A 57,671-nucleotide genomic window follows, 5' to 3' on the forward strand; every position below is an offset into this window, starting at 1 on the left:
GACAAGAGGGAAATCTCCCTGTAAGTACCGCAAATGGAGATTACAGTAATACAGGTTTAAGTAATTTTTCTTTGTTTAGTTCCCAAGGACAAAAACCTGATACAGTTCGTCCTCTACTTGCTGGAGAAACCGATCAATCTTTTATTGCGAAAGAAATTAATGAAAATCCCACACTTGATGATTTAACCAAAGCAGCTTTAGCAGTTTTATCTAAAGACAAAGATGGATTTTGGTTAATGGTAGAAGGTGGTGATATTGATTGGGCTGCCCATGATGATAATATAGATAATATGATTGGGACAGTGTTGGATTTTGACAAAGCTGTAAAAACGACAATTGACTGGATTAAAAATAATGGTGGTTGGGAAAATAATCTGTTGATTGTTACTGCTGATCATGATCATTATCTGACTTTAAATCCCAACTTTTCTGAACTACTCAAAGAAAAAAGTGCAGAAGCTTTAACTGCTGAATCTGATTCCATGAAAGCGGGTCATTTTTGGGGTTCTAATCCTCAGATTAAATATGGTTGGGGAAATCATGGTAATCGTCCAGTTCCTGTTTATTATCAAGGTAAAGGTGCAGAAGTTTTAACTAATTCTGTCGGTAAGGGTTTTCGGCTTTATGGTGATGATATTCCTGGTATTGGGGGTTTAGTAGACCAAATTCACATTTATCAGACTCAACGGAAAGCAATAGGGAATAGGGAATAGAAGAAAGTTATTAACCAATGACAACGGACAACCGACAACTGTACGGGCGAAGCATTTGGAGAACTATTTTTGGCAATGACCGATAATTTATCTTCCAAATGCTTCGCCCCTACTGACAACGGACAACCGACAACTGACAACGGACAACCAACAACTGTACGGGCGAAGCATTTGGAGAACTATTTTTGGCAATGACCGATAATTTATCTTCCAAATGCTTCGCCCCTACTGACAACGGACAACCGACAACTGACAACGGACAACCGACAACTGTACGGGCGAAGCATTTGGAGAACTATTTTTGGCAATGACCGATAATTTATCTTCCAAATGCTTCGCCCCTACTGACAACGGACAACCGACAACTGACAACGGACAACCAACAACTGTACGGGCGAAGCATTTGGAGAACTATTTTTGGCAATGACCGATAATTTATCTTCCAAATGCTTCGCCCCTACTGACAACTGACAACTGACAACTGACAACCAACCATCAGTTATCCTGTTCTAAGTCATTAGTAGATTAAATCAGGGGATCGCTTGCATAATTGTTCACAATTTGTTACAAAAATATAAAGAACTTCTAGAGACTAAAACCTAATGTTCGGCGGACTTACTGGTTTAACAGATACCAAAAGCACCGATTGGGGAGAGCGAATGCTCAACACAGTCGCCAGCCAAACGATTCGCCACCTGTTTACCCAAAGCGAGTCGGTAGAAGTCTTTGTGCGCTGCTATCCCTCCAGCAAACTGTTGCAAGGCAGCATTGATAGCTTTAAAATGAACGGTCGCGGCTTAGTAATTCGCAAAGATTTCGCAGTTGAGGAAATGTCCTTTGAAACCGACGCTGTAGCCATTGACTTCGGCTCGGTTTTAAGTGGCAAACTTACTCTCAAACAACCCACCCAAGCAGTAGCCCAGGTGATTTTATCAGAAGTAGGCATTAATCGAGCTTTTGAGTCGGAATTGGTGAAAAAGCGGCTGCTGAACCTTTCTGAACCCACTTTGATCGAAATATCTGGTGGTGAACCAGTTTCTTTTACCGAAGTTGAAGTCAAGTTATTACCTGAAAATCGCTTGCATTTGGTAGCTAAAGCCGATTTAAACAACGGTGAACTCATACCCCTAAGTATGACCATTGGTGTCGGAATTGAAAGAAGAAGGCGGGTTTCTTTCAAAGAACCTAAGATTGAACTTGAGGGAGTTCCAGAAGCACAAAGAGAAATTTCCCAGACTTTAAGTCTGGCATTGGTAGAAATTTTGGATAATATGGTTGATTTAGATCGCTTTGATTTAGATGGGGTAAAAATGCGACTAAATCGTTTAGAAACAGAAGGTCAAAGATTGATTTTTAGTGGTTATGCGGAAATAGAAAGAATTCCTCACAGTTCTTAAAATTGAGAAAAAATTAACGCCGCCTAGTTGACTCTGGGCGGCATTTTAATTTTTATAGGAGTCAGGAGTCAGGAGTCAGGAGTCAGGAGTCAGGAGTCAGGAGTCAGGAGTCAGGAGTCAGGAGTTCAGGAGTATGGCTAACGCCACGCTTCGCTATCAGGAGTTCAGGATAAGAAAGAAGAAAGAAGAAAGAAGAAAGAAGAAAGAAGAAAATTTCTCCCCAACCTCCCCAACCTCCCCAACCTCCCCTACCTCCCCACGCCCACGTATTGGAATCCAGCTTTTACCATTGCTTGGGGGTTAAGGAAATTACGACCATCAATCATAACGGCGTGGTTCATTAATTTTGCCATTTTCCCATAGTCCAAAGTGCTGAACTGTTGCCATTCGGTGACAAGTACCAAAGCATCACAGCCATCTGCTAGTCTTTCCGCATCAGTTTCTACTAATACACCGGAAAGACCATGACGCATTCCTGTTTGGGAAATAATGGGGTCATAAGCCTTGACTTTAGCTCCCAGTCGGTTGAGTTGTTCAATCAAGATTAGTGCCGGTGCGTCCCGTAAATCGTCTGTATCTGGTTTGAAGGTTAAACCGAGTAGTCCCACAGTTTTACCTTTGAGGATTTTTAAAGCCTGTTGCAGTTTTTCTAGGGCAATTAAGCGTTGGCGTTCGTTAACACTGACAGCGGCTTTCATGAGTTGGGCTTCATAGCCATAATCATCAGCGGTGTGAATCAGGGCAGAAACATCTTTGGGAAAACATGAACCACCCCAACCAATGCCAGCTTGTAAGAACTTGCTACCAATACGGGAATCTAAACCGATGCCTTTTGCTACTTGGGTAACATCCGCACCCACGCGATCGCATATATTAGCAACTTCATTAATAAAACTAATCTTGGTGGCTAAAAAGGCATTAGCGGCATATTTAATCATTTCTGCCGAACTTAAATCTGTTACCAAAACTGGAACAGGAGGCAAAGATTTATCAGCCGCAAATTTGCGTTCGACAATTGGCGCATATAGTTCTTTCATCATGCCAGTGGCTTGTTGACTATTGCCACCTAAGACAATCCGATCAGGGTTAAATGTATCATGAACTGCTGAACCTTCCCGGAGAAACTCTGGATTACTGACGACATCAAAATCATTAGCAATCTTCGATAATTTATCATCACTAGCTGTATCACCAGATATCAGTAATGTTTTTTGACGTTCAGCAATCCCGTCTAAAACAATCATTCTTACCCAGTCACCAGAACCAATGGGGACAGTAGATTTGTTGACAATTACCTTATAGCCACCTTGAAGATTTTCGCCAATGCCACGAGCCACAGCTTCTACATATCGGGTATCACTTTCACCATTGGGTAAAGGAGGAGTTCCCACGGCAATAAACAGGATTTCTCCATGATTAACACCAGCCGCGAGATCACTAGAAAATTGAATATTGCCACTACTAATGGCAGACTGCATAATTTCCGAGAGTCCTGGCTCGAAAATCGGCGACTGCCCAGACTTCATTAATTTTACTTTTTCTTCGTTATTATCTATGCAAATTACATCATGGCCAATATGAGCCAAACAAGCACCTGTTACTAAACCAACATAACCAGTACCAATTACGCAAACACGCATTTTTAAAACCCCGTTTTTTATAGTTGTCAGTAGGGGCGAAGCATTTGGAAGATAAATTATCGGTCATTGCCAAAAATAGTTCTCCAAATGCTTCGCCCGTACAGTTGTCAGTTGTCAGTAGGGGCGAAGCATTAGGAAGATAAATTATCGGTCATTGCCAAAAATAGTTCTCCAAATGCTTCGCCCGTACAGTTGTCAGTTGTTAGTAGGGGCTAAGCATTTGGAAGATAAATTATCGGTCATTGCCAAAAATAGTTCTCCAAATGCTTCGCCCGTACAGTTGTCAGTTGTTAGTAGGGGCTAAGCATTTGGAAGATAAATTATCGGTCATTGCCAAAAATAGTTCTCCAAATGCTTCGCCCGTACAGTTGTCAGTTGTCAGTAGGGGCGAAGCATTTGGAAGATAAATTATCGGTCATTGCCAAAAATAGTTCTGCAAATGCTTCGCCCGTACAGTTGTCAGTTGTTAGTAGGGGCGAAGCATTTGGAAGATAAATTATCGGTCATTGCCAAAAATAGTTCTGCAAATGCTTCGCCCGTACAGTTGTCAGTTGTTAGTAGAGGCGAAGCATTTGGAAGATAAATTATCGGTCATTGCCAAAAATAGTTCTCCAAATGCTTCGCCCGTACAGTTGTCAGTTGTGAATTACTAAACCACTACTTTTGAAAACGTTGACGGAAATCTTCGATCATTAATTTTAAACCGTCTTGCAGAGGAATAGTAGGTTCCCAATCTAACAAAGTTTGTGCCTTAGTAATATCGGGACGACGACGACGGGGATCATCAGCAGGTAGGGGTTCAAATTTAATTTGTGCATCTGGGTTAATCAAGTTTTGCACAGCCTGCGCCAGTTCTAAGATAGTGTACTCATCAGGATTACCCAAATTTATGGGGCCAGTATGTTCACCATTCATTAATCGCATTAGTCCATTTACCAAGTCGGAAACATAACAAAAACTCCGGGTTTGTTGACCTTCACCATAAACAGTTAAAGGCACACCTCGTAATGCTTGCGCGACAAAATTGCTGACTACGCGACCATCATTTTCCAGCATTCTCGGTCCATAAGTATTGAATATTCTGGCGACGCGAATCTCGACTTTATTTTCTCTGTAATAATCAAATGCTAAGGTTTCCGCCATTCTCTTACCTTCGTCATAACATGAGCGAATGCCAATGGGATTGACGCTGCCTCGATAATCTTCAGTTTGGGGATGAACTTCTGGATCTCCGTAGACTTCACTGGTGGAAGCTAATAAAAATCTAGCTTTAACTCGTTTAGCTAACCCCAACATATTGAGTGTGCCAATAACGTTAGTTTTAACTGTTTTAATTGGGTTATACTGATAATGCACTGGAGAAGCCGGACAAGCCAGATGATAAACTTGATCCACTTCTAACCGAATTGGTTCGGTGATATCGTGACGGATCAGTTCAAAATTATGATGATCTAACCATTTGAGGAGATTGTGTTTCTTTCCTGTATAGAAATTATCCAGGCAGATGACTTCATGACCATCATTCATGAGTCGGTCAATTAGATGAGAACCAATAAAACCAGCACCGCCCGTCACTAAAATTCTCATATTTTCCCTTTTGCTAACATCTACTTTCCGTATCTGTGTCATGCTTTTTTATATTATCCACATTGATAACAAAAAAAACACATCCTTATTCAATAATTTTCTGTATAACTCCTAAGTTTTATAAGCTATTGTCTGCTAGATATTCTCTAATGAATTGGTTAATTGTGGGGATGTTTTATCAAATCTTTAAAAAAAATATCCTGTTTTTTACGTAAAATCCATATTTGTTCAGCTGATCATTACACCCTCTAAGGGAGTGTAAGCAGGAAATTTGTATCGAACGTCTCTACATTATTTTTCAGACTATTAGAGGGTGTTTGAAAAGTTATGGTTGATGTATTAAATATTTTTTACCCCACCCTAACCCTCCCCTTGTAAAGGGGAGGGAACTGGATTTTTATTGTTTCCCCCCTTTACAAGGGGGGACTAAGGGGGGTAGCAATGTGATGAAAATTACGGAATACCACTTTTCAAACATCCTCTTATATAGCCAGGAAGCGCAGATAATTAGTTAAGTAATTTTACCAAACGAAAACCAATATGTGTTGTTCCTGTATCTGGTGATTGAGACTCCCTGGCCGCAGGACGATAGCGACTACAATAATTAGGAGCGCATAGATAAGACCCACCTTTAATAACGTGTTTAGCAACTCCTGGCTCTCTTGGGTCAAAGCTTTCTTGTTTAGAAGGACCTTGAGGATTTGAAGTGTGACTCTTATGGTCATGACCAGGACGATACCAATCAGTAGTCCATTCCCAGACATTACCCGTAATATCATATAGTCCATAACCATTAGGTTGAAAAGACCCTACAGGTGCGGTGCCAATATAACCATCTGCTTTAGTATTGAAAACTGGAAATAATCCTTGCCAGGTATTAGCTTTCTTTTCCGAGTATTGTTCACCCCAACTATAAATAGCATGATTGAGTCCCCCACGAGCCGCATATTCCCACTGGGTTTCTGTTGGTAGTGACATCTTTGCCCATTCGGTATAAGCTTTAACATCTTCATAGGCAACTTGAACAACTGGATAATTGTCTTTACCATTAATATTACTATCCGGTCCGAAAGGATGTCGCCAATTTGCCCCTAAAGTCCATTTCCACCAGCTTAAATGGCGGACTCTTTTCGCTTCTGGGTCTGCCATTTGAAAGACTAAAGAACCCGGTTTTCTACTATCATCTGATAAATCAGGAAATTGATCTTTTGGTAAAGGACGTTCTGCTACTGTAATATAGCCGGTTTCTTTGACAAATTGGGCAAATTTGGCGTTAGTAATTTCATATTTATCCATACAAAAACTATTAACGGTAATATCTTCAGCAGAACGTTCTGAATCGTAGTGAGCATCTGAACCAATATTAAAAGTTCCACCAGGAATAAATACCATTCCCTCTGGACAGCTATGTTCTGGAGAAGATGCCTTGACTTCTGGGGAAAACCCGAAAAACAGGCCTATGATTAACAAGCTAAGAATTAGTGATTTTAACCAAATATTTTTCATAACTATTTTCATTTTTAAACAATACAATCTCTTGATTTAAATCTTTGTCAGGTGGATATTACTCAAGCTACTAATTACTATTAATGGTTAATAGTAATACGTTTTTTAGAGAAAATTAGGAATATCAAAGATTAATATCTGTACAAATATTCCTGATTTCTAATATTATTTACACCGCAGTGTATTCAAAAATTTAACAGCCGGGTGAACTCAGTTACAAAGGTCTTTTAATTTGTCTACAATCTTGTCTAGTTGCTGAATCATTGCACTAAGCTCCGATGGTATTGAAGTTTTTGCAACTTTACTTTTTGAAGCTGATAATCGCGGTGGATTGTTTTCAAAAATCGTCTTAAAGTCATCTTTCATGCTGACAACAAGCCAATTCTCATGATCCTGAGCATAGTCTAGAGATTGATTCAGAGGTTCATTATCATTATCTCTTGCGTAGGGAACATTATTGTAGCAATATTCACGTTCTTCATCATCGTGATTGATCAATACTATCAAAGATTTATCTTTGTCAGCACTAGTATATTGAAACATTTGGTAATCACCACTAGAATTACCCACTGCAATAATTGGTCTTTTGCCAACATGAAGTTCAATTCCTGATGGTTTACCCATTGCATCATTATACTGACATAGAATCGGTTTACGCACCAACACTCCACCATCTTGCTGATCAAACAATCTGAAGAAGGCTGAACCAATGATATTTTGAGGGGGAATACCGTAGGCTTCTTCGGCAAAAGAGCGAACAAAATGAACCTCACCACCAGAACAAATATAGACTTGAAATCCATTTAATTTGAGATAATGGACTAACTCAATCACAGGTTCATAAGTCAGGTGGATATATGGAGCATTAAACCTAACAAAGCTCTGATCGTCCTTAGGGAAAGAAATAGAACTGTGATTCTGTTCAACAAATTCTCTAGCTTTTGTGATGTATTCATCTGTTGAGATTTGTTGGAAAGCATCAACAAGAAACTTAATCCCTTCCCAATCTTTATTTCCCTCAGAATCTTTTATTGCCTTGCGGATATTTTCAGGAAATTGACTTAAATCTGGTTTGATTACATTTCTTGCTGCTTCTTCTCCTTCAGTCTGTGACTTTATAAAGTCTCCTTGGAAATAATTAGGTCGTTCAGCCCATAAAGTTCCATCATTATCAAAAACAGCAATACGATCTTCCACTGGCACAAAATCAGGTCCTTGTGTAGTGATTTTTTCCACAAATTTTATGATTTCTGCCTTATTCTTAGTATCGTTCCAAGAATTTAAAACAGTAGACATGATTATATTTCTCCTTGAATGTAGGTAAGATTTTTGTCAAGAAAATCAGGAGGATCAAGGATCAATAGCCTTTCAGAGATCCTCCTAACTTTTAATTTTGCTTACACCGTAGTGTAGTCAAAAAATTAACCACTGAGTAGACTCACTTATTAGAAATGGTTCTCAACTTGTCTACAATTTTGCCTAGTTGGTCAACAACTACACCAAACTCTGATGGTAGTTTTGCTTCGCTGGGCGTAACTAAAGGCTCAGATTGGGTCCCTGTATTGTATGTCTTCTGTATGTCTTTGAGGATCTCATCCACCATGTACTTCACACTAAGAGTAGCAGGTCTTTGACGAGGAGGATATTGATCTGCCTTGAATGTATCCAAAAATTGTTTTAGACGTAGCTGCATATCACCAATTAAGAAAATTCGACGGAAACGCCAATCAACGTAATTATCGGACTCTACGTAAGCTTTCTCAAAAGGATCACGGCGTAAGTTAAATAACTTAGGAACTCTCAACTCCACAAAGGGTTCTTCCCAAACATTAAAGCCTTCTGCACGCTGCTCACTAAACAACAGTTTCCAGTCATCATAGCGCATTGCTGCTGGATAGCCGTCATCTGTGAGGTAGACGAACTGATGACGAGGTGAACAAATTGTATCAGTTGTTTCCGTATTTATGTCATGGCAGAATTCATTTGGATATTCTGTTCTTAGAGATGATCTTGTCTCTGTTAAGTACGGTAAGAAGTTGTAACCGTCTAAGTGAACACCCTTGTTTTCGTCAGCAAATTCCTCATATTTATTTGTAGGAATGGGTTCTTTAATGGTTTCTTCTCGGTCTTTGACTTTAAGAAGTTGCTGTTTGATATCTGTCACACCAGCCGCAGCCATCAAAGTTGGCACCCAGTCTAGGTGAGACATAATATCGTTAGAGACAACACCTTCAGGAATATGACCCTTCCAACGGATGATAGCTGGAATACGGAAAGCACCTTCCCAGTTAGTATTCTTTTCGCTACGGAAAGGAGTTGTACCACCATCTGGCCAGCTAAATACTTCCGCGCCATTGTCTGTGGTATAGATGATGATAGTGTTATCGTCTAAGCCTTGATCTTTGATAAATTGAACAAGTTCACCAACCTGACCATCATGTTCTACCATACCGTCTGCTTCAATCCCTTGTCCAGTTACTCCCTTAGAATCATCCTTTAGGTGGGTAAAGACGTGCATACGAGTGGTATTAAACCAGGCAAAAAACGGCTTTTCTTCGTTTTTTGCGTTTGTAATGAACTGTTTTGTGGCCCCTAAAAACTCTTCATCTACAGTTTCCATCCGCTTTTGAGTTAGGGGACCAGTATCGCAGATTCGTTGATCAAGAGTTTTTTCATTAAGCTCAGGTTTACTAGGACTTCTATCCACATACCCACCATCTGTGCATAATGATGTTGGATGAGCATCTTTACCTGCATAACTATGAAGTACACCCCTTGGACGCGCGTCATCTAAGTTTGGATACTTACCCACAGGTGGATAGTCTTCGTTCTCAGGTTCCTCTTCAGCATTCAAGTGATAAAGGTTGCCATAAAATTCGTCAAATCCATGGGCTGTGGGTAGAAACTGATCTAAATCACCAAGATGGTTCTTGCCGAATTGACCGGTTGTGTAGCCCTCAAGTTTCAGTAGGTCTGCCAGGGTTGGATCTTCTGCCTGTAAGCCAATAGTAACACCCGGTATCCCCACTTTAGTCATACCAATTTGAGTTAATATATTCCTGGGCAAAATTTACACAACGATTCACTACTCTGTATTAATAAATGTGAATTTACTTGTGTGGTCAGGGAACAGGGAACAGGAAAGACAGAATTGATACCTACTGAGTCATGGCTACGCCACGCAAGCTATCAAAAATCAGGCGTTGCTGAAACCAGGTATGAATTTAGGTGTAGAGACCTTCCATGGAAGGTCTCTACAAGGGTTTTGAAATCATCAAAAATCATTTTCATACCTCAAATCAGCAACGCCAAAAATCAAATAGAAGTCCTATAGAAGTAAAAACTATAATCGCTTATAAATTGTAGTGAGGATCTATTTAACGTCTCTACATTCTTTTTCGGAGATGTCTATTGTTAATTAACCAGAACTGAATCACAAAGGTTTCTCAAGCCTGTGGCAAAATTTAGTAGAATCCTTATAAACCTAGTATTCCCAGCATGACCGTAACTATTCCTAATCTCCCCAGTCTTTACGAAGCCTTCTCCACAGAAGCCAAATGGCAAAAATTCTGGGAAGACAACCAAGTTTACAAAGCTGACCCCAACCACAAGGGCGAACCTTACTGCGTCGTTATCCCTCCACCTAACGTGACTGGCAGTTTGCACATGGGTCACGCCTTTGAAGGGGCTTTGATTGATACCCTGGTGCGTTACCACCGCATGAAGGGACGTAATACCCTGTGGTTGCCGGGAACTGACCACGCTAGTATAGCAGTGCAAACGATTTTAGAAAAGCAACTTAAAGCCGAGGGCAAAACTCGCCATGATTTAGGGCGCGAAAAGTTCCTAGAACGGGCTTGGCAATGGAAAGCGGAATCCGGCGGCACAATTATTAATCAGTTAAAACGCTTAGGTGTATCCGTAGACTGGACGCGGGAACGCTTTACTTTAGATGAAGGTTTATCAAAATCTGTTTTAGAAGCATTTATTCGCCTCCATGAAGAAGGATTAATTCATCGTAGTAACTATTTAGTCAATTGGTGTCCTGCTTCTGGTTCGGCTGTGTCTGATTTGGAAGTAGAACCCAAAGAGGTCAATGGGAATCTGTGGTATTTCCGTTATCCCCTCAGCGACGGTTCTGGCTTTCTGGAAGTGGCGACAACTCGCCCCGAAACCATGTTAGGTGATACAGGTGTGGCTGTTAACCCCCATGACGACAGATATAAACACCTGATTGGGAAAACCGTAACTTTACCAATTATGAACCGGGAAATCCCCATTATTGGTGATGAATTGGTGGACGCGACTTTTGGCACAGGTTGCGTTAAGGTGACTCCAGCCCATGACCCCAATGATTTTGAAATGGGTAAACGTCATGATTTGCCGTTCATTAATATTATGAATAAGGACGGCACACTCAATGAAAATGCTGGTGATTTTCAGGGACAAGACCGCTTTGTGGCACGGAAAAATTTAGTAGCCCGTTTAGATGCTGAAGGTGTTTTAGTCAAAGTTGAGGAATATAAACATACAGTACCTTATAGCGATCGCGGAAAAGTCCCTGTTGAACCTCTGCTTTCTACCCAATGGTTTGTCAAAATCCGCCCCCTGGCTGATAAAACTTTAGATTTCCTCGATAACCAAGATTCCCCCGAAATTGTCCCCCAACGTTGGCATAAAGTTTATCGTGATTGGTTGGTAAATCTACGTGATTGGTGTATTTCTCGCCAGTTGTGGTGGGGGCATCAAATCCCCGCTTGGTATGCTGTTAGCGAAACTGAGGGCGAAATTACTGATTCTACACCCTATTTTGTCGCTCGTAATGAAGAGGAAGCGTTAGAAAAAGCCAAAGTTCAATTCGGGGAAGATGTGAAATTAGTTCAAGACTCCGATGTTTTAGATACTTGGTTTTCTTCGGGACTGTGGCCATTTTCTACTTTAGGTTGGCCTGAAGAAACCGAAGATCTAGCCACATATTACCCCACAGCAACCCTCGTTACTGGTTTTGATATTATCTTTTTCTGGGTAGCCAGAATGACAATGATGGGAACACATTTTACCGGAAAAATGCCGTTTAAAACTGTGTACATTCATGGTTTGGTGCGAGATGAAAATAATAAGAAAATGTCGAAATCGGCAAATAATGGAATTGATCCCTTATTGTTGATTGCCAAATATGGAACTGATGCTTTACGCTATACCTTAATTAAGGAAGTAGCTGGGGCTGGTCAAGATATTCGTTTAGAATATGACCGTAAAAAAGATGAATCTATTTCTGTCGAAGCTTCTCGCAATTTTGCCAATAAGTTGTGGAATGCTGCCCGATTTGTGATGATGAATTTGGATGGACAAACTCCAGCCCAATTAGGTCAACCAGTTCCCACAGAATTGAGTGATAAGTGGATTGTTTCCCGTTTCAACCAAGTTGTTAAACAAACAAATCATGACATTGATAATTATGGTTTAGGGGAAGCAGCAAAAGGACTTTATGAATTTATTTGGGGTGATTTCTGTGATTGGTATATTGAATTAGTTAAATCCAGATTACAGAAAGATGCAGAACCCACATCTCGCAAAGTTGCCCAACAAATCATTGCCTACATTTTAGAAGGGATTTTAAAATTACTCCATCCCTTTATGCCCCATATTACTGAGGAAATTTGGCAAACTCTCACTCAACAACCCGCAGAAAATCCTCAACTTTTACCTTTACAAGCATATCCTGAAGCCGATGATAATCTGATTGATTCAGCTTTGGAAACACAGTTTGATTTATTAATTGGCACAATTCGCACAATTCGCAATTTACGGGCAGAAGCAGATATTAAACCAGGGGTAAAAATTACTGCAAATTTGCAAAGTGAAAGCGCAAGTGAAAGATTTATTCTCACTGCGGGACAGGCTTATATTCAAGATTTAGCCAAGGTGGAAACTTTAACAATTGTTGATACTAATCCTGTTGTGATTCCCGAAGAGATTGCACAAGTTGAAGATAATAAATATTGGCGTGGAATCAAGATCATTGCTTTAATAGTTGTCGCCCTTATCGGCTTAAAAGTAGCTATATTTGTGGGAAACACTGCGTTAGATATTCCCTTCTTTGGAACCAGCTTTGAAATAGTTGGTTTGGGTTATGTAGGTTGGTTTATTATCCGCTATTTACTCAAATCTGAAGCAAGAGAAGAGTTATTTGCAAAATACTTTCCACCCAGTGAAACACCAATTGAACCAGAATTACCACCAACCGTACTCCAGGAAAAAGAAAATTCTATTGCTGGTGTTATCGGGACTGTACAGGTAGTAATTCCCTTAAAAGGAGTTGTAGATATTGAAGTCGTTCGTGCGAAACTGGAGAAAAGCTTACAAAAAGCCGAAGCAGAAGCTCAATCTTTAAGTGCGAGATTAAGCAATTCTAAATTTGTGGATAAAGCCCCCGCAGATGTAGTACAGACTACAAGAGAGACTTTAGTAGAAGCACAAAAACAAGCGGAAATTTTACGCATACGTCTAGAGACGTTATCGTAGATGGTGATTGGTGATTGGTGATTGGTGATTGGTGATTGGTGATTGGGAAGATTACCTATTACCTATTACCTATTACCTATTCCTTAGAAATTATGTTATATCTTGCCCAAGTACATAAAAATGATTTTTTATATCAATATCAATTACGTTTATTAGCACGACAAGAATCACAGAACTTTTGGTTAACAATTTCGGAAGAAAGTTTAATTCTTTCAGGAAAGGATAACACGATAAGTAATAAATTATTAGTCTTAGTTAAACTATCTCCTACAGGTGAAATTGAAACAATTGAAGATGCTACTGATTGGGTAATTAATCTCGTGCAAATCTATCTTTCTACAGGAATTACTCCTGAGTTTCTCAAACAAGAAGCGGTAAAAGTAGAGAATTGGCAACAAAGTTTAACTTTACAAAATCAAGATTTAGCCCGTCGTAGTTTAGAATTAGAAGCCCGTCGTGAACAAATTGAGGCTTTGGAAGAAAGTCTCAAACGTGAAAGAAATGGTCGTGAAAAAACTGAAGGATAAACACGAAAGATGACATTTATACCGGATATTTTAGATTAAAATTCAAGTCAAAGATCAAATCAAAGACAGTTTTTTCGGCAAAAATCAGATAAATAGGTGGATGTGAGATAAGTAGGTAAACAGAAAAAATTAAAGGTATATGACGAAATATAAATTCAATGAATGCCTTGCAAATAGGTCATTTCACGGTTTTCACAAAAATAAACATATATCGTTTTTATTATGTTGACCTACTTAAGCAAAATGTGTAACAATATGTAAATTAACCTCTATGCGTCACTGTGGTTGAGTTTTAGCCATTTCACAAAAGTAAATATATTTTGATTTTCCTCCGTCCACCTACTTAGTAAAGATAGAACAATCTAGGACTAATCACAACGCAGCACAAAGTAAAAATAAAAATTGTATCGTCTATATCTGCAAAGATTGTTCTTCCTTATATACTAAAAACAGAGGAGCTAATAATATCTTCTCAAAATTTATCTTTTGCTTTTTACCTTTATGTCTACTCTGCAAGAATGACTACTATGTGGAATCTACTAGTCTTCTATGACATTAAGGTTATAAATATTATGCATAATTCCTAGAAACCAACTTTTAGGAGAAAATCACATGGCTATCACAGTGGAAACAGCCTAGTACCGCAAGGCGGAAGTCAAAAGTCAAAAGTCAAAAGTAATACTGAGCAAGCTTTTTGGCGATTGAGAATGGTTGATTTATTTACGCCGTGTTGTACTAGTTAAACAACCAAAGCATTTTGGCAAGTTTTGCTTTTGGTGAAGAAACTGACGAACAAGCTGCGGAAATAATTTCTGGTGGATACATTACAGCCACAAAGATGAAGGATGAGTCATATCTTTTATCTTAAACATAACGCCATAAATATCCCTAAAATTCACACCTAATAACAGGAAAGCATTTATGAAAATTTCAAAAGCATTTCTGGCTAAGGATACAGGATAAAACTTATGTTTCATCCTCATCTTTAGCGTCAGTCCGTATTGCTAAAACTCAGACTTAACAACAGGAGAACATTCATGAATTTCGCAAAAATATTTCTGGCTACAGCTACATTAATGGTAGTTTCTATTAGCCCCACCTTGGCTAATGATAAAGTTGAAATTAGTGATAACAGTTGTACAGGTGAGTATTCTCGTGTGAATATTAGCCCCAATGGTCAAGGACTAAGTATTCTATTTAATAAGTTTATAATCTGGGGAAATCGGTCCCATTCTTGCCATATAAGTGATAGTGATTTTAGCCAACTAATGGATGATCTTCGTCGTAGCTGGCCTAATGAGCTTCAATTCCTAATTCAGATAGTTCCTCAAAACTACTTCACATCTGTTCAGGCCAGTCAGATTGTTAAGGAGATGAAATTTGGGGATCGTGAGGTAGAAGCAGCGGTGATGCTATATCCGCAAGTTGTGGATCATGGTAACTGGTTTGTCGTTGAGCAGGCTATTACTTTCGAGAGCGATCGCCAGGAAGTGCGTCGTAAAGTAAATAATACGAATATAGAGCCTGTTGAGACAAAGCATACACCTGTAAAGCCTGTTGAGACAAAGCATACACCCGTAAAGCCTGTTGAGACAAAGCATACACCTGTAAATCCTGATGAGACAAAGCACACACCCGTAAAGCCTGTTGAGACAAAGCATACACCTGTAAAGCCTGTTGAGACAAAGCATACACCTGTAAAGCCTGCTGAGACAAAACCATAGCCTCTTTAAATAAAGCATATCTCTGGTTATTATTAATAATTCCCGGAAATGATGCCACAACCATCGTTAATCGAGGAGGTGGCATCATCTTTGATAATTTCAATTTTCGCTTTTTATTTTGATAATATGATGTTTATTCCTTTTAGTATTATGGGTTGTTCTTTAGAGTTACTTAAATCAGGCGATTGTGGGATATTGAGGGGTGAAAACATCAATTATTAACGTTATTCTATCAGCAGTGCTTAATTTGTAGGCGTTGATAAATCTTTAGCGTACTTCCTAAACACCAACTTTTAGGAGAAAATTACATGGCTATGACAGTGGAAACAGCCCAGTTAAACAATCAAAGCATCTTACAAAGTTTTGGTTTGGGTGAAGAAATTGACGCACAAGCTGCGGAAATAATTTCTGGCGGCTACGTTACGATTAAAAATACAACAAATCAGCCGATTACTTACTCAATGAATGGAGTAGATACTGGAAATCCGGGTCATCGCGTAAGCTAATCTGATTTTTTACGTTATCTAAACATTCAGCACCTGACCCAACGCAGCAATAAAAATTTTTAAGTATCTCTCTTCTCTCCCTTACAATAATGCTAGGGGAGATGTCTATAGAGGGGTTTTTCAGATTTTGCGAAAAACAAAAGAAAAAATAAAAATTGTATAATTCATCTTGACAAATATTGTTTTTCATAATACCTTGAATTTAAGAGAGGTTAAGAATATTTTCTCAAAATATAACCTTTACTTTTTACCCTTATGTCTACTCTACAAGAACGACTACTGTGTGGGGGCTGGTAGTCTTCTATGACATCAAGATTATAAATATTGAGCGTATTTCCTAAACACCAACTTTTAGGAGAAAATCACATGACTATCACAGTCGAAAAAGCACTGCTAAACAACCAAAGCATCTTAGAAAATTTTGCTTTGGGTGAAGAAATTGACGCACAAGCTGCGGAAATAATTTCTGGTGGGTACGAAGTATTTACAATCAAAAACAATACAGGATACGACATTACTCACGTTTTGGATGGTACAGCATTCTTAATTAAACCTGGTGAAGAATTCACATATACTGCCTACAGCGGAGGAATCATTGAATTTGATGCTGATGGTCGAGATGATCACGACCTATCTAAATCATACGATTTAGAAGATGGGCAAATATATGAATTTCAAGACAATACCTATACTACTGGCAATCCTTACGATATTGATCTCTATCGCGTAAGTTAATCTGATTTGATTGGTTACATTTTGACTTTTTGGAGTTATTGCGTAAATCGTAATTCAATACAGTCAATTTATTTAACTGTATTTTCGCCCCAAAAATTACGCCAGAAAATGAAATACAAAATTGTCATCGCTGTTTGCGTGGCGTGTTGAAGTTGCAGCGCAGAATGTGATGATATTGAAACAATATAAAAAGCAAAATAAATCATAAAAATTGTATAATCCTTACTTACAAATATTATTTTTTCTAATATACTAAACAAAGAGGGGTTAAGAATATCTTCTTAAAATACAGTCTGCCCCTAAAAAGTTAGCTTATTATTACCAATAGAGATAACTTTTGCTTTGTGTTTTTGTGTCTACTTGACAAAAACGACTAATATGTGGGAACTGTCATCTTCTTCTATGACATCAAGGTTAGAAATATTGAGCGTATTTCCCAAACACAAACTTTCCGGAGAAAATCAAATGGCTATCACAGTTGAAAAATCCCTGCAAAACAACCAAAGCATCTTGCAAAATTTTGCTTTGGGTGAAGAAATTGACGCACAAGCTGCGGAAATAATTTCTGGCGGATATGAGAACTTTACGATCAGAAACACAACAGGAAGTAACATTAGCTACAGTTTAGATGGTTATGATGGTATAATGCAACCAGGTGAAGAAATCAATTTTGATTCCTACGATGGAGGAATAATTGATTTTGATATGTACGCTGGAAGTGCCTATTTACAAATGAATAAATCATACAATTTGTCCGATGGGCAAATATATGAATTTCAAGACAATTACGACACTTCCAATGCCTATGATATTGATCTTTATCCGGTGTACTCCTAATCAAATTGCTAGTTAAAAATAGGAGTCAGGAGTATTCATATTCCAGCCTTGATTTAGATAACGAGCAAGTCATGAAGTCATTTTAGCCACTTCAATAAATAGTTTTTCTGCGTAAATCCTCCTTCAATATTCAATACAGTCAATTTCTTTCACTGTAATTTTCGCCCCAAGAATCGCACCAGAAAATGAAATACAAAATAGTCCTTCAACACAGTGAAGAAGATTGTGGTGCACCACTGGGTAGTATTATACGGGCGAAAAGGCAAACAATATGTAATTGCTGACCCTGGTGTGGGTATTCGTTACTTGACTCACCAGGAGTTAATGACAGGTTGGAATAATGGCGTAATGTTGCTATTGCTTCCTGATGAAAGCCGCTTTTATGAACAGGAATCAGATAAAATTGCTGGTTTTGGCCGTTATTTACAACGAGTTTACCCCTATCGCTTTATAATAGCCCAAGCCATTTCCCTCAACATGGCTATTGGTCTGCTTTCCCTCGCATCTCCCTTCATGATGCAGCTACTTACCGATGATGTCCTAGTGCGTGGTGATACCCAACTATTAACCACCGTCGCTATTGGCGTTGTCACCATGAACTTAATTAGAAGTGCCATTAATTTAGTCCAATCCCATCTTATCGGTCATTTTAGTCAAAGATTACAATTAGGATTAATCCTAGAATACGGGCGCAAACTCTTACATTTACCCCTATCTTATTTTGAAGGACGACGTAGCGGGGAAGTTGTCAGCCGCATTGCAGATGTTCACGCTATCAATAATTTAGTTTCCCAAATTGTTTTGGGATTACCCAGTCAATTTTTTATTGCGGTAGTCTCCTTGGGTTTTATGCTCTTTTATACTTGGGAGTTAACTCTAGCGTCTATATTGGCATTTGTCATAATTACGGGTGTTAACTTGCTTTTTTTACCAGCACTGCGACAGAAAACCCGCAAAATGATTGTTTCTGGTACAGAAAACCAAGGCTTTTTGGTGGAAACATTTCGAGGAGTACAAGTCTTAAAAACTACCCAAGCTACACCCCAAGCCTGGGAAGAATATCAAGGAAATTTTGGTCGTTTGGCTAACTTGTCTTGGACTACTATGCAGCTAAGACTTTACAGCAGCACAGTTACAAGTATTCTTTCGACATTTATTAATATTGGTATTCTTTGGATTGGTAGCTACTTAGTAATTAATCGGACTTTAACAATTGGACAATTGATGGCTTATAACGGCATGAGTGGTAATCTTCTCGGCTTTTTAAGTTCTGTTATTGGTTTAGTAGATGAGTTTATCACTTCCCAAATAGTTATTCAACGGCTGACAGAAGTTATTGATGCGACTCCAGAAGATGAAAATGATTTTAAAAAGCCGTGGGTAGAAATTCCTGCTAATGCAGAGATTACTTGCACAGAAATTAATTTTCACCACACAGGTAGAGTTGATTTATTGCAAGATTTTTCTGTAACTATTCCTGGTGGTCAAGTCATTGCTTTAATTGGTAAATCTGGTTGTGGTAAAAGTACCCTATCAAAATTAATGACTGGTTTATATCAATCGCAGTCAGGAAATATTCGTTATGGACTTTACAATCAACAGGATATATCTTTGGAATGTCTCCGCCAACAGGTAATTTTAATTCCACAAGAACCACATTTTTGGAGTCGTTCTATTATTGACAATTTCCATTTTAGCTATCCTCATATTAGTTTTGAGGAAATCGTCAAAGCTTGTCAAATTACTGGGACAGATGATTTTATTAGCGAATTACCTGATAAATATCAAACGGTTTTAGGAGAATTTGGAGCTAATCTTTCGGGAGGACAAAAGCAGCGATTAGCCATAGCTAGAGCGATCGTTACTAACCCCCCTTTGTTGATTTTAGATGAGTCTACGGGCGCACTTGACCCAGTGAGTGAAGCACAAATACTCAAGAGGCTTTTAGAATATCGTCAGGGTAAAACCACTATTTTAATTAGTCACCGTCCCAAGGTAATCCAGTGTGCAGATTGGATTGTATTTTTAGAACAAGGACGGTTAAAAGTCCAAGGTACACCAGCAGATTTATCTAAAATTCCTGGCGAACATTTAGATTTTTTAGATTAAGGATTATATAACTCGTTCCCAGTCTCTGACTGGGAATGCTATCGCAGAGGCTCTGCCTCTAATGTTATTGAAGGAAGGCAGAGCCTTCTAGAATTCATTCCCATACAGAGTATGGGAACGAGAATTTTGCTGCTCTGCATACATTGTAAATTTTGGAGTAACCATGACTACCAACAATGACTTTTTACCCCCTATTCAAACAGATGAATTCCTGCCGCCAATTGCTCGTTGGACTACCTTTGGCGGTATGTTTATTCTCTGCGTTCTCGGACTAGCTATTCCTGTAGCCGCAGTCGCTAAATATAAGGTGACAATCCAAGGACAGGGGGTTGTGCGTCCATCTGGAGAATTGCGAATTGTCCAGGCTGCAACTGAAGGTAAAGTTATGCAGATTTATGTCAAAGAAAATCAAGTTGTGAAAATAGGAGATGCCATCGCTATTATTGATGACTCTCGTTTGCAAACTAAAAAAAATCAACTGCAAACTAATATTCAGCAAGGTAAATTGCAAATATTACAAATCAATGCTCAAATGCAAATTCTTGACAGTCAAATTAGAGCCGAAACTGATAAAGTTAATCGGATTGTTAATGCTGCCAAAGCTGGATTAAGCGATCGCCAACGACAATATCACGATAAACAAATTACCAGTGTTTCTGAACTTGAAGAAGCTGATGCTAATCTCCATTCTATTGAGGCAGCTTTGAATGTAGCGAAGTTAAAGCAAAAGCGATATGAGAGTCTAGCCGAAGCATTGTCTAAGAATCAATTAGAGGAAGCACAGTTAGCTACAAAACAGCAAGAACAAGCACTATCTGCGGCGATCGCTAAAAAGCAACGTGCTAAAGCTGCCTTAAATCCCAGTAAGGCTGAAGTGAAAATTGCTAATGAGCGCATAGCCCAAGAACAAGCTGCTGGTGAAAGTAACAAAGCAGCTTTAGAGAAAGAATATCAAGCCCTGATTAAGCAACGCATGGAAGCTGAAAAACAGCTAGAACGTGATACCAGCGAACTAAAACAAGTGGAAACTGAACTAAATCAAACTACCATTACGGCTACGGCTGATGGTATTATTTCTCAAATCAACTTGCGTAATTCTGGTCAAACGGTGCGTCCTGGGGAGGAGATATTGCAGATTGTCCCCAACAATGTTAATCAGATTATTAAGGCAGCAGTGCCATCGGAAGCGAAAAGTAAGCTCAAAATAGGTCAACCAGTCCAAATGCGAGTTAGTGCTTGTCCTTACCCGGATTATGGTACTCTCAATGGCAAAGTGGAGGCAATTTCTCCAGATGCTATTACTCCCCGACAAAATAGCACAAATGAGGCGAGTTCTCGTCCTAATACTAGTCCAAAAGCAACTTCCCCAAATGCCTTTTATGAGGTGACTATTAAACCAGAAAGTTTGGTTTTAGGTAAAGGGAAAAACCTTTGTCACATTCAATTGGGAATGGAAGGTAGAGTTGATATCATTTCCCGCGAAGAAACTGTACTACAATTTTTCTTGAGAAAGGCTAGGTTAATTGCAGATGTGTAATAGTTTCGAGGGTAAATGAAACTATTACAAAACCCTCTCCCCGCCTCTGCGCCTCTGCGTGAACCTAATCCTTAATCAACCCCTCCAACATCACCTGTAAATCCTGCGTCAACTCACTAACACCCTTTCGCAAAGCTTGTTTATTCCCTTGACAACTTTCCCATATTGTATTCACATTAATCGGTTCACCAACAGAAATCATGGATTGTTTTAAACCTAAACGTGGTCTTCCTGGTAAAGTAGAATCCTGAATGCGAGACAACATATCAAACATTAATAAAAGGGTTTCTGCAAATCTTTCTGGAGTGGGTTTTTCGAGAATATAATTAGCAGTAACAGCCACAAAACTTTCAGCAATTCTCATGTGTTGCATTTTTAAATCGGCTTCTTCAGCTATCCAATCAGCTAGACCACGTTTGAAAGGTGGTAAACTTTGAATATCGGCAATATCATCTCGATAAATATAATTCCAACCAGCATCTTCTAAACGGCGACATCTATCAATAAAATTACCTTGAGACTGAAGATTAAAATACTTTTCTGTGATTTTCAAAGCAGTGTCCATCAAACGGTGTAATCTAGTAATTAACACTTCATTTATAGGAATCTCTGAAGTGATAATTTCTGGAAAATCTTGATGATAGAAACGGTGATAAAATTCCTCCATTTCCGAAATTAGATATTCAGCTAAACGCAAAACCCGCTGATATAAAATTCCTTCCCGTTCCTTTCCATTTGTACTAAGTTCCGTCCTAGGTAAACCGCTATCAGCTTCCAATTTAGATAAAAGCCAATCTATTTTTTGCCAAGGGGGATTAACGTAACTATATTTAATGCCAATAGGAATAATAAAAACCTGTTCTTCGCGGTTAGCTTTTTTTAGATCTTCCACACACCAAAAACCTAACTGTGCCACACCAGGTTCTAAAGGACTAACTATGCTACTATGTCCATTTGTACCACCTTCAGGAGCGATCGCAATCGGCATTTCTGCATTAGCAAATAATTCTCTGGCCATTTGGATAGCATTTCTATCTACGCGTCTTCCCCTACGAATGGGTACACCACCAAGTCGAGAAAATAACCATCCTAACCAATTTCCCGCCCATAACGTCATTCCCCGTTCGTACATAAAATGACTGTGAACAGGGTATTTGAGACTAATTCCTTTTTCTCTTGCCACCTTGGGAACAATCCGTGATAACAGGTATAACATAGATAAAGGATCTTCCACTTCGGGGTGACGAAAAGCAATTAAAAATCTGACCTTACCTGCTTGAAAATCGTGGTATAACTTGGCTAATACTTCCGCATTTTTAGCTTCAATATTGACAATACCCGCAGGTAGCCAAGGTCTAGTTCTCACCCGCAAAATAAAAGGCAAAAACCAAGATACAATTTTCACAATAAAGGGATTATGACGTTGAGGGATAAATTTAAGCGGAGGTTGGGTGGAATGAATAGATTTAGGCAAGTTGTTCTCCTGTGATATGGCGAAAAAAGCTAAAATTGAGCGATAGCGTTCGCGGTAGCGTCTCGAAGAGATAGCGAGACCTAGGAAGCGCTGCTAATTTAATTATCATAGTGAATGCTCGCCAGATATGAACACACCCGCAGACCAGCGAAAATTTGCCCCCGCAACCCAGCGCAACCGCGAACCGATTCTAGAATTGCTTTTACAAATATTGCCTCAACATGGGACTATTTTAGAAATAGCCAGTGGCACAGGTGAACACGCTACATTTTTCTCCTACCACCTCGCACCTCGACAATGGCTACCTTCCGACCCTAACCCAGAACTGCGTGCTAGTATTAGCGCGTGGACTGAATTTTTCCCCTGTGAAGCCATGCAGCCACCCCTAGATTTAGATGCAAGTTCACCAATTTGGCCTGTGGAAAAAGAGATAATACCACAACCACCTATTTCTGCCATTGTCAATATTAACATGATTCATATTTCCCCTTGGTCAGCCTGTTTAGGACTAATGGCAGGGGCTGGACGGATTCTGCCACCTGGTGGTATACTCTACTTATATGGTCCCTATAAACAAAATGGAGAACATACCGCACCCAGTAACGCTGATTTTGATGAGTCTTTACAAGCACAGAATCCAGATTGGGGAGTGCGTAATTTAGAAGATGTAGTAAAAGCCGCAGAAGCCCAAAACCTGACATTGCACCAAACTCACCCCATGCCAGCAAATAACTTTTCACTAGTATTTAAACATAGATAGATGAATTGTGTTTCGCGCAAAGGGGCAAAGGAGCAAAGACGCAAAGGAATTTATCTGTTTTCTTTTGTATAATTAATGGAGATTAGCGGACTCGAACCGCTGACATCCTGCTTGCAAAGCAGGCGCTCTACCAACTGAGCTAAACCCCCAAGTCTGTTTTTTATGTAAAAAGGGTTGATTTTACATAACCATCCTATCATAAACTATTATTATTAATTTGGCAAGACTATGAACCAAGAAAATCAGACAGTTGTTGCTGCATTATATAAATTTGTGAGTCTACCTGATTGTAGCGAACTGCAAGCAGCTTTATTGTCCTTTTGTCAGTTACAAGGAATTAAAGGAACTATCTTACTAGCACAGGAAGGAATTAACGGCACAATTGCTGGTTCTCGTCAGCAAATTGACACAGTTTTAGCCTTTCTTCGCAATGACTCGCGGTTTGCAGATTTAGAACATAAAGAATCTCACACAGAAATTCCCCCATTTGAACGGTTAAAAATTAGGTTAAAGCCAGAAATTGTGACTTTGGGATTACCAGAAGTGAACCCTGCGGAAAAAGTAGGAACTTATGTAAAACCTGAAGATTGGAATGATTTAATTTCCAACCCAGAAGTCACAGTCATTGATACCCGCAATGATTATGAAGTCACCATTGGGACTTTCAAAGGAGCAGAAAATCCGCAAACTCAAATATTTAGAGACTTTCCCGAATATGTACAACAACATCTTGATCCCAAAAAACATCAAAAAGTAGCCATGTTTTGTACTGGAGGAATTCGTTGTGAAAAAGCCTCATCTTATTTACTTTCTCAAGGTTTTGAAGAAGTTTATCACCTCCAAGGAGGCATTCTCAAATATCTAGAAGAAATTCCCCCAGAAGAAAGTTTATGGGAAGGAGAATGTTTTATTTTTGATCAAAGAGTCGCAGTTAGTCATAACTTAGAAACAGGAAATCAAGAATTATGCTTTTGTTGTGGATATCCCATTTCCGAAACAGATAAAACCTCCCCAGAATATGAAAAAAATATTTCCTGTCCTCACTGTTTCCATACCCTAACACCAGAAAAAAGAAAGCGACTACAGCAAAAATGGAAACATTACCAATCAATAAATTCCACCAATACTTAAACTTCAGATTTCTTTCTTCCTTTGCGTCTTTGCTCCTTTGCCCCTTTGCGCGAAACAAAATTTAGAAAAAACCCTAATATCCAAAAGTGATCATTACAATATATTAATACAGAACTCCTTGGAGAACAATTTGTGGTATATAATCCCCCGCGCATTCAACCCAGCACATTGAGCAACTTTACACAAAGACACATTGGACTAAACCCTGATGATATCCAGCAAATGCTTGATATATTAGGTCTTTCCAGCCTTGATGATCTCATTGATAAAACAGTACCACAAGCAATTCGTTTTCATCAAACCCTCAACCTACCAGCAGCACAAAGCGAATTTGCAGCACTGGCAAAATTAAAGCAAATAGCGGATAAAAATCAAGTTTATCGCTCATTTATCGGCATGGGATATTACGACTGTATTACCCCTACCGTCATTCAACGCAATATTTTAGAAAATCCCGGTTGGTACACAGCATACACCCCTTATCAGCCAGAAATTGCCCAAGGACGTTTGGAAGCGTTGTTAAATTTCCAAACCATGATTATTGACTTAACGGGTTTAGAAATTGCTAACGCTTCTTTGCTTGATGAAGGGACAGCAGCCGCAGAAGCAATGAGTATGAGTTATGGTGTGTGCAAAAATAAATCTCATAACTATTTTGTTTCTAGTGAATGTCATCCTCAAACCATTGATGTTTTGCAAACACGCGCAAAACCTTTAGGTATAAACATCATTATCGGTGATCATCAAACTTTTGATTTTACCAAAACCATCTTTGGTGCAGTTCTGCAATATCCCTCAACTGACGGTACAATTTACGACTACTGCGATTTTATCACACAGTCCCATGCTCAGGGTGCATTGGTGACTGTAGCCGCAGATCCTTTGAGCTTATTATTACTCACATCTCCCGGTGAATTAGGGGCTGATATTGCCGTAGGCAGTACCCAACGCTTCGGTATTCCTTTGGGATTTGGGGGACCACACGCTGCTTATTTTGCTACGAAGGAAGAGTATAAACGCCTCGTTCCAGGGCGAATTGTGGGAGTATCAAAAGATATTCACGGTAAACCTGCATACCGTTTAGCTTTGCAAACCCGTGAACAACACATCCGCAGAGATAAAGCCACCAGTAATATTTGCACAGCGCAGGTTTTATTGGCAGTAATGGCGAGTATGTATGCAGTGTATCATGGACCGGACGGACTGAGAGCGATCGCCCAAAATATCCATGAACTTACCGCAACTTTAGCCGCAGGATTGAAAAAGTTAGGTTATAAAATCAGTTCGGAAAACTTCTTTGATACCTTGCGGGTAGAATTAGGAAATACCAAATTAGAAGCAATTCTCGACGCTGCACATGAGAGAAATATCAACTTGAGAATTTTTGATAATTCCACTGTGGGTATTTCCTTAGATGAAACTACCACAGAAGCAGATTTAATTGATATTTGGCAAATTTTTGCATTGAAAGATGAATTACCTTTCAGTGAGACAGAACTTAATTCTCTTACCAATTACCAATTACCAATTACCCATTACCCATTACCTCGTGAAAGTAAATATCTCACCCATCCAGTTTTTAACCGTTACCATTCAGAAACTGAGTTATTACGTTATTTACATCAACTAGAAAGCAAGGATTTATCATTAACAACTTCCATGATTCCCTTGGGTTCTTGCACCATGAAGTTAAACGCAACTTCAGAAATGATTCCGGTAACTTGGGCAGAATTTGGGAAAATCCATCCTTTTGCGCCAATTTCCCAAACTAGAGGTTATCAAATCCTGTTCCAACAACTAGAAGCATGGTTAGAAGAAATTACAGGTTTTGCCGGAATTTCCTTACAACCAAATGCAGGTTCTCAAGGTGAATATGCGGGACTTTTGGTAATTCATGAATATCATCAAAGTCGGGGAGAAGGACACAGAAACGTTTGTTTGATTCCGCAATCTGCACATGGAACAAATCCCGCGAGTGCGGTAATGTGTGGAATGAAAGTTGTGGGAGTTGCTTGTGATGATCATGGTAATATTGATGTTGAAGATTTAAAAGCCAAAGCTGAAAAACATAGTCATGAATTATCAGCTTTAATGGTGACATATCCATCAACTCATGGGGTATTTGAAGAAGCAATTCAAGAAATTTGTGCGGTAATTCATAGTCACGGTGGACAAGTTTACATGGACGGGGCTAATATGAATGCCCAAGTGGGTATTTGTCGTCCTGGTGATATTGGTGCAGATGTCTGTCATTTGAACTTACACAAAACCTTCTGTATTCCCCATGGTGGTGGTGGTCCCGGTATGGGTCCCATTGGTGTCGCTTCCCACCTCGTCCCCTTTTTACCAGGACATTCTGTGGTGAGAATGGGTGGTGATTTGGGCGCTGTTTCCGCTGCACCTTGGGGTAGTGCGAGTATCTTAGTGATTTCTTGGATGTATATTATCATGATGGGTGCAGATGGGTTGACGGAAGCAACCAAAATTGCCATTTTGAATGCTAATTACATGGCTAAGAAATTAGAGTCATATTATCCGGTTTTGTATCAGGGAAAAAATGGTTTGGTGGCACATGAATGTATTTTAGATTTGCGAAGTTTGAAGAAATCAGCGCAGATTGAAATTGATGATGTTGCGAAGCGGTTAATGGATTATGGTTTTCATGCACCTACTGTATCTTGGCCTGTTGCTGGGACAATTATGGTAGAACCAACGGAAAGTGAATCTAAACAGGAATTAGATAGATTTTGTGATGCTTTGATTGCGATTCGTGAGGAAGTTGCCGCCATTGAATCTGGTACAATGGACATTCACGATAATCTTTTAAAAAATGCCCCTCACACTGCGGAAAGTTTGATTATTGGTGAATGGAATCATCCCTATTCCCGTGAACAAGCTGCTTATCCTGCACTTTGGAATAAGGAATATAAGTTCTGGCCAAGTGTGGGGAGAATAGATGCTGCTTTTGGGGATAGGAATTTTGTTTGTTCTTGTTTACCGATGGAGGCTTATAGTTAGTTAATTGTAGGGTGCGTTAATGAAATTTAACGCACCGTTTTGATTGTGGGATAAGGTGCGTTACGCTGGCGCTAACGCACCCTACAGACTAACTGATTTTTAACTTTTTTGATTTAGGAACAGCATAAACAGATTCATTAGCAGTTTTAATTGTCTATGGTAATTTTTTTAGTATCGTTTGTGCTTTTGAAGAATCTGCTTTATAAAAATATATTCTTCCTCTAAACCACGTTTTGCTTGTATCATTCAAATAAGTAAAAGTACCAGTCATTTCTGATGGTTTAACCTCATTAGGATCCTTCTTTATATTTGTTGTTATATAGAAGGTACTGGGGATTCTATCCTGAGTATCAATCTGGAAGACAACAAGTTTTCTTTGTGGAATTACAAAAGCAATTTTGCTGTCCAGTGCGACTTTTTCTATTTGTCTTTGTGAGTTTGGATCTCGCGTTTTACAATTTCCAGTAGTCATTCTTTCGCCAGATAGACGTATTTCATAGTCTGCTACATGGTTTATATTTACTCTACCATATCTATTTTTACAACTATCTTCTATAAAAACTTTTTCCTCATTTGATTCAGATTGATAAACCCATTCTCCTTGAATATCTACATCATTCGGAAGTTGTAATTTCCTGTCAATAGTTAGGTTTTGTGATGATACACTCACCCCAAGTAAATTTTTATCGTGAAGCAAAGCAATAACTGTACCACATACAGTAATAACAGTAATAAATGCTACACTGCCACAGATTATAGGATGTTGTTTAAATTGTTCTTTGATGTAATCAAGCATACAATTGCACCAGATAAATAATTTACTCTCCTGAATTTATGTAACTCTCAAACTACAATAACCCCGCCAAAAAAGCAATATTTTTGGCAAAAAGTTAAGATTCCTTTTATGTTTGCGTTTTAACCCTATGGAAAATTGGGCGTTGCTGATTAAGAGTATGATTTTATTTCAAGCAGAGGCGCAGAGTCTCAGAGAGTAAGAGTTTCATTTTTTTGATTTTTCAATTTCATACCCCAATTCAGCAACGCCCAAGATTTTTATTTGGTAGGTTATTGGTGGGATGCTGAAATTGTCATTGTCTGAATCAGGATATCCAGGATTTTAGGATTTACAGGATTGTGATTTGTAAGTTGTTGGTAGGATAATGAAATTGTAATTGTCAGAATCAGGATGTCCAGGATCTGAGGATGTACAGGATTGTTATTGATGAATTGTCTGTGAATATTGAGATATTATAAGTGAGATATTATAAGATACAGTTACACCAACAGTCAACAAATAACAACAAATAATTTAACGGATAATTTATTATCTAACATCCTAAAATCTGTACTTCTCATAGACAATCAAACAGCCACATCCTGTAAATCCTTTAATCCTGGTTATCCTGATTCAGACAGATTGTTATTGATAAATTATCTGTGAAGATTTGAAGATTATAAAATCCAGTTACAGTAATAGTCAAGAATTAACAGCTGATAATTTAACTGATAACTTATCTATCATCCGAAAATCTCTATATTTTATAGACAATCAAACAACCACATCCTGTAAATCCTCTAATCCTGGTTATCCTGATTCAGACAAAAAATACCCTCAAAATCCCCACTTCAAATAAAAAACCACATCCTGTAAATCCTAAAATCCTGGTTATCCTGATTCAGACAAAAAATACCCTCAAAATCCCCACTTCAAATAAACAACCACATCCTGTAAATCCTTAAATCCTGGATATCCTGATTCAGACAAATTAAACCTGATATCTAGGATTAAAAACCTTCTTATATTCCAACTTCAAACCACCAAAATTAATCAATAAACCCACAGGAAAATTATAAGCTACCAAATAATTTTTCGCTTGCGCTAAATGAACATCTTCTAAATTAATTATCGCTTTCAAATCCACCACAACCTGATTTTCAACTATAAAATCTGCCCTTCGTGTTCCTACTTCAATTCCCTCATAATAAATTACTTGTTCCACCTCTCTTCCAAAACCTAAACCTGCTTTTTGCAATTCAATTTCCATACATCTTTGATAAATAACCTCCTGAAAACCATTTCCCAAAGTTCGGTGTATTTTCATTGCACAGCCATTTATTATATATGTAATTTCGTCTAATTTTAGATTTTGGGTATTACTTGTGTTCATGGATTTACAGGATTGTTATTTGTAAGTTATTGGTGGGATGCTGAAATTGTAATTGTCTGAATCAGGATGTCCAGGATTTTAGGATGTACAGGATTGTTATTGATGAATTGTCTGTGAATATTGAAAAATGATAATTACAATCACAGTATATTATCTATCATCCAAAAATCGCCATTTTTCCTAAACAATAAAAAAATTACATCCTGAAAATCCTCAAATCCTGGTTATCCTGATTCAGACAGATTATTATTGATGAATTGTCTGTGAATATTGAGATATTATAAAATACAGTTACACCAACAGTCAATAAATGACAACAAATAATTTAACGGATAATTTATTATCTAACATCCTAAAATCTGTACTTCTCATAGACAATCAAACAACAACATCCTGTAAATCCTTTAATCCTGGACATCCTGATTCAGACAAAAAAATCCTCAAAATCCCCACATCAAATAAACAACAACATCCTGAAAATCTTTTAATCCTGGATATCCTGATTCAGACAAAAAAACTCAAATTGATAGTGTATAATAAACATATCCTTTAATTCTAAATTGATTATGACTAATATCACAATCTCTAACCTTGATGATGATCTGCAAAATCAGTTACAAAAACGAGCCGAAAAACATGGACATTCTCTAGAACAAGAAATTACAGAAATTCTCCGTCTTGTTCTCACAGAAAATCCTAAAAATCCTATCAATTTAGCAACTCTAATTGAAAACCGTTTTGCCAATTTTGAAGATTTGGAATTACCAGAAATAGAGAGAGAAGCGATTCGCACAGTGTCAATATTTGCAGATTAGAAAATGATTATTCTTGATACAAACGTCATTTCCGAACTAATGAAAACTCAAAAATCAGCAATAGTTCGTGAATGGGTAGCAGCACAACCTTTAATGAGTTTGTTTACTACAACAATTACTCAAGCAGAAATTCTCTATGGTATTGCTTTACTTCCAGGAGGAAAACGACGAGAAGAACTTAGTCAAACAGCACAACTAATGTTTTCTGAAGATTTCGCTGGACGAGTTCTAGCTTTTGATCAAAATGCTGCTGTAGCATTTGCTCATATTGCATCTGTCCGACGACAAAATGGTACTCCAATTTCTCAACCTGATGCTCAAATTGCTGCTATTTGTTACACTCATAAAGCAACTATAGCAACGCGCAATGTTACTGATTTTGAAGGATGTGGTATTTCTATTATTAATCCTTGGAAACCTGAATCAATATATTAGTAAGTCGTAGCTGTTTATGAAATTTCGATTTTGAAATTTTACAACTCTATAATATTCTGTTTCTCGATTTATATATATGAGCGCACACTTTTCCACTCATATCATAAGCATACCTAAAACTCGAAACTCTGTCAAGCCCCCTAGCTGAAATCACCAAAACTCGTTAAAATATTGATAAAATTCTCAATAATAATGAGAATAGACTCCCATTAGTTGAGAAAGTCCTTTTTTCAAAAATCCCATACAAATAACTTATAGTTTAATCACAAGACTCCCAACTTCTTTGATTAATCTGGTGATTTATCAATAGTATTGCAAAAGTCAGATCCCCGACTTCTCTAAGAAGTCGGGGATCTTGTTGTTATTTATGTATAATCAAGATGCCCCTAGGGGGGATTTTCAGTTATGATACTCTAGATAAGTAAAGTTTAGTAACAAATATTAAAAACTTTGATTAATCATACATTTCCTTGCTATCCAGCTACTAACCCGACGTTAGATATTGATGACAGCCTTAAAAATCCTTCTTTACCAAACTTTATCTCTTCCCGACAAAGTTGGTTAATATTTTTAGCATCAGTATTTTTAGTATCAGTACCAGTGTTCATGGAAGCACCATTAGTGCGCTCATTTCCCACTCTTAGCGTATTAATGACAGGCTTTTGGGTGTGGATCAGTATTAGATTAATGTCACGTCCCCAAACCTATCTGTGGGGAGATTTACTTTTTGGTTTTAGCTGGACTTGGTTAACAGGCGCAATTTATTGGGGTTGGTTAAGATATGAACCAATCTGGCATATACCTATAGAAGCAATAGGATTACCCTTTGCTGTGTGGTGTTTAGCGAAAAATTGGGGTAAAGTCGGCAATTGGTTTTACCTCGGTTCTTTACTAGGAACGGTTTTAACCGATATTTATTTTTATTTAGTGGATTTGATGCCTTATTGGCGACAAATTATGAGAACAGATCCCTCTGGTGCTTCACAAATCTTACAGAATGCCCTAACACAAGTCCAAACACCCTGGGGACAAGCCTGGGCAATCATTCTTGCTCTCATTCTGATGACTGTAGGAACAGCTTCTTTACTCAATAAACAATGTCATTGGTATGCCTTTGGAGGCGCAGTTTTGAGTACAATCTTAGTAGACAGTCTCTTCTTATTAGCAGCAGTTCTGGCGTGAAATTCCCATGAATTTAGGTAAACACCGAAAAATGGGCGCAAAGGTGCTATCAGGTCAGATTTTTGGCAAAAGTCAAATCAAACCAAATAGTCGTAAATATTATGGATATTGATCCGCTGTATATTAGTTTTTGATGACTGTTGTGCAAACTCTCAAGCTGAAACCATGAAGCTAAACCATGAAGAAACCAGGATCAAGTTAGAAAATAAACTACTCTAACACCCTTAAACTTCCGGCTTATGCCCTAAAGTTCATAGCTTTTGGCTGCAAAATTTTATTATTCCTTGAAAAAAAGAGGTAAAAATCGTGAAAGCATTGGTGCGTTTATTCAGTGTATTTACATTGTTGCTAGGTTGTTGGGGAATGTTGGGAACTACCCAAACAGCCCAAGCTACTGGCTTCAATAGCTTTGTGGGAAATCAAGTCCCCGTTTTAGCAATTGCCCGCCAAAACAAAGCAGATCAGAAGTTGGCAACAGAGTTTGGCAAGAAAATTGATTTGAACAATACCAATATGCGGGCTTTCCAAGATTTTCCTGGACTGTATCCCACCCTGGCTAAGAAGATTGTCGCTAATGCTCCCTACGAAAAAGTAGAAGATGTATTAAATCTGCCAGGATTGACCGATAGACAAAAAGAACGTTTGCAAGCTAACTTAGCCAATTTTACAGTTACAGAATTAGAGCCTAACTTCAATGAAGGGGACGACCGTATTAATAACGGTATCTACAGATAACTAAGGACTGGGAATTGGGAATTGAAAACATATTCCCAATTACCCATACCCTAAGTTGAGATCTTAAATTTTGGGCTGTAAATCCCAAAAATCATCCAAATCACAAAAATCATAGTTATCCCTTGCCTGATATAAATATTCCTAACCAATTTGATGTTTTAGTAGTCGGTGCCGGTGCAGCAGGACTATATACAGCCCTATGTCTACCCGCATCCTTACGAGTCGGCTTAATTACTAAAGAAACAGTTTCCCTATCCGCCAGTGATTGGGCGCAAGGTGGCATAGCCGCAGCCGTAGCCCCAGAAGATTCTCCTCAACTGCATATTGAAGACACATTAAAAGCCGGGGCTGGTTTATGCGACATCGCCGCTGTAAAATTCCTCGCCGAACAAGCCCCCAGTTGTATTCAATCCCTGGTTAACTTAGGCGTAGCGTTTGATCGTCATGACAGTAACTTAGCTTTAACCCTCGAAGCAGCCCATTCTCGTCCTCGCGTGCTTCATGCCGCCGATACCACCGGCAGGGAAGTTACCACCACCCTTACAGATCAAGTCCTGCGTCGTCAAAATATTCAAGTCATTCAGCAAGCTTTGGCTCTGAGTTTATGGATAGAACCCCAAACCGGTCAATGTTTGGGAACTAGCCTATTTTATCAAGGTAAAATTACCTGGATTAGAGCCAGGGCTGTCATTTTAGCTACTGGTGGCGGTGGTCAAGTATTTGCCCAAACCACTAACCCAGAGGTAAGTACAGGTGATGGTGTAGCCATTGCTTGGCGGGCAGGGGCAATTCTCCGGGATTTAGAATTTGTCCAGTTTCACCCCACAGCCCTAAGTAAACCAGGACGTTTTCTGATTAGTGAAGCTGTGCGTGGAGAAGGGGCGCATTTGGTGGATGACACCGGGCGACGTTTTGCCTTTGATTACCACCCAGCAGGGGAACTAGCACCCCGTGATGTGGTCAGTCGAGCTATTTTCAGTCATTTACAAAAAACGGCTGCTGATATGGCTACAGCGAATGTCTGGTTAGATATGCGCCCCATTCCCGCTGACAAAATTCGCCATCGTTTCCCGAATATCATTAATGTTTGTCAACATTGGGGGATTGATGTTTTTACTCAACCCATTCCCGTGTCACCTGCTGCCCATTATTGGATGGGTGGTATCCTTGCAGATGTGATGAATGCCACGAATATTCCCGGTTTATACGCCATTGGAGAAACTGCCAGTACGGGAGTACATGGTGCTAATCGTTTAGCCAGTAATTCGTTGTTGGAATGTATTGTCTTTGGGGCGCAAATGGCTAATGTTGACTATGAAAAATTGCAACTGGGAAAACAGGAATCTGCTAATATTATTGAAACTGAAAGTTTGGCAGTTAACCCATCTCTAATTGAGTGGGAAAATCAACAAAGACAATTAGCAGAAATTCGCCAAAATTTACCCCGTGTAGTTTGGCAAAGTGCAGGTATTTGTCGAGAACAATCAAGTTTAGAAAATGCCATTTCTCAAGTTGCATCTTGGCAAGAAGACTTTGCGGCTTTACCTTTAAGTCAATTATTATTGAGTTTAAAACCAACACAATCAGTTAATTTTCAACAGCCACAAATTGAAAAGGAATTACGGCTTTGGGCAGAAACTCGTAATTTATTAGATATTGCCGAATTAATTCTGAAAAGTGCTGTTTTTAGAACCGAAAGTCGGGGTGGACATTACCGTTTAGATTATCCTCAAACTGATCCTAATTGGCAATTTCATACTCTTGTGCAAAAGCAGGAATGGTGGATAGGTAATAGGTGATATTATCTCCGGTTAAACACCTTTTACCCTGATAATTGCCAAGTTTTACTGGCGACAGCACAACCCGACGCTCATGTTGGGTTTCATGCTTCAACCCAACCTACAGAAAATGGACAAGGTATTGTTAAGTAGCAAAGATTTTTTATCCTTTATAAACCAAAATTCCGCACCTCATTTTGATGTTATGGCTGTAAATTTAATTCCAAGAAAGTCTTAGAATTTGTATTAATTTCTAAAGTATTTGGTTGGGCTAGTTTACCATCAATAAGTACATTATACGTGCTTACATTTAAATCTTCTAAATAGTAAATTCCAGCACTGTTAGTTACTGAAGTGACTCGTTTTTCTGGATGACTACGAGAAACAAATTCTACACTAACTCCTGTTATTGCTTTCCCTTCTTTATCTATCACTCTTCCCGTCACAACATAAGCTGGAATCAGAGGTATTAAAACAGTCGTATAACTTCCAGGAGAAACTTTAACTGCATAGGCTGGTTGGATAGCTTTCCAACCAAGGGGAAAACCCGCTGGATCTATATCCAAACGATAATTACCTGGTGGAAGCTCAAATAATGCCCCTTTGCTGACATTTTTTGGACGAGAGACACCTAGTTTATTCAAAGGTTGATTATTAATTAAGAATAGTGATTCTATATCTTCAGTATAAAAATCTTCTCCATGATCATGACGACCATTATTATTTTTATCCAGAAATGGTTGAAGTAAGATTCCCCCTTGAGTGCGTAACTTTTCTAATTTTGTCTCGTCACCGCTGAAATTCATACTAGGTTGTAATAACAAACTGGTAAATAAATTGAGACTTAAAGAAGAACTATTATTACTGACTGCACTATAAGTTAATCTTAATCCTAAACCAGGAACTAGAGTTGTAGAAGCAGATGTGATGATACCATGACCTTGAGAACCATTACCATAGCCAAATTCTAAGTCTAATAAACTCCTACCATCTTTACTTTTCCAAGGAGTTCGATAAATCAAATTCAGGCTGCCTAAATAGTTTTTATCATCGGTATCATATTTTAGGCTAATTGCATTGCCTGTAGAGCCAAAAAGCCGACTGCCAGAAAGATTATAGATTAATTCAGAAGAAATATTTTGGTTATATTTACGAATGCCAATCAAAAAAGGATCTAAACGAGCATTCAAAGCACCATTAATACCATTTTTATAATCATAGCTCAAACTCAAAAAAACTGGTTGTAAGTTGAAGTTAAACCCGGTTTCTAAGCGATTATTTGTTCCACTAGAATACAAATTAGAAAATAAACTAACTTTTCGGTTTAAAGCCCAAAATAAATTGGTATTATAAGATTTTTCATCACCGCCAAAACCTAAGCTAAAATTATTAGTTCTGTAGCTAATATCTGCGTTAAAACTAATTTGATTACCAGTTAATGCCCCAAGTTTAAAGGTTAGAGGAGAATTTACTGGTTGATACAATATTTCGCTGTATGGTTGAGTAGAACCATCATAAACTACCCCAGTACCTAAAGTAATTTCATTAGAAAGTCCAAAATAATAAGTAGCTCCACCTTGAAAATCACCAAGATTCCCGAAAAAGCTTTGATTTGTGCGATTTCTTTCTGTACCTGCGCTGATAACAAAAGCTGATTTTCCTTTATTGATTTGACCTTGTAAATTGCGATAATTTAGAGGAATTTCTTCTGGTTTACCACTCAAATTTCCTCCTGGATAAAGCAGAAGTTTATAATTCTGACTTTCTGCATTCCCTGTCAAAGAATTACTAGCTGTCACCACATTTTCAAAGCGGTATTTTGCTGAATTATCTACAAGTTGCTCCCCAACTATCAAATTACTATTTTGGGTAACTAATTGTACTAAAGTTCCAGGAGCAGCTTTTCCCGTTATGGTTCGTAAAACTTCATTAGTATTAAGTTTGTCTAGAGGATTAACACCTCCATAGGAAAAACTAGAATTATTTGCTGGCGTGTAGCCTAAACGTTGAATTATTGTAGTGCCAAAATACTCACCTTGATTGCGATCAAATCGTCCCCAAAAAGGTGCTTGAGTGCCGATAAGATAGTCTGTATAAGGACTAGGATGAAAATATTGCAGTTCGTTTATTTGCCAGTTGCTACCTACATTACTATTAATTTGTTGAATTCTTGAAAATAAGCTTCCCCCAACAACACTTCCTAATGTTTTAAATTCTGAGTTGTAATTTAAATTATTATTACTAAAATTTGTTCCCTGAGTTTGACTCAAATTTGTTCGTTGAGAAATACCAGTCAAGCTCAAAAAAGGAGGATTGATTTGAGGTAAGCCTGCTAAGATGACTGGTTGTTCTTTTTCTTGGTATTGTTTATCATTAACATTTTCTGTTAACCATGATGGATTGAAAACAAGAGCATATTCTGCTATACTAAATTCAGCAGGAATATTTAAAATATTTTTAATCTGTTCTACAGAAATAGCTTGACCGATATCAGGGTCATTAACTAATAGACTTGGATCAAATTTGATGATTAAACCAACAGAACGTAATTCTAATTGACCATCATCTTTTTTGGTGACGTTGAATTTTAAGGCTTTAATGACATCAGCAAAAGGAACTAGCCAGTTGTTAAAATCAATGGCTTCTTTGCCATTCTCTAAACCCTTGACTGTGGTGGAAGGAATTACATTATTCCCACCGACATTAATTCCCAGCGGGAGAATCGTAAATTTTCCTGATAATGGTATTTTACTAGCAGCAGGAGCTTGATTAGGTTCTAAAACAGTAGAATTGTCAGTTAAATATAGATTGTTAAAGTCCTGAGCATTCACTGGTGGATACCTGATGAAAATTGTTATCACCCCACCGATCATACTAGAGTTTGCTACAATTAAGCTTACCAATTTAAGCCCTGCACAGTTGATAGGTAGAAATTTCATCTTGATGGAATAGTCACTGGTAAACTAAAAGGTACTTTTGTAGGATTTCGAGGATCTCCCCAAAACAATTCTCCTGTAAGCTGATAATTTCCTGCTGGAATTAACGTTTTTGTTTGGTCTTTTTCAATAGTGATGGGAACATTTCTTGTTCCTTCTGCAATAATAGTAATCTTAGAAATTTCCCCTTGAAATCCTAGTTGTCCGGCTTGTTTTAATTCCCATCTACCTTCAGAACAAATAGTCACGTTTCCTTCATTTTTAACTAACAAATAGAGTTCTTTATTTTTGTAGGGTGATAAATCATTGGGACTATAGGAATCCTGTTTGATTCCTGAATGTTCAAGAATCAAATAGGAGTGCTATAGATTCTAAAAGTAACAGCTCAATAATCCGGGGTAAATCCTTCCATTTATTAGGGTAATAAAACCTGTAGCTGTTCCTTGTTTTGTTTGTGTGGAGATAACTAGGGAAGATACATTTACTTGAGCATTTGCCGGTTTATGAAGGTGCCAAGGTAATAACAACAACAGCAGTATAATTCCCATCTAACAATTCTTCTCCAGTAGTGGTTGGCTCCCAAGTAGACTTAACTGTAATGGTAATGTCACCTGCGGTACTTGGATTCCAATCAGTGGCACTGAAAGTTAAACTGTTCGATGATGCTGGCAATACTGCAAATATAGCAGTATTTGCAGTATTACTGGAAAGTGTAGTAGTATGCACCCCTTGAAGAAGAGTTGCTTGGGTTGGCGCAGTAGGTCGGGTTACGGTGACCTCTGCTGTTATATCAAGTTGATCTAGGTTGCAGTTAAATGAGGCTTGGTCACTTTTCTCCAGCTTTGAAACACCACCAGAGCCTGTATAGAGAGTTTTAGTGTAGGCGTTTGTAGTGCTAGGGAAATTTGTAGTAACGGCACAGGATGGATCTACATTCCCACCAAAACCGACAGGGTTAGCATTAGCTTTACCGGCAAAGATAGAACTAGTGGACGCAATTACACCACCTGTTAATAAAGAAGCAATAGCAGCGGCTTTTAACACTTTCTTAAATGTTTCTTTCATTTCCTTTCCTGTTTTGTTTCATAGAACTTACAAAAAGTCTTGATTTGTTCGGATTACTATTGATATGCAATTGTACATTCACTGAATATACTTATGATAATACCCCAAAAGTTACCCGATCCCTCAAAATCAAAAAGTTTTCTTTTAAAAAACCTATTTAGAAACTTAAATCAATAACTTTAAACGATGAATCAGCCCAGATTAACACCTCCATAGGAAAAATTAGAATTATTTGTTGGCGTGTAGCCTAAACGTTGAATTGTAGAAGTTTCATCTTGATGGAATAGTCACTGGTAAACTAAAAGGTACTTTTGTAGGATTTCGAGGATCTCCCCAAAACAATTCTCCTGTAAGCTGATAATTTCCTGCTGGAATTAACGTTTTTGTTTGGTCTTTTTCAATAGTGATGGGAACATTTCTTGTTCCTTCTGCAATAATAGTAATCTTAGAAATTTCCCCTTGAAATCCTAGTTGTCCGGCTTGTTTTAATTCCCATCTACCTTCAGAACGAATAGTCACGTTTCCTTCATTTTTAACTAACAAATAGAGTTCTTCCTTTTTGATATCATAGTTAGTTTCCTTGGGAATTAAACTTTCTCGAATCTCACCATGACTAACATAAACCACTGTTCCCAGTCGATTATTTACAGTCAAACCACTGGTATTTTTTGGCTTAAAAGGTTGAGAAAAAATGACGGCTCGATATTCTCCTGATTTCATACTGGGTAAGAGACGAGCTAATAATCTAACTCTACGGGTTTGTTTTGGCTCTAAAACTATTTCTGAAGGAGAAAAAATGAGATAGGGTGATAAATCATTGGGACTAGATTCTAAAACTTGGAAACCATTGGAATTATACGTAAACGGTAAAGCATATAAATTCATTTTTACTGCTTCATTTCCTCCATTTATTAGGGTAATGAAGCCTGTAGCTGTTCCTTGTTTTGTTTGTGTGAAGATAACTAGGGGAGATACATTTACTTGAGCATTTGCTGGTTTATGGAATAGTAATGATCCACAAAACCCCATACTTGTTATTGCAACAATACTTTTTTTAATAAATCTTGATTTCAGCATTATTTACTCCTTCGTAAAAATTCAAGGTGAAGTGATATTGATCATGAGTTCATAAGTATAAAAGCCAGCAAAAAATTTCTGTGGTCTTTGGATTTGAATACTTACTGCCATAGGAGTGGTACTTGAACCGGAAAAGGTATCAGTTGTACTAGAATTTTGATGAATGGTCTTACTACTACTGTTATTTGTATAGGTTAATTGTGCGGTTCTACTTGTACCAGCAGGATCTATTTTCCCAGTAGTTGCCTGGTGATTTAAAGTTGGTTCAGATAGGGTGATAGTAACATCAATATTAGAAACAGTATTATCAACTACAAAACTACACTGGGCAGGTTGTGTAGTAGCAAGATTATATTGATTGGTTAATGTTAAGCTACCCTGAGTAGGGCAGGTTAGACTTAATTGTGCTAATACTTGAGTAGGATTGAGAATAGTTATAATCGTTAAAGCTACTAAAATTAGTTTTTTCATGGATCTTTTTTCTAGTCATTTACGACAGCAAGCAGCACGATTATAGGACTTAAGCATTAACACTGTAATATAAAGTGATTAAATTTAAGCCAAGAATAATCACCTACCCGATAGGGTAAGTGATGAGGTGAATACTATTTATACTCAACAGGGCTTAATTATTTGACTCTGCGGGCAGGGATTTAGCATTGCTAAACCCCTACAAATATAGGTTTTTCGTGATTTTACAAAAGTCTATGTCCCAACCGTTTTGAGTATAAGCTAAAAAATCAAAGAGCGGTAAAATTAGGGAGTTTTTGCCTGTACTAGTTAGGTGTGACGGTAACAACAGCAACAGCAGTATAAGTCCCATCTAACAATTCTTGTCCATCAACGGTTGGGTTCCAAGTAGACTTAACTGTAATCCCAATGTTACCTTGGAGGTTTGTTTTCCAATTTGTGGGAGCTACAGTAGTAGAACCAGTTCCAGTTGCATCAGTATTTCCAGTACTGGAAAGTGTAGTAGTATGCACCCCTGCAAGAGCAGTTGCGTTGACTGGCGCAGTAGGTGGGGTTGCGGTTACAACTGCTGATACGTTAACTGTATCACTGTTGCAGTTAAATTGGGCCGTGTCACTTGTCTCCAGCCTTAAAACACCACCAGCGCCAGAGGATGAATATGTAGTTTTCGCGTAGGCGTTGGATGTACTGCTATTGAAACCAGCACTAACGGCACAGGATGGATCTATAGTCCCAGTAAAACCAGTAGTAGAACTGGCTGAGATAGGAGTAACAGCATTAGCTTTATCAGCAAAGATAGAACCGGTGGAAGCAATTACACTACCCGTTAATAAAGAAGCAATAGCAGCGGCTTTTAACACTTTCTTGGATGTTTCTTTCATAAGATATCGCGGTAAGTGGGAAACTCAGTCCCTTTAGGGCTGAGAGGGAAGCGACACGTGCGGTTTTAACCGCTGTGGATATTAAAATTGAAACCAGATTTTTGATTGGAATCTGGAAACCAACTCCCATTTCTGGGGTAATGTTAGCTTCGACCAGTTATAAGAGCTTGTTAGACTTGCAACACTGTTTCAGTGACCTTAAAACTGTTTAATTGCAAATGACAGAGCAGGGAACTAGCTACGCATTCCGGGGTGTCGTGACTCAAATAACGGCTACCCTTCGACTACGCTCAGGGTGGTCTGGTCAGCACGGCTTGCTTGATTACTCTTGCAAGCCCAGTCCCTTTAGGGCTGGGTTACTGACTTTCTTTCCTACTTTGTTTAATAGACAATACCTTAGCCAAAATAAGAGTCTTGATTTGTTCGCGTTAGCGTTGCGGAGCAATGGTACGCTTACATATTATTCTGACGGGAGGCGTTAGCCATCGTGTGGCGTTTGCGGTATTGTGCCGGAGGCATTACCCGTAACCTCACGTAACCTCAATATATAATTTTTTCTGCATGGTATGTGTATATTTAAGCAAGTTAAGTAAAGTTCATTAATAATAATTCTGGAAATCGCTTTATAATTTGGTTGTAGCTATTTATAAAGAAAAAATAAACTTAGTATAATAGTCTTTTACTTCCTTAAATTCCTTAAATTCATGATTTTTTTCAGTTGAATTACCGATTTAGTTTAAACTCCAGGAATGATGAAAATCCCCAGAAATCGCCAGACATACTTATTAACCGAGTTAGGTGAGGAAAAAATAATTAATACTCTTAGTGAAAACCACGTGAACCCACGTAATAGAATTACGTGGATACAGAAACAGATGGAAAACACTGGTGAAAGTATAAGTAGTAATACGGTTCGTAGAATTTTAACAAAGCAGAATGTTGAAGAGTATGCAATTAAATTACTATTTAAGACATTAAACATCCCATACAAGCACAACATAGATGTTATTCTAGCTTTAAAAGATATAAGTAGTGCGAAGAGTTGCTATCAAAACTTCTTGTCTTTTGAAAACAAAAGTCCTAATTTTTTCGGTAGAGACAATGACTTAGCAAGACTTAATACTCTAATCAATCAACATCAAAAAATGATTGTTATTCAGGCACCAGGAGGACTAGGTAAAACAACTTTAGCTAGGCAATACTTAGATAATCAAGGGTTTGATTTAGTTTTATCCCTAGAAATAGCTAAAGAACCAGATAATATCACTAGCGTTGAAAGCGTAGTTGAAGAATGGCTGAAACAATACTTTGAAGAAGAACCAGGCAGGGAATTTGGTATTACACTCGCAAGATTAAAAAAACACTTGCAAAATCGCCAAGTCGGGATATTAATTGATAGCTTAGAACCTGCACTAGATAAACATGGTAGGTTCATTCAAAATCATAGTCGTTATCTAGAATTATTCAGGGTTTTAGCTGATGCAACTGTGCAGTCATTTACGATAATTACTAGTAGAGAACGTTTATTTGATGACCGTATTGATATAATTTATCATTATTATTTAAGTGAATTAGGTGTATCAGCGTGGCAAGAATTTTTGGCATTTCACGAAGTTAAGATTGATATTTCTTTACTAGAAGAAATGCACATAAAATATGGGGGTAATGCCAAAGCTATGAATATCTTGCTTGGGTCAATAAAAACAGATTATCAAGGAGATGCAACTGCTTATTGGCAAGAAAATTGTACTTTGGTGGAAAGAGGATTAAAAAATTTAGTTATCAATCAATTTGAGAGATTGCAAAGTTTAAATCCCAATGCTTATAAGTTACTGTGTCGGTTAGGATGTTATCGCTATCAGGATATACCACAAGTGACTGAAGATGCCTTACTAGCTTTGCTGTGGGATATTCCTGACCAGCAACAGTGTATCTATATAATTAGATCTTTAAAAAATTTGCGTTTGTTTGAATTTGCCAAGGGCAAGTATTGGCTGCATACAGTGATTAAAGAAGAGAGCATAAAAAGGTTAAAATCAAGTCAAGAATGGGAGGAAGTTAACCGAAAAGCAGCCGAATTTTGGAGAGGTAGTGTGAAAAGTATTCGCACCATGGAGGATGCTAAAAAAGCTTTTGAAGCTTATTATCATTATGAATGTATTCATGACTTTGAACAAGCTGGATATATAATTATTCAACGAAGAAATGGTTGCTGGTCATTTGATGAAATGCTGGCTTTTTCTTACTATCGAATGGGAGCATTAACACAAGTAATATCTATACTGAATTTACTAAAAGAAAAGATAAAATCTGAATATCTACTAGCAAGTATTTATAGTATTGAAGGCATAATAAATTTAGTGTCAGGAAATATGAATATAGCGATTAATTATTTGCATCAATCACTAGCAATGGCAAATTGTATTTTAAATGATTTTGAAAATAATCAAATAGACATAAGTTATGACGAGATTGTATTATTGATAGTCAAAAATCAAATCCATTTATCCTTTTACTATATAGACATCTGGGAACTGGAAGCAGCCATAAATATTTTAGAACCGACCAAATCATGGATAGAAAATATAATCCAAAAAGGAGATAAAAATTTAAAGTTAAAAATAGAAAAATATCAAGTAACCGTGTGGCTACATTTAGCTTTGTTATACTCGTACTTTAATACAGCAGAAAAATACATTCTTCCTCAATCTTTGGCTAAAAAAGTATATTATTCGCTTTTCACGGGAATTTTTGCGGAAATAGTATATTATATGATACTTAATTTAGAAACTTTACTAATTAATGCAGGCTTGGAAACTGAAGTGAATTTTTGCAGATGGCGTAAAATATATGCTTTATTAAAGTTAGGTCTAATTTACAAAAATTTAGGAAACATTAAAAAATCTTTGAAAATATATAATGCAGCGATAAAATTTTCTCAAGCAGAAAGTTCCTATGGATGGATAGAATCTGCTCAAGAACTTAACTATAATTCTCACTATAATCCGCTTGTAGCTAAAGCTTTAACTGGTTTAGCAGAACTTGATCGAATCCAAGATAATTTTGAAGAAGCACTTTTCAAACATTCACAATCAATAGAAATATTCCATAAAATCAGTGGTAACAGATGTGATTTAGCAGAAGCTTACTTTCAACTAGGTTTAACATATCAGAAAATGGGTGACTTTAAAAATAGTCAGATCAATTTTGATGAAGCCATAATATTATTTACAGCAGTGGCAGCTCCCCGGCAAGTTGAGAAAGTTGAAAGAGAGAAAGTCAGTAACCCAGCCCTAAAGGGACTGGGCTTGTAAGAGAAATCAAGCCGTACTGACCAGACCACCCTGAGCCTGAGAAAAACCGAAATGTGTAAGAGGATGTTTGAAAAGTGGTATTCCGTAATTTTCATCACATTGCTACCCCCCTTTCCCCTATGCTTTGGGGGGAAACAATAAAAATCCAGTTCCCTCCCCTTGACAAGGGGAGGGTTAGGGTGGGGTAAAAAATATTTGATACATCAACCATAACTTTTCAAACACCCTCTAGGGGACTTCCAAGAAATAAAATCCCCAAAAATTTCTTGTAGTGCGGGCATCTTGCCCGCTGGATATGTACCTCATAACACTAGAAAGTGCTGTATATCTCTATCAGGAATATCAAAGAATCCTGATTTTGTCATGAAATCATATTTTTACTGGTTATGTCATCAAATATTAATTTATTTTTGTTGTTAGCATCATTCATTAAATATTAATTTATTAGTAATTAAAATATCTTTTTGCATTACCAACTCATAGTAATAATTAATAAAGCAGAATAACTGATAATTTCAAATTATTGAATTTGCCAATATTGACAAAATTACTTTGTCAGAGAAAATATAACCATTTTTGGGGCTTAAATACTTATGTCACTTGATGTTTCTGCGGACTTTTCATCTCAAAAAAAAATCAATTATACTGCCATTTCCCAAACCAATGCCTTTCAAAATCCCACTGATAATAGGATAATTTGGGGTAGTCATAGTTCTTCTTCCCAAGATAATTTAGCAGCAACCGCATCTGTTGCTACTAATAGTAGTTATAACTCAACAAATGGCTATGGCTTGGTGAATGCTGGATTAGCAGTGAGTAAAGCCGCAGGTGTTAGTCCCTATGCAGACGTTCCTAATGTGGGTGGGAATAATTGGGGAGCGGATCTGATCAAAGCTCCCACAGTCTGGAATAATGGATATACAGGACAAGGAACTATTGTTGCCGTACTAGATACTGGCGTAGACTATAACCATCAAGACTTGAAAAATAATATTTGGAGTAATAACAAAGAAATAGCTGGTAATGGGATAGATGATGATAGTAACGGCTATATTGACGATGCTCAAGGCTGGAATTTTGATAGTAGCAATAACAACGTCCTAGACAACAATGGTCATGGGACTCATGTTTCTGGAACTATAGCCGGAGAAAATAACGGCATTGGAGTCACCGGCATTGCCTATAACTCCAAAATTATGCCAGTCAAAGTCCTAGATGCCAACGGCTCAGGTTCTTACTCAAATATCGCCAAAGGCATTTATTACGCAGTTGATAATGGCGCAAATGTCATTAATCTCAGTCTAGGAGGTAATTCCTCTAACGATACTCTCAAGTCAGCCATTGAATATGCCAGCAGCAAAAACGTCATCGTTGTTATGGCAGCCGGTAATAATGGTGACTCAATGCCATCCTATCCCGCCCGCTACGCCTATAATTCAGGAATTGCTGTAGGTGCAGTGGATCAAAATAATAACCTTGCGGACTTTTCCAACCGTTCTGGTTCTCAAGAAATCACCTATGTCACTGCCCCAGGAGTTAATATTTACTCCACAATACCCAATAATCAATATGCCAACTACAATGGCACTTCTATGGCAGCCCCCCACATTGCTGGTGTTGTCGCTCTCATGCTCAGTGCTAACCCTAAGCTAACTGAAAGCCAAGTCCGCCAAATTATTACCAGCACATCTGCAAATAGCACTAATCCTTCAGAGCCAACGAAACCTTCAGAACCGGGGTTGAAAATGCCGTCTTTATTCCCCCCTCTAGACTCTTTTTTCCCGCTGGATTTGATTAATATGATCAATATAGGCTCAAAATTACCTTTCAACCTACAATCTCAATCATCAAACTCTATTTCCCTTCCTCCCGTTGTCGTCTCTATGAACGAAAATCAGTTAACGTTGCGTTTCGGTAATCTGGAATCATCACCCGCACAGCAGTCTAGCTACTATAGTCAGAATTTATCATTTACCTTTACTGAATCTGGCATACACTACTATGCGGACGAAACCCCAGGTGAGAATCCTGACATAAAAGTCAGCATAACTGCAACACCTCTGGGAATGGCGGTTGTTTTGGGTGTTAATCAAATCCCATTGCTTTCGCAACGGCCTTAATGTCCGCCGGAATACCCTGTTTAAATTGGGCGTGACTGTGTTTAATGGCTGTATCTGGGTCTTTTAAACCATTACCAGTGAGGACACAGACTACCGTTGCCCCGGTGGGAACTTCGTCTTTTACCTGTAACAAACCGGCGACAGAAGCCGCGCTGGCAGGTTCACAGAAAATCCCTTCCGATGATGCTAATAGTCGGTAAGCGTCGAGAATTTCCTCGTCAGTGACAGAACGGAAACTGCCTTGGCTGGCTGTTTGAGCGGCTATGGCTTTATCCCAACTGGCGGGATTACCAATTCTAATGGCTGTGGCTATGGTTTCAGGATGTGCCACTGGTTGACCATTTACTAAGGGTGCAGCCCCAGCGGCTTGGAAACCCATCATTTTCGGCAAGCGATCGCATTTACCATCTTGATGGTATTGACAAAAACCCATCCAATATGCTGTAATATTGCCCGCATTCCCCACGGGAATACATAACCAATCGGGGGCATCACCCAAGGCATCAACAACTTCAAAAGCTCCAGTTTTTTGCCCTTCTAACCGGTAGGGGTTGACAGAATTTACCAAAGTGATGGGATATTGATCTGCCATTTCCCGGACAATTTCCAGGGCGCGGTCAAAATTTCCTTGAATAGCCAGGACTTCAGCCCCATAAAGTAACGCTTGGGCTAATTTACCTAAAGCCACATAGCCATCAGGAATCAACACAAAGGGTTTCATTCCCCCCCGTCTAGCATAGGCAGCGGCAGCGGCGGAGGTATTACCAGTGCTGGCACAAATCACAGCCTTAGCACCTGCTTCTGCTGCTTTAGAAATTGCCATGGTCATCCCCCGGTCTTTGAAGCTACCAGTGGGGTTAAGTCCATCATATTTGACATACACCTTCACCTGTCTGCCAATACGTTCAGCGATCGCTGGCACGGGAATCAAAGGTGTGTTACCCTCCAACAAAGTCACCACCGGGGTTTTTTCGCTGACAGGCAAGTATTGACGATAGGCTTCTATCAGCCCTGGCCAGGGTTGGCAATGAGATTTAGCAGCAGACAGGCTCAAAGTCACAGGATTAAAAACTTCTTAATTAAGGATTTGCGATTGGGAATGCTCTTGGTATAAGTATCCCACTTTTCAAGTCTATATGTTAGTTGCGGAACACAGTCACAATGATCGGAGTCTTTTATCACTACATTTGTAACCGATTAGAGTATATAATGAAAACTATATAATATCTTAACAAAGATTAAGATAAGTATATTATACTATTTTTAAATGGTGTGAGTTAAGTTTCTAATGCCAACAACTATGTCTACTATGTCATCCAGTGTTTCCGAATGCGAATCCCACGCTAACTTAGTCAAGAAGTTAACGAAGGCTTATTATCGAGACGATCAGCAAGTGAAGTTCATGGACTTACAAGCAGAGGTAGATTCCCTTTTAGCGCAATTGCAAAGTCTCAAAAGCGAACAAGTGGAAGCTCCCAGCGACGAAGAATAAATTACCTGTAATGGTGACTATTCAAATCGCTGATTAGTTTGTGACCAACGTTGCAGACTATAGCCCTGTTTATTTTCTACCAGTAACGCTAGAGATTGGTCATCAGTAAGTTGAGCGATCGCTATTAGCGTTTGCTGGCTTGCATGGGCAAAATCACTATAAATTACCCTGCTATCCGCCGACAAAATCAGAGTCCGGGGACGTTTTTGATCTTCCACTGGTTTTGAGTTATTACCATCGGACTGATTTAAAGATGCTATAGCGGGATCAGAAATAGTTATGACAATTTCCTGCTGTGCATCATTAGTTAAATCAGCCAATTGAACTGGCCAATCACCCATTTTTTCCCGCATTTCCTGAAAATCAGGAATATTACCAGGATTTATATCACCCGACTGTTGTAGTTTTCTCCAGATAGTCGGCAAGATTAATTCTACTAATTGGGGTTTTTGTTGAGATAATTCCTTTACAGATACCGGAGACGGTTCTACCCATTTCAACGCATCCACAGTCATGGCTAAAGGTTGAGGTTGAAGAGATGTGACCTTATTTTCAGAAAGCGCGGAACCCGACATTAACAACCGTAAACCCTGATCTTGCACTTGTACAGCTTTAATCGTAGTCGTAGTAACTTCTTGTTCTCCATTGGGTTTCCAGACAATAATTTGCATACTAGGGTCATAACTAATACCCAGAATTTTTCGCCAAAATTTTCGAGGTTGATGTTTCAGTTGGTCAAAATTAGCAAATGGATAACTTAACCAGCTTGTACCATCATGAAATGCACTAACTTCCACCTGATACCAAACTTGATTATTAGTAATTTTCAAATCAGTTTGCAGAGATATTGGCAACCAATCCTGCTCATTAATACGACTAATTTGGTTGACAGTGCCAATAATTCGACTTTTATGGGCATTGATCTTATCATCATCAAGTTTAGTTAAAATATCTTGAATATAATTGAGTGTTTCCTGGTTAATATTCGGTTGTGCTTGCAACCAAGCATTAGCTCTTTCTTCCCCCCGTTGGACTTTAAAAATTAGTGCGACCCAAGCTAAAACTGCGCGACGATTGGGATTGAGTCGTAACGCTACAGCAGACCGATTCCAGATTCTCCCTTTATCTGTTTGTAGTAAATTAGCAATTTCTTGACCATAATCAGCTGAAGTTTCAAATACCTGTAAAGCCTTTTCCCAACGACCATCAATAATATCCGCTGTAACTTGTTGCTGAGGACTTGCCCAATTTTTATCAGCCTGCATTTTCGTAAATTCCGAATGTAAGCGAATTACATCTATTTGCGCCCGTGCTGCCGCTGAAAAAGGCTGTTTACGCTGTTTTTCTAAAGATATCAACCATGTAGAAGCAGGAGTCCAAAGTCCATTTCTGGCTAATAACAGAGATTGTTGAAAAGCAAATTCATCAATTGCGGGTTTTTGGAAATTAATTGCTTCTAAATAAATAGAATTAGCCACTAACTTACTAGGTTTAACTTGATAAACTTGTAAATTTGGTTCTACATTTATCGTTTGATCAATAATTAACTCCTTTGAATCATTACCCGTTATCTGTTGCCATTTAGGTAATTGACCATTGTGGGTCTTCCAAGATAACATTTGTTGTAAGCTTTTCAGAGTAGGATTGTAATAGACAACTTGACCATAGGTAATATTATCATCGTTATTTTTGTGTTCACCCTGCAAATAAAACCAAAATCCTGGAAATAGATTAGTATCTGCAAAAGCTTTCACCTGATTTAAAGGTAAATTTGTCTTTGTTTCTTGATTGTCTGATTCAGAAATAGCCGCAAATGAAGAGGACTCTACAAAATTTCTCGATAATCCAGTAACAGGTAATTTAGTAATTAAATAGTAGGATTTTTCTGACTGAAATTTAGATTCCAAATCCTGGGAAAGTTTATAGATCCTCAATTCTACCAATTCTTGACAATGAGATTGACAATTCTTGCGTTTTTGGAAAATTGGTAATAAAAAAGATTCCTCTGATTTACCATCTAAAGGCAGGATTTCGCCAGATAGACGTTGTTGTTGAGTTAAACCGAGTTCAATAGCTGTAAGTGTTTCCGGTAGTTCTCGTTTACCTGTAGATATTTTTGCCCATTTTGGTAAAAAATCATTCACCCAGCTAATCTGGGCAGGATTTAAAATAAATAGCACACTAATCCAACTAACACCAATAATTACACTAGCACTGCCTAACAACAGACCCATAGCCAACGTAGACCATAGCCAACTACGCCGTTGAGAACGTTTGGGTAATTTTTTAACATTCTTCTTGATTGCAGCTTGAGAAGGCTGATTCAGCTTAGTAGCTTTTGGTCTGCGTTTGCGGGGTTTATTGATCATCTGACTATTACTAGCACTAGTAATTTGATGTTGTTCAAAATCATCCATGATAGATTTTGACAAACTTGGTGCAATTTTGCCAGTGTACTGGGGTAAAACTTAAAACTTCGCCCAGATCCCCGACTTCTTGAAGAAGTCGGAGATCTTGTTTGTTGTTTATAATTGGGAATGGGTATATTTTTGCTGAAATCACGAACAGGGAGAAAATGAGCAATAAAAAAGGTTTGGTTGACAACCAAACCTTGACTTAAATCCAGTGCATAACAACATCCCGAATCAATTTAACCTATATGATCTATTTTCAACATCTTCCCATAGTATGTATGCAAATTTCATAAAACCTGATAAGAAATCAGTGGTCAGTAGGGGCGAAGCATTTGGAAAATAAATTATCGGTCATTGCCAAAAATAGTTCTCGAAATGCTTCGCCCGTACAGTGGTCAGTGGTTAGTAGGGGCGAAGCATTTGGAAGATAAATTATCGGTCATTGCCAAAAATAGTTCTCCAAATGCTTCGCCCGTACAGTTGTCAGTGGTCAGTAGGGGCGAAGCATTTGGAAGATAAATTATCGGTCATTGCCAAAAATAGTTCTCGAAATGCTTCGCCCGTACAGTGGTCAGTTGTCAGTAGGGGCGAAGCATTTGGAAGATAAATTATCGGTCATTGCCAAAAATAGTTCTCGAAATGCTTCGCCCGTACAGTTGTCAGTTGGAACAGGAAAGTTATTATTACTCCTATTACCTATTACCTGTTCCCTCTTTCTGAGATAAATCTAATAAATTTGCTAACTTGTAAACTATTCGCGCACCAACATTACCATCCCATTCAGCATCACCAACTTCGCAGACATCAAAACCAATAATTTCTCTACCACTATTTACCAGTTCGCGGAACAAACAATAAACTTGTTCTAATTCCAGTCCTCCAGGAACAGGAGTACCTGTATTGGGGCAAAGTTTAGGATCTAAACCATCAATGTCGAAGCTAATATAAACTTTTTCTGGTAAATGGTTGATAATTTCTCGACATAAATCCAACCAATTTTTACCAGCATATAGTTGTTGTTTAATTGCTGAATCATAATAACCAATAATGCGATCATTTGATTGATTAATGATTTGCACTTCATCGTGACAAATATCCCGTACACCTACTTGGACTAATTTAGAAATTTGCGGTATTTTTATGGCATTAAACATAATAGACGCATGAGAAAATTCAAATTCCTCATAGGCATTACGTAAGTCTGCATGGGCATCAATATGTAAAATTCCCCAGTCATCATATTGATTAGCTAAGGCTTGGAAGTAGCCTAATGGTGAACTGTGATCACCACCAATGACAGCAACTCGTTTACCTTGATTCATTGCTGCTTGTGATTGGGTCAATAACCAATGATTTACCTGTTCCCCAGCTTGGTTAATTGCTTCTAGAACAGAGGTTAAATCTGGTGAATCTGTTAGGGATTTACCTTGGGCTTGACGTTCAATAATTCTGGCTGCTTGTTGACGATAATAGTTATTTTTTTCGATCATTTCCTGGGGAATTTCTACCATAAATATTCCCTGTTTCCAACCGTCGGGATGATCAAAATCAAATAAATCTATTTGCAGTGAGGCATCTAAAATTCGCTGTGGTCCGTTCGCAGTTCCCGCACGATATGAAACGGTGACTTCCCAAGGTATGGGGAAGATAATTAAATTGGCTGAATCGTAATCATCAGGTAATCCGAGGAAGTTACCATTCTTTTCGGCTACACTGTTGGGATTGTATTCTTGTAGTGGTTTATTCATTGATGAGATGATTTGATAAATTCAAGTTCCAAATTTATGAGTATAGATTTTTTTTGGTGATAATTCTGTTCTCTATTCTCTGCTATATAAACTTTTTTGTGAATATGATTAAGAACGACGGGCATTTAAACAACACCATTCTTTTTTTTTCCAGAGAGTAGCAACAACCCAACCATTTTGTTTTAAAGCATCAGCAACACCCTGGGATTGTTCTAGGAGAATTCCACTAAATATACCCCAAGTGCTGGGTTTGGTAATTGTGGTCATTTCTGGGAGTAATTCAATAATTACATCAGCTAAAATATTACAGACAATACCATCTACTGGCTGATCAATTATTTTCCGTACCATGTCTACACTCCCCTCAATGGGGATTAAATAGTCTGGACGGATATCATTAAGAGCGCGATTACTAAAAGTGGATCTCACCGCTACGGGATCATTATCAACAGCATAGACTTTACCAGCACCTAGTAAGATTGCCCCAACGCCTAGAATACCCGAACCACAGCCAATATCGGCAATGATTAACGGTTCTTTTTTTTCTTCCGTATCCACAAAGGATTGAGGAACTTCGCTAAAGCGCATTTCTAGAGATTCTAAGCATAATTGGGTCGTGGCATGATTACCTGTACCAAACGCCACACCAGGATCTAAGCGAATTACCAACCTGTCCAAGGATTCGGGTAAAGGTAGCCAAGCGGGGTTAATCAGAAAGCGATCGCCTATTTCTTCGGGTTGCCAGTGTTGTTTCCAGCTACTAGACCAGTCCTCTTCGTCAATTAAGCCCCAATGCACCATGGGTGAAGGGAGTCCTACACATAGTGCATCTTGGCGCAGCCATAGTGATAAGGCAGCCAAATCTAGTAATTGGGTTTTAAAGCTGGGCAAATAAGCCTTAATGATGGCGATATTACCCTTAATTTCTACTGATGTACCACGACAGCCAAATTTTTCTAACCGCCAAAATATAGTATCTTCTAAATCTGGTTCAGATAAAATATTCAATTCCCACCAAGTGTTTACCATAGAATTTTAGATTTTAGATTCGTAAAAACAAACTTTGATTGCTATGATTATCAAATTACTGAATCAATACTGTTCGGTTAAGGATTTTCGTAGGTTGGGTTGTAGCTTGCTTGCCCGTTGCGGTACAAAGACCAAACCCAACAAACCGTTGTAAATGTTGGGTTTCGTTCCATTGCTCCGCAACGCTTACGCGAACAACCCAACCTACATAATTTCATTGTTTTGAGCTTAACCGACAAGTATTGATTACTGAATCATCTGCAGCAAATAAATCCCAAAAATCACAGTTAAAGTGCGACTGTATATGCGTCCCGAATACCATCTACTTTTTTAATTTCCTCTAAAATGCCATCGGGTAAAGGATCATCAATACTGAGAGCCATAACAGCATCACCACGCACAATTTTCCGACCTACCTGCATACTAGCAATATTGACATTAAAGCTGCCGAGGAGAGAACCGAGTTTACCAATAATACCTGGCATATCCCGGTGGCGGGTAAACACCATGTATTTACTGGGGGGGACGTTAATGGGGAAACCGTCAACGTCTGTTAAGTGAATTTCCTTATCACCTAATAAAGCACCTGTGACAGAATGTGTACCTAAAGTCCCTGTAGCTTGGAGATGCAATGAACCTGCATAATCCCTTGCGGAAGCATCCCTGGTTTCAATGACTCGAATCCCCCGTTCCTTGGCTTCTATGGTAGCGTTGACATAATTGACCCGTTCCCGTAGGGCTTGGTAAAGTAGTCCTTTCAGGGCAGCGATAACTAAAGGTTGACTTTTATTAGTTGCCAGTTCTCCTTGCAGTGTAACATTAAGTGTCTCAACTCTGCCGCCGGTGAGTTGACCAACTAAATTCCCCAGGGTTTCCGCTAATTCCATGTAAGGCTTGAGTTCTTCGAGAATATCAGGTCCAAGTCCAGGAATATTCACGGCGGAACGGGCAGGTAGTCCTAATAACACATCCCGAATTTGTTCAGCCACGTCTATGGCGACGTTGACTTGAGCTTCAGCAGTGGAAGCACCGAGGTGAGGGGTAAGAATAACTTCTTTACCTAAGCGTAGCAATTCAGAATCACCTAATGGTTCAGAATCGAACACATCCAAAGCCGCCCCAGCAATTACACCATCTCTAATTGCTACTGCTAAAGCCGCTTCATCAATAATGCCACCACGAGCGCAGTTAATAATTCTGGTAGTGGGTTTCATTAACGCCAAGGTTTTAGCGTTGATGATGTTGGCAGTTTCCTTAGTTTTGGGAATGTGCAAGGTGATATAGTCGGCTTGCTGGAATAACACATTTAATTCCACCAATTGACAACCCAATTGTTCCGCTCTTTCGCTGGAGATAAATGGATCATAAGCTAGGAGTTTCATGCCCATTGCTTTAGCTACACTGGCAACATGAGAACCAATTTTTCCTAACCCGACAACGCCGAGGGTTTTTTTGTATACTTCCGAACCAACATAACTTTTCCGATCCCACTCACCACGTTTTACTGAAGCATTAGCATCAGGAATGTGACGAGACAAGGATAACATCATAGCTAAAGCGTGTTCTGCGGCGGCAATGGTATTACCTTCTGGGGAATTGACGACGACAATCCCTTTGCGAGTCGCTGCGGGAACATCAACGTTATCCACACCTACACCGGCACGGCCAATAATTTTTAATTTGGTGCCAGCTTCTATAATTTCTTGAGTAGCGCGAGTTCCAGAACGGATCATCAGCGCGTCATACTCACCAATAATGGCTTTGAGTTCATCTGGCTTGAGGCTGGTTTTGACATCAACGGTGGCAACTTGGGAAAGAATATCAATACCAACTTGATCAATTGGATCTGAGACAAGAACCTTAGACATAATAACTTGATTTTGGTTAACAGGTTTTGCTGTACAAGATTTTTTAGTTTAATCTTTATCTGTGGCACTTGGGCAAAAATTATGGAAATCTGTTTTAAAAATAGATCCCCGACTTCTCCAAGAAGTCGGGGATCTGAATATTCTAAATATTTGAACTATTTACCAATTACTAAATTTTACTAAATTTTCTTTTCTCCACATCACATCTCTTTTCCTATTTGTTTTGACTTCTAAAACCCTAATTCCTATTTTTGGTACTTGCTTTAAGCTATCTTTTAGTTCTTCCCAAGAATTAATTAACTGATATTGCACATTATAAGTAGCACATAATCGAGCAAAATCAATATTTTGAGGAGTGGCAAAAAATTCTTCAAAAGGTGGATTAAATTTGGCAATGGGTAACATTTCAAAAATTCCCCCACCATTGTTATTAATCAAGATAATCGTTAGATGTCCAATAAATTTATTTCTAATTAAAAAACCATTGGTATCATGCAATAAAGATAAATCTCCTGTTAGCATTACACTACTTTGCTGATGATGTGCTATTCCTAAAGCAGTGGATAAAGTACCATCAATACCATTTGCACCCCGATTAAAATAAGGTTTAATTCTTAAATTATTGGGTTTCCAGAAAAATTCTACATCTCGCACTGGCATACTATTTGCAATGAATAGGGGTGTTTCTGGTGGTAGGTTTTGGGAAATTAACCAAGCGGTTTTACTTTCGATTAATTCATCTATATTTTCAAAATAATCATCAATATTTTTTCTAACTTGCTTTTCTGTTATACACCATTTTTGTAAATACTCACTTTTTGCTAATTCCTCAATTTCCAATTTACCAATTTCTGTTACTGATATTCTTAAATGTGTGGTTTTTCCATGTAAAGGATCTAAATTTTGATCACAATTATCAATTATCAAACGTTGAGGATTAGTAGTAATTAACCAATTGCGTAATTCTTTACTTGTGGGCATTTCTCCAATTTGAATTACGATTTCTGGGGATAATTCTTTGGCAAGTTGTTGATTTCTAAGAATGATGTCATAGGTAGAAATTAAATAGGGATTTAAGTCTGTGTAATTTCTGACAGGGGAAAGTCCTTCAGCTAAAACAGGCCATTGGAGAGATTGACTTAGGTTAGCGATCGCTCTACAATACTCTTCCGGGGCCTGTGGTTGGGCTACACCAGCAATAATGATCCCTTTTTGGTAATTGGTAATTGGTAATTGATAATTGGTAATTGGTAATGGGGTGGAAATCAAACTAGAAAAGAAATCTTCTGTATCTAAGGTAAAATCTGTACCATCGGGAATGGGCGCGAGGGGATCACGAAAAGGTATATTTAAATGTACTGCGCCAGAATTGGGAAATTGACAACGTTCCCAAGCGTGAATAACCGTTTGTCTGAGATAACCTAACATTCCCATATCCACCGAAGGTGTAGCTAATTCCGTTTGCCAATTGGGATAATTACCGTATAATTTTACTTGGTCAATAGTTTGTCCTGAATGACAATCTCGTAATTCTGCTGGTCTGTCAGTGGTTAATATTAACAAAGGGACGCGACTTTCTCTAGCTTCAATTACTGCTGGATAAAAATTTGCCCCCGCAGTTCCCGAAGTGCAAACTAATACTACAGGTTTCCCCGTTGCTTTTGCTTGTCCCAACGCAAAAAAAGCCGCCGAACGTTCATCTAAAATCGGAATTGCTTCAATATGCGGTATTTGTTGGACAAAAGCCACAGTTAATGCTGTAGAACGAGAACCAGGACAGATAACAGCGCAATTTAAACCCAAACGTTTGAGGGTTTCTGTTAATACATAAGACCAAAGAAGATTAAGATTATTAAAAGTAAGTTGCATTGATTAGAGATTATGGACTGTATTCATTTAACAGGAATTCGTGGCTATGGTTATACCGGATTTTTACCAGAAGAACAGGCATTAGGACAATGGTTTGAGGTAGATGTTAAATTATGGTTGGATCTTTCTAAACCCGCCAAAACAGATAATATTGAAGATACTATAGATTATCGGCAGATAATTAGCTTAGTGCAAAAATTGCTGAAAACCTCAAAGTTTGCATTGGTGGAAAGACTAGCTGGGGCTATAGCTGATGGTATTCTAGAGGATAGCGACGGTATTAGTCAAGTACAAGTTATTCTCAGTAAAACCGCTGCACCTATTCCTGATTTTAGCGGCAAAATCAGTATTGAATTGACTAGAAGTAAACTCCAGTAGCAGGAATCACGCAGAAAGATTTGGTTTATTAAAACTGTATCAATTATGGAGTGTTTGACATTAATGCAGGATGAGTTGAAGTGTCGGTATAATTGGTTAATGGGTGGCGCGATTTTGACGTAAAATAACTGAGTAAAATCTTAGTTAACGGGAATGAAGAAGAAGATAAC

At 38.3% G+C, this 57,671-nt stretch carries 56 protein-coding genes, 1 tRNA gene and 1 pseudogene (2 of these 58 running past the window's edge); 32 read left to right on the top strand and 26 right to left on the bottom strand.

Annotated features, from left to right (window positions below):
* On the top strand, nucleotides 1-713 hold the final stretch of the coding sequence (locus ANA_RS16190; protein ID WP_015081115.1) for an alkaline phosphatase. Its footprint begins 1,063 nt before the window's first position; 713 of the gene's 1,776 nt are visible here — the last part of the coding sequence; the start codon falls outside the window, past its left edge; the stop codon is at nucleotides 711-713.
* Here ANA_RS16190 and ANA_RS27790 read toward each other — a convergent pair.
* From ANA_RS27790 to ANA_RS28285, 4 genes are read right to left on the bottom strand one after another with little or no spacing between them, the layout of a single operon-like run.
* Nucleotides 683-853 (bottom strand): hypothetical protein, encoded by a 171-nt coding sequence (locus ANA_RS27790; protein ID WP_235081870.1) that lies wholly within the window; start codon nucleotides 851-853, stop codon nucleotides 683-685. The genes ANA_RS16190 and ANA_RS27790 overlap by 31 nt on opposite strands.
* Nucleotides 823-948, bottom strand: coding sequence for a hypothetical protein (locus ANA_RS28275; protein WP_256370275.1), 126 nt, complete (start codon nucleotides 946-948; stop codon nucleotides 823-825). The genes ANA_RS27790 and ANA_RS28275 overlap by 31 nt, the downstream gene beginning before the upstream one ends.
* On the bottom strand, nucleotides 939-1,064 hold the full coding sequence (locus ANA_RS28280; protein ID WP_256370274.1) for a hypothetical protein: 126 nt from the start codon (nucleotides 1,062-1,064) through the stop codon (nucleotides 939-941). Before ANA_RS28280 ends, ANA_RS28275 begins: the two co-directional genes overlap by 10 nt.
* Entirely contained in the window at nucleotides 1,055-1,180 is a 126-nt protein-coding gene (locus ANA_RS28285) for a hypothetical protein (RefSeq protein ID WP_256370275.1), read from the bottom strand. The genes ANA_RS28280 and ANA_RS28285 overlap by 10 nt, the downstream gene beginning before the upstream one ends.
* 135 nt (nucleotides 1,181-1,315) lie before the next feature.
* On the opposite strand from ANA_RS28285, the gene ANA_RS16195 reads away from it, so the two are divergent.
* The gene (locus ANA_RS16195; protein ID WP_015081116.1) at nucleotides 1,316-2,110 is read left to right on the top strand and encodes an LmeA family phospholipid-binding protein; all 795 of its coding nucleotides are present in this window, start codon (nucleotides 1,316-1,318) and stop codon (nucleotides 2,108-2,110) included.
* A 248-nt stretch (nucleotides 2,111-2,358) separates the two neighbouring features.
* Here ANA_RS16195 and ANA_RS16200 read toward each other — a convergent pair whose 3' ends face one another.
* Nucleotides 2,359-3,750, bottom strand: a complete 1,392-nt coding sequence (locus ANA_RS16200) for a UDP-glucose dehydrogenase family protein (RefSeq protein WP_015081117.1) — start codon at nucleotides 3,748-3,750, stop codon at nucleotides 2,359-2,361.
* A 175-nt stretch (nucleotides 3,751-3,925) separates the two neighbouring features.
* Between ANA_RS16200 and ANA_RS28290 the strand changes: the two genes are divergently transcribed.
* Genes ANA_RS28290 through ANA_RS28295 form a run of 5 tightly spaced genes read left to right on the top strand, consistent with a single transcriptional unit; the run spans nucleotide 3,926 to nucleotide 4,403 of the window.
* Complete coding sequence (locus ANA_RS28290) at nucleotides 3,926-4,054, top strand: hypothetical protein (protein ID WP_256380185.1); 129 nt, start codon at nucleotides 3,926-3,928, stop codon at nucleotides 4,052-4,054.
* A complete protein-coding gene (locus ANA_RS26670) occupies nucleotides 4,014-4,157 on the top strand; it encodes a hypothetical protein (protein ID WP_158310545.1) in 144 nt (47 codons plus the stop codon). Before ANA_RS28290 ends, ANA_RS26670 begins: the two co-directional genes overlap by 41 nt.
* The gene (locus tag ANA_RS26675) at nucleotides 4,102-4,245 is read left to right on the top strand and encodes a hypothetical protein (RefSeq protein ID WP_158310546.1); all 144 of its coding nucleotides are present in this window, start codon (nucleotides 4,102-4,104) and stop codon (nucleotides 4,243-4,245) included. Before ANA_RS26670 ends, ANA_RS26675 begins: the two co-directional genes overlap by 56 nt.
* Nucleotides 4,190-4,333: a hypothetical protein gene (locus tag ANA_RS26100; protein WP_168204385.1), complete on the top strand. Its 144-nt coding sequence runs from the start codon at nucleotides 4,190-4,192 to the stop codon at nucleotides 4,331-4,333. Before ANA_RS26675 ends, ANA_RS26100 begins: the two co-directional genes overlap by 56 nt.
* On the top strand, nucleotides 4,278-4,403 hold the full coding sequence (locus tag ANA_RS28295) for a hypothetical protein (protein ID WP_256370276.1): 126 nt from the start codon (nucleotides 4,278-4,280) through the stop codon (nucleotides 4,401-4,403). The genes ANA_RS26100 and ANA_RS28295 overlap by 56 nt, the downstream gene beginning before the upstream one ends.
* Before the next feature lie 4 nt (nucleotides 4,404-4,407).
* Here ANA_RS28295 and ANA_RS16205 read toward each other — a convergent pair whose 3' ends face one another.
* The 4 genes from ANA_RS16205 to ANA_RS16220 form a co-directional block, all read right to left on the bottom strand.
* Nucleotides 4,408-5,337: a UDP-glucuronic acid decarboxylase family protein gene (locus tag ANA_RS16205; RefSeq protein WP_015081118.1), complete on the bottom strand. Its 930-nt coding sequence runs from the start codon at nucleotides 5,335-5,337 to the stop codon at nucleotides 4,408-4,410.
* Nucleotides 5,338-5,844: 507 nt separating this feature from the next.
* The gene (locus ANA_RS16210) at nucleotides 5,845-6,843 is read right to left on the bottom strand and encodes a formylglycine-generating enzyme family protein (RefSeq protein WP_148279067.1); all 999 of its coding nucleotides are present in this window, start codon (nucleotides 6,841-6,843) and stop codon (nucleotides 5,845-5,847) included.
* Nucleotides 6,844-7,053: 210 nt separating this feature from the next.
* Nucleotides 7,054-8,139: an HAD family hydrolase gene (locus tag ANA_RS16215; protein WP_015081120.1), complete on the bottom strand. Its 1,086-nt coding sequence runs from the start codon at nucleotides 8,137-8,139 to the stop codon at nucleotides 7,054-7,056.
* Nucleotides 8,140-8,281: 142 nt separating this feature from the next.
* Nucleotides 8,282-9,910 carry a sulfatase-like hydrolase/transferase gene (locus ANA_RS16220; RefSeq protein ID WP_371260355.1) on the bottom strand — a complete coding sequence of 543 codons (1,629 nt, stop codon included), beginning with the start codon at nucleotides 9,908-9,910 and terminating at the stop codon, nucleotides 8,282-8,284.
* A 431-nt stretch (nucleotides 9,911-10,341) separates the two neighbouring features.
* Between ANA_RS16220 and ANA_RS16225 the strand changes: the two genes are divergently transcribed.
* The 3 genes and pseudogenes from ANA_RS16225 to ANA_RS28575 all read left to right on the top strand — a co-directional run.
* Entirely contained in the window at nucleotides 10,342-13,368 is a 3,027-nt protein-coding gene (locus tag ANA_RS16225) for a valine--tRNA ligase (RefSeq protein WP_015081122.1), read from the top strand.
* 92 nt (nucleotides 13,369-13,460) lie between these two features.
* A complete protein-coding gene (locus ANA_RS16230; protein ID WP_015081123.1) occupies nucleotides 13,461-13,895 on the top strand; it encodes a hypothetical protein in 435 nt (144 codons plus the stop codon).
* A 1,268-nt stretch (nucleotides 13,896-15,163) separates the two neighbouring features.
* A pseudogene (locus ANA_RS28575) lies at nucleotides 15,164-15,334 on the top strand (DUF4476 domain-containing protein); the annotation flags it as partial.
* 25 nt (nucleotides 15,335-15,359) lie between these two features.
* On the opposite strand, the gene ANA_RS27795 reads toward ANA_RS28575, so the two are convergent.
* Nucleotides 15,360-15,707 carry a hypothetical protein gene (locus ANA_RS27795; RefSeq protein ID WP_235081872.1) on the bottom strand — a complete coding sequence of 116 codons (348 nt, stop codon included), beginning with the start codon at nucleotides 15,705-15,707 and terminating at the stop codon, nucleotides 15,360-15,362.
* A 220-nt stretch (nucleotides 15,708-15,927) separates the two neighbouring features.
* On the opposite strand from ANA_RS27795, the gene ANA_RS16240 reads away from it, so the two are divergent.
* From ANA_RS16240 to ANA_RS16260, 5 genes are all read left to right on the top strand, one after another.
* The gene (locus tag ANA_RS16240) at nucleotides 15,928-16,125 is read left to right on the top strand and encodes a hypothetical protein (protein ID WP_041458108.1); all 198 of its coding nucleotides are present in this window, start codon (nucleotides 15,928-15,930) and stop codon (nucleotides 16,123-16,125) included.
* 366 nt (nucleotides 16,126-16,491) lie between these two features.
* Entirely contained in the window at nucleotides 16,492-16,860 is a 369-nt protein-coding gene (locus tag ANA_RS16245) for a hypothetical protein (RefSeq protein WP_015081125.1), read from the top strand.
* Nucleotides 16,861-17,325: 465 nt separating this feature from the next.
* Nucleotides 17,326-17,697, top strand: a complete 372-nt coding sequence (locus tag ANA_RS16250) for a hypothetical protein (RefSeq protein ID WP_041458493.1) — start codon at nucleotides 17,326-17,328, stop codon at nucleotides 17,695-17,697.
* Nucleotides 17,698-17,922: 225 nt separating this feature from the next.
* Complete coding sequence (locus ANA_RS16255; protein WP_083881478.1) at nucleotides 17,923-19,806, top strand: peptidase domain-containing ABC transporter; 1,884 nt, start codon at nucleotides 17,923-17,925, stop codon at nucleotides 19,804-19,806.
* Nucleotides 19,807-19,969: 163 nt separating this feature from the next.
* On the top strand, nucleotides 19,970-21,343 hold the full coding sequence (locus ANA_RS16260; protein WP_015081128.1) for an HlyD family efflux transporter periplasmic adaptor subunit: 1,374 nt from the start codon (nucleotides 19,970-19,972) through the stop codon (nucleotides 21,341-21,343).
* A gap of 64 nt (nucleotides 21,344-21,407) precedes the next feature.
* Here ANA_RS16260 and ANA_RS16265 read toward each other — a convergent pair whose 3' ends face one another.
* Nucleotides 21,408-22,817, bottom strand: a complete 1,410-nt coding sequence (locus tag ANA_RS16265) for a lysophospholipid acyltransferase family protein (protein ID WP_015081129.1) — start codon at nucleotides 22,815-22,817, stop codon at nucleotides 21,408-21,410.
* 127 nt (nucleotides 22,818-22,944) lie between these two features.
* Here ANA_RS16265 and ANA_RS16270 point away from each other — a divergent pair, with 127 nt between their 5' ends.
* Entirely contained in the window at nucleotides 22,945-23,577 is a 633-nt protein-coding gene (locus ANA_RS16270) for a DUF938 domain-containing protein (RefSeq protein WP_015081130.1), read from the top strand.
* A 76-nt stretch (nucleotides 23,578-23,653) separates the two neighbouring features.
* Here the strand turns inward: ANA_RS16270 and ANA_RS16275 are convergent.
* Nucleotides 23,654-23,726, bottom strand: a tRNA-Ala gene (locus tag ANA_RS16275).
* A 79-nt stretch (nucleotides 23,727-23,805) separates the two neighbouring features.
* On the opposite strand from ANA_RS16275, the gene ANA_RS16280 reads away from it, so the two are divergent.
* Entirely contained in the window at nucleotides 23,806-24,708 is a 903-nt protein-coding gene (locus ANA_RS16280; protein WP_015081131.1) for an oxygen-dependent tRNA uridine(34) hydroxylase TrhO, read from the top strand.
* 132 nt (nucleotides 24,709-24,840) lie between these two features.
* Nucleotides 24,841-27,726: an aminomethyl-transferring glycine dehydrogenase gene (gene gcvP / locus ANA_RS16285; protein WP_015081132.1), complete on the top strand. Its 2,886-nt coding sequence runs from the start codon at nucleotides 24,841-24,843 to the stop codon at nucleotides 27,724-27,726.
* A gap of 154 nt (nucleotides 27,727-27,880) precedes the next feature.
* Here the strand turns inward: gcvP and ANA_RS16290 are convergent, their stop codons facing one another.
* On the bottom strand, nucleotides 27,881-28,522 hold the full coding sequence (locus ANA_RS16290) for a hypothetical protein (protein WP_015081133.1): 642 nt from the start codon (nucleotides 28,520-28,522) through the stop codon (nucleotides 27,881-27,883).
* A gap of 970 nt (nucleotides 28,523-29,492) precedes the next feature.
* A complete protein-coding gene (locus ANA_RS16295) occupies nucleotides 29,493-29,894 on the bottom strand; it encodes a GxxExxY protein (protein WP_015081134.1) in 402 nt (133 codons plus the stop codon).
* A 310-nt stretch (nucleotides 29,895-30,204) separates the two neighbouring features.
* Here ANA_RS16295 and ANA_RS16300 point away from each other — a divergent pair, with 310 nt between their 5' ends.
* From ANA_RS16300 to nadB, 6 genes are all read left to right on the top strand, one after another.
* Complete coding sequence (locus tag ANA_RS16300; RefSeq protein ID WP_015081135.1) at nucleotides 30,205-30,447, top strand: hypothetical protein; 243 nt, start codon at nucleotides 30,205-30,207, stop codon at nucleotides 30,445-30,447.
* A gap of 13 nt (nucleotides 30,448-30,460) precedes the next feature.
* Complete coding sequence (locus ANA_RS16305) at nucleotides 30,461-30,709, top strand: FitA-like ribbon-helix-helix domain-containing protein (protein WP_015081136.1); 249 nt, start codon at nucleotides 30,461-30,463, stop codon at nucleotides 30,707-30,709.
* A gap of 3 nt (nucleotides 30,710-30,712) precedes the next feature.
* A complete protein-coding gene (locus tag ANA_RS16310) occupies nucleotides 30,713-31,144 on the top strand; it encodes a type II toxin-antitoxin system VapC family toxin (RefSeq protein ID WP_015081137.1) in 432 nt (143 codons plus the stop codon).
* A 501-nt stretch (nucleotides 31,145-31,645) separates the two neighbouring features.
* Nucleotides 31,646-32,326, top strand: a complete 681-nt coding sequence (locus ANA_RS16315) for a DUF3120 domain-containing protein (RefSeq protein WP_371260411.1) — start codon at nucleotides 31,646-31,648, stop codon at nucleotides 32,324-32,326.
* 306 nt (nucleotides 32,327-32,632) lie between these two features.
* The gene (gene psbU / locus ANA_RS16320) at nucleotides 32,633-33,061 is read left to right on the top strand and encodes a photosystem II complex extrinsic protein PsbU (RefSeq protein WP_015081139.1); all 429 of its coding nucleotides are present in this window, start codon (nucleotides 32,633-32,635) and stop codon (nucleotides 33,059-33,061) included.
* Nucleotides 33,062-33,183: 122 nt separating this feature from the next.
* A complete protein-coding gene (nadB, locus tag ANA_RS16325; RefSeq protein ID WP_015081140.1) occupies nucleotides 33,184-34,860 on the top strand; it encodes an L-aspartate oxidase in 1,677 nt (558 codons plus the stop codon).
* Between the two features lie 182 nt (nucleotides 34,861-35,042).
* On the opposite strand, the gene ANA_RS16330 is transcribed toward nadB, so the two are convergent.
* From ANA_RS16330 to ANA_RS16355, 6 genes are all read right to left on the bottom strand, one after another.
* Nucleotides 35,043-37,670: a carboxypeptidase-like regulatory domain-containing protein gene (locus ANA_RS16330; RefSeq protein WP_158310547.1), complete on the bottom strand. Its 2,628-nt coding sequence runs from the start codon at nucleotides 37,668-37,670 to the stop codon at nucleotides 35,043-35,045.
* 104 nt (nucleotides 37,671-37,774) lie between these two features.
* The gene (locus ANA_RS25400; protein WP_051155206.1) at nucleotides 37,775-38,128 is read right to left on the bottom strand and encodes a hypothetical protein; all 354 of its coding nucleotides are present in this window, start codon (nucleotides 38,126-38,128) and stop codon (nucleotides 37,775-37,777) included.
* Between the two features lie 148 nt (nucleotides 38,129-38,276).
* Nucleotides 38,277-38,840 (bottom strand): hypothetical protein, encoded by a 564-nt coding sequence (locus tag ANA_RS16340; protein ID WP_015081142.1) that lies wholly within the window; start codon nucleotides 38,838-38,840, stop codon nucleotides 38,277-38,279.
* A gap of 270 nt (nucleotides 38,841-39,110) precedes the next feature.
* The gene (locus tag ANA_RS16345) at nucleotides 39,111-39,917 is read right to left on the bottom strand and encodes a hypothetical protein (protein WP_015081143.1); all 807 of its coding nucleotides are present in this window, start codon (nucleotides 39,915-39,917) and stop codon (nucleotides 39,111-39,113) included.
* A 21-nt stretch (nucleotides 39,918-39,938) separates the two neighbouring features.
* The gene (locus ANA_RS16350) at nucleotides 39,939-40,388 is read right to left on the bottom strand and encodes a hypothetical protein (RefSeq protein WP_015081144.1); all 450 of its coding nucleotides are present in this window, start codon (nucleotides 40,386-40,388) and stop codon (nucleotides 39,939-39,941) included.
* Between the two features lie 305 nt (nucleotides 40,389-40,693).
* Nucleotides 40,694-41,269 carry a hypothetical protein gene (locus ANA_RS16355; protein WP_015081145.1) on the bottom strand — a complete coding sequence of 192 codons (576 nt, stop codon included), beginning with the start codon at nucleotides 41,267-41,269 and terminating at the stop codon, nucleotides 40,694-40,696.
* Between the two features lie 875 nt (nucleotides 41,270-42,144).
* On the opposite strand from ANA_RS16355, the gene ANA_RS16360 reads away from it, so the two are divergent.
* Nucleotides 42,145-44,583 carry a tetratricopeptide repeat protein gene (locus tag ANA_RS16360; protein ID WP_051155207.1) on the top strand — a complete coding sequence of 813 codons (2,439 nt, stop codon included), beginning with the start codon at nucleotides 42,145-42,147 and terminating at the stop codon, nucleotides 44,581-44,583.
* Nucleotides 44,584-45,176: 593 nt separating this feature from the next.
* Nucleotides 45,177-46,703 (top strand): S8 family serine peptidase, encoded by a 1,527-nt coding sequence (locus ANA_RS16365; RefSeq protein WP_015081147.1) that lies wholly within the window; start codon nucleotides 45,177-45,179, stop codon nucleotides 46,701-46,703.
* Here the strand turns inward: ANA_RS16365 and thrC are convergent.
* Nucleotides 46,669-47,763 carry a threonine synthase gene (gene thrC / locus ANA_RS16370; protein WP_015081148.1) on the bottom strand — a complete coding sequence of 365 codons (1,095 nt, stop codon included), beginning with the start codon at nucleotides 47,761-47,763 and terminating at the stop codon, nucleotides 46,669-46,671. The two genes, ANA_RS16365 and thrC, sit on opposite strands and share 35 nt — an antisense overlap.
* A 240-nt stretch (nucleotides 47,764-48,003) precedes the next feature.
* On the opposite strand from thrC, the gene ANA_RS16375 reads away from it, so the two are divergent.
* Nucleotides 48,004-48,195 (top strand): hypothetical protein, encoded by a 192-nt coding sequence (locus tag ANA_RS16375; RefSeq protein ID WP_148279126.1) that lies wholly within the window; start codon nucleotides 48,004-48,006, stop codon nucleotides 48,193-48,195.
* A 17-nt stretch (nucleotides 48,196-48,212) separates the two neighbouring features.
* On the opposite strand, the gene ANA_RS16380 is transcribed toward ANA_RS16375, so the two are convergent.
* The gene (locus ANA_RS16380) at nucleotides 48,213-50,612 is read right to left on the bottom strand and encodes a hypothetical protein (RefSeq protein ID WP_235081874.1); all 2,400 of its coding nucleotides are present in this window, start codon (nucleotides 50,610-50,612) and stop codon (nucleotides 48,213-48,215) included.
* A 372-nt stretch (nucleotides 50,613-50,984) separates the two neighbouring features.
* Between ANA_RS16380 and ANA_RS27800 the strand changes: the two genes are divergently transcribed.
* The 3 genes from ANA_RS27800 to ANA_RS27810 are packed head-to-tail and all read left to right on the top strand — an operon-like array spanning nucleotide 50,985 to nucleotide 51,334.
* Nucleotides 50,985-51,128 (top strand): hypothetical protein, encoded by a 144-nt coding sequence (locus ANA_RS27800; protein WP_213710907.1) that lies wholly within the window; start codon nucleotides 50,985-50,987, stop codon nucleotides 51,126-51,128.
* Complete coding sequence (locus ANA_RS27805) at nucleotides 51,073-51,216, top strand: hypothetical protein (protein ID WP_235081876.1); 144 nt, start codon at nucleotides 51,073-51,075, stop codon at nucleotides 51,214-51,216. Before ANA_RS27800 ends, ANA_RS27805 begins: the two co-directional genes overlap by 56 nt.
* On the top strand, nucleotides 51,161-51,334 hold the full coding sequence (locus tag ANA_RS27810) for a hypothetical protein (RefSeq protein ID WP_235081878.1): 174 nt from the start codon (nucleotides 51,161-51,163) through the stop codon (nucleotides 51,332-51,334). Before ANA_RS27805 ends, ANA_RS27810 begins: the two co-directional genes overlap by 56 nt.
* Here the strand turns inward: ANA_RS27810 and ANA_RS16385 are convergent.
* The 4 genes from ANA_RS16385 to menD form a co-directional block, all read right to left on the bottom strand.
* On the bottom strand, nucleotides 51,302-52,357 hold the full coding sequence (locus ANA_RS16385) for an agmatinase family protein (protein ID WP_015081151.1): 1,056 nt from the start codon (nucleotides 52,355-52,357) through the stop codon (nucleotides 51,302-51,304). The two genes, ANA_RS27810 and ANA_RS16385, sit on opposite strands and share 33 nt — an antisense overlap.
* Before the next feature lie 108 nt (nucleotides 52,358-52,465).
* Nucleotides 52,466-53,386 (bottom strand): 50S ribosomal protein L11 methyltransferase, encoded by a 921-nt coding sequence (gene prmA / locus ANA_RS16390; protein WP_015081152.1) that lies wholly within the window; start codon nucleotides 53,384-53,386, stop codon nucleotides 52,466-52,468.
* Nucleotides 53,387-53,673: 287 nt separating this feature from the next.
* Entirely contained in the window at nucleotides 53,674-55,254 is a 1,581-nt protein-coding gene (gene serA, locus ANA_RS16395) for a phosphoglycerate dehydrogenase (RefSeq protein ID WP_015081153.1), read from the bottom strand.
* 159 nt (nucleotides 55,255-55,413) lie between these two features.
* On the bottom strand, nucleotides 55,414-57,123 hold the full coding sequence (gene menD / locus ANA_RS16400; protein ID WP_015081154.1) for a 2-succinyl-5-enolpyruvyl-6-hydroxy-3-cyclohexene-1-carboxylic-acid synthase: 1,710 nt from the start codon (nucleotides 57,121-57,123) through the stop codon (nucleotides 55,414-55,416).
* Between the two features lie 12 nt (nucleotides 57,124-57,135).
* On the opposite strand from menD, the gene folB reads away from it, so the two are divergent.
* Together folB and ANA_RS16410 are read left to right on the top strand one after the other, a co-directional pair.
* Entirely contained in the window at nucleotides 57,136-57,501 is a 366-nt protein-coding gene (gene folB / locus ANA_RS16405) for a dihydroneopterin aldolase (protein WP_015081155.1), read from the top strand.
* Between the two features lie 153 nt (nucleotides 57,502-57,654).
* Nucleotides 57,655-57,671: the beginning of a hypothetical protein gene (locus ANA_RS16410; protein WP_015081156.1), read on the top strand. It continues 484 nt past the right edge of the window; only the first 17 of its 501 coding nucleotides appear in the window; it begins with the start codon at nucleotides 57,655-57,657; the stop codon falls past the right edge of the window.

The organism is Anabaena sp. 90, assembly GCF_000312705.1.
GTDB classification, from domain to species: Bacteria; Cyanobacteriota; Cyanobacteriia; order Cyanobacteriales; family Nostocaceae; genus Dolichospermum; species Dolichospermum lemmermannii.

Bases quoted from the DNA above. Each gene is read 5' to 3' on its own strand.
- ANA_RS16195 (WP_015081116.1), top strand. From the start codon at position 1,316: ATGTTCGGCGGACTTACTGGTTTAACAGATACCAAAAGCACCGATTGG.
- ANA_RS16200 (WP_015081117.1), bottom strand. From the start codon at position 3,750: ATGCGTGTTTGCGTAATTGGTACTGGTTATGTTGGTTTAGTAACAGGT.
- ANA_RS28290 (WP_256380185.1), top strand. From the start codon at position 3,926: ATGCTTCGCCCGTACAGTTGTCAGTTGTTAGTAGGGGCTAAGCATTTG.
- ANA_RS26670 (WP_158310545.1), top strand. From the start codon at position 4,014: ATGCTTCGCCCGTACAGTTGTCAGTTGTTAGTAGGGGCTAAGCATTTG.
- ANA_RS26675 (WP_158310546.1), top strand. From the start codon at position 4,102: ATGCTTCGCCCGTACAGTTGTCAGTTGTCAGTAGGGGCGAAGCATTTG.
- ANA_RS26100 (WP_168204385.1), top strand. From the start codon at position 4,190: ATGCTTCGCCCGTACAGTTGTCAGTTGTTAGTAGGGGCGAAGCATTTG.
- ANA_RS28295 (WP_256370276.1), top strand. From the start codon at position 4,278: ATGCTTCGCCCGTACAGTTGTCAGTTGTTAGTAGAGGCGAAGCATTTG.
- ANA_RS16205 (WP_015081118.1), bottom strand. From the start codon at position 5,337: ATGAGAATTTTAGTGACGGGCGGTGCTGGTTTTATTGGTTCTCATCTA.
- ANA_RS16210 (WP_148279067.1), bottom strand. From the start codon at position 6,843: ATGAAAAATATTTGGTTAAAATCACTAATTCTTAGCTTGTTAATCATA.
- ANA_RS16215 (WP_015081120.1), bottom strand. From the start codon at position 8,139: ATGTCTACTGTTTTAAATTCTTGGAACGATACTAAGAATAAGGCAGAA.
- ANA_RS16225 (WP_015081122.1), top strand. From the start codon at position 10,342: ATGACCGTAACTATTCCTAATCTCCCCAGTCTTTACGAAGCCTTCTCC.
- ANA_RS16230 (WP_015081123.1), top strand. From the start codon at position 13,461: ATGTTATATCTTGCCCAAGTACATAAAAATGATTTTTTATATCAATAT.
- ANA_RS27795 (WP_235081872.1), bottom strand. From the start codon at position 15,707: ATGATGCCACCTCCTCGATTAACGATGGTTGTGGCATCATTTCCGGGA.
- ANA_RS16240 (WP_041458108.1), top strand. From the start codon at position 15,928: ATGGCTATGACAGTGGAAACAGCCCAGTTAAACAATCAAAGCATCTTA.
- ANA_RS16245 (WP_015081125.1), top strand. From the start codon at position 16,492: ATGACTATCACAGTCGAAAAAGCACTGCTAAACAACCAAAGCATCTTA.
- ANA_RS16250 (WP_041458493.1), top strand. From the start codon at position 17,326: ATGGCTATCACAGTTGAAAAATCCCTGCAAAACAACCAAAGCATCTTG.
- ANA_RS16260 (WP_015081128.1), top strand. From the start codon at position 19,970: ATGACTACCAACAATGACTTTTTACCCCCTATTCAAACAGATGAATTC.
- ANA_RS16270 (WP_015081130.1), top strand. From the start codon at position 22,945: ATGAACACACCCGCAGACCAGCGAAAATTTGCCCCCGCAACCCAGCGC.
- ANA_RS16280 (WP_015081131.1), top strand. From the start codon at position 23,806: ATGAACCAAGAAAATCAGACAGTTGTTGCTGCATTATATAAATTTGTG.
- ANA_RS16290 (WP_015081133.1), bottom strand. From the start codon at position 28,522: ATGCTTGATTACATCAAAGAACAATTTAAACAACATCCTATAATCTGT.
- ANA_RS16295 (WP_015081134.1), bottom strand. From the start codon at position 29,894: ATGAACACAAGTAATACCCAAAATCTAAAATTAGACGAAATTACATAT.
- ANA_RS16300 (WP_015081135.1), top strand. From the start codon at position 30,205: ATGACAACAAATAATTTAACGGATAATTTATTATCTAACATCCTAAAA.
- ANA_RS16305 (WP_015081136.1), top strand. From the start codon at position 30,461: ATGACTAATATCACAATCTCTAACCTTGATGATGATCTGCAAAATCAG.
- ANA_RS16310 (WP_015081137.1), top strand. From the start codon at position 30,713: ATGATTATTCTTGATACAAACGTCATTTCCGAACTAATGAAAACTCAA.
- ANA_RS16340 (WP_015081142.1), bottom strand. From the start codon at position 38,840: ATGAAAGAAACATTTAAGAAAGTGTTAAAAGCCGCTGCTATTGCTTCT.
- ANA_RS16345 (WP_015081143.1), bottom strand. From the start codon at position 39,917: ATGCTGAAATCAAGATTTATTAAAAAAAGTATTGTTGCAATAACAAGT.
- ANA_RS16350 (WP_015081144.1), bottom strand. From the start codon at position 40,388: ATGAAAAAACTAATTTTAGTAGCTTTAACGATTATAACTATTCTCAAT.
- ANA_RS16355 (WP_015081145.1), bottom strand. From the start codon at position 41,269: ATGAAAGAAACATCCAAGAAAGTGTTAAAAGCCGCTGCTATTGCTTCT.
- ANA_RS16360 (WP_051155207.1), top strand. From the start codon at position 42,145: ATGGAAAACACTGGTGAAAGTATAAGTAGTAATACGGTTCGTAGAATT.
- ANA_RS16365 (WP_015081147.1), top strand. From the start codon at position 45,177: ATGTCACTTGATGTTTCTGCGGACTTTTCATCTCAAAAAAAAATCAAT.
- ANA_RS16375 (WP_148279126.1), top strand. From the start codon at position 48,004: ATGTCTACTATGTCATCCAGTGTTTCCGAATGCGAATCCCACGCTAAC.
- ANA_RS16380 (WP_235081874.1), bottom strand. From the start codon at position 50,612: ATGGATGATTTTGAACAACATCAAATTACTAGTGCTAGTAATAGTCAG.
- ANA_RS27800 (WP_213710907.1), top strand. From the start codon at position 50,985: ATGCTTCGCCCGTACAGTGGTCAGTGGTTAGTAGGGGCGAAGCATTTG.
- ANA_RS27805 (WP_235081876.1), top strand. From the start codon at position 51,073: ATGCTTCGCCCGTACAGTTGTCAGTGGTCAGTAGGGGCGAAGCATTTG.
- ANA_RS27810 (WP_235081878.1), top strand. From the start codon at position 51,161: ATGCTTCGCCCGTACAGTGGTCAGTTGTCAGTAGGGGCGAAGCATTTG.
- ANA_RS16385 (WP_015081151.1), bottom strand. From the start codon at position 52,357: ATGAATAAACCACTACAAGAATACAATCCCAACAGTGTAGCCGAAAAG.
- prmA (WP_015081152.1), bottom strand. From the start codon at position 53,386: ATGGTAAACACTTGGTGGGAATTGAATATTTTATCTGAACCAGATTTA.
- serA (WP_015081153.1), bottom strand. From the start codon at position 55,254: ATGTCTAAGGTTCTTGTCTCAGATCCAATTGATCAAGTTGGTATTGAT.
- menD (WP_015081154.1), bottom strand. From the start codon at position 57,123: ATGCAACTTACTTTTAATAATCTTAATCTTCTTTGGTCTTATGTATTA.
- folB (WP_015081155.1), top strand. From the start codon at position 57,136: ATGGACTGTATTCATTTAACAGGAATTCGTGGCTATGGTTATACCGGA.